This is a genomic window from Streptomyces liliifuscus, from assembly GCF_016598615.1.
GTDB lineage: Bacteria > Actinomycetota > Actinomycetes > Streptomycetales > Streptomycetaceae > Streptomyces > Streptomyces liliifuscus.
The window spans coordinates 2,932,405-2,989,610 of the sequence record NZ_CP066831.1; the positions used below are offsets into that span (position 1 = coordinate 2,932,405).

The 57,206-nt window shown below is 70.7% G+C and carries 49 protein-coding genes and 2 pseudogenes (1 of these 51 running past the window's edge); 36 read left to right on the forward strand and 15 right to left on the reverse strand.

Annotation, left to right across the window (positions count from 1 at the left end):
• The 8 genes from zapE to JEQ17_RS12430 all read left to right on the forward strand — a co-directional run.
• On the forward strand, positions 1-1,098 hold the 3' portion of the coding sequence (zapE, locus tag JEQ17_RS12395) for a cell division protein ZapE (RefSeq protein WP_200395317.1). The gene continues 15 nt to the left of window position 1, outside the view; the window shows 1,098 of its 1,113 coding nt (coding positions 16-1,113); its start codon lies off the left edge, out of view; its stop codon occupies positions 1,096-1,098.
• Between the two features lie 187 nt (positions 1,099-1,285).
• Positions 1,286-1,660: a hypothetical protein gene (locus JEQ17_RS12400; RefSeq protein WP_200395318.1), complete on the forward strand. Its 375-nt coding sequence runs from the start codon at positions 1,286-1,288 to the stop codon at positions 1,658-1,660.
• A 155-nt stretch (positions 1,661-1,815) separates the two neighbouring features.
• Positions 1,816-2,406: a carbonic anhydrase gene (locus tag JEQ17_RS12405; RefSeq protein ID WP_200395319.1), complete on the forward strand. Its 591-nt coding sequence runs from the start codon at positions 1,816-1,818 to the stop codon at positions 2,404-2,406.
• 50 nt (positions 2,407-2,456) lie between these two features.
• Positions 2,457-3,908 carry a SulP family inorganic anion transporter gene (locus JEQ17_RS12410; RefSeq protein ID WP_234048169.1) on the forward strand — a complete coding sequence of 484 codons (1,452 nt, stop codon included), beginning with the start codon at positions 2,457-2,459 and terminating at the stop codon, positions 3,906-3,908.
• Positions 3,909-4,068: 160 nt separating this feature from the next.
• Positions 4,069-4,884, forward strand: coding sequence for a slipin family protein (locus tag JEQ17_RS12415; protein WP_200395321.1), 816 nt, complete (start codon positions 4,069-4,071; stop codon positions 4,882-4,884).
• Between the two features lie 95 nt (positions 4,885-4,979).
• Entirely contained in the window at positions 4,980-6,371 is a 1,392-nt protein-coding gene (locus tag JEQ17_RS12420) for a PhoX family protein (RefSeq protein ID WP_200395322.1), read from the forward strand.
• Positions 6,372-6,551: 180 nt separating this feature from the next.
• Positions 6,552-7,412, forward strand: a complete 861-nt coding sequence (locus JEQ17_RS12425; RefSeq protein WP_200395323.1) for an aldo/keto reductase — start codon at positions 6,552-6,554, stop codon at positions 7,410-7,412.
• 23 nt (positions 7,413-7,435) lie between these two features.
• Positions 7,436-7,663 carry a hypothetical protein gene (locus JEQ17_RS12430; RefSeq protein WP_200402111.1) on the forward strand — a complete coding sequence of 76 codons (228 nt, stop codon included), beginning with the start codon at positions 7,436-7,438 and terminating at the stop codon, positions 7,661-7,663.
• A 23-nt stretch (positions 7,664-7,686) separates the two neighbouring features.
• Here JEQ17_RS12430 and JEQ17_RS12435 read toward each other — a convergent pair whose 3' ends face one another.
• Positions 7,687-8,355, reverse strand: a complete 669-nt coding sequence (locus tag JEQ17_RS12435; RefSeq protein ID WP_200395324.1) for an ABC transporter — start codon at positions 8,353-8,355, stop codon at positions 7,687-7,689.
• On the reverse strand, positions 8,352-9,305 hold the full coding sequence (locus JEQ17_RS12440; protein ID WP_200395325.1) for an ABC transporter ATP-binding protein: 954 nt from the start codon (positions 9,303-9,305) through the stop codon (positions 8,352-8,354). Before JEQ17_RS12440 ends, JEQ17_RS12435 begins: the two co-directional genes overlap by 4 nt.
• Before the next feature lie 148 nt (positions 9,306-9,453).
• Here JEQ17_RS12440 and JEQ17_RS12445 point away from each other — a divergent pair, with 148 nt between their 5' ends.
• Positions 9,454-10,233: a peptidyl-tRNA hydrolase gene (locus JEQ17_RS12445; protein ID WP_234048170.1), complete on the forward strand. Its 780-nt coding sequence runs from the start codon at positions 9,454-9,456 to the stop codon at positions 10,231-10,233.
• A gap of 43 nt (positions 10,234-10,276) precedes the next feature.
• Here JEQ17_RS12445 and JEQ17_RS12450 read toward each other — a convergent pair whose 3' ends face one another.
• Both JEQ17_RS12450 and JEQ17_RS12455 read right to left on the reverse strand, forming a co-directional pair.
• Positions 10,277-11,143: a class I SAM-dependent methyltransferase gene (locus JEQ17_RS12450; protein ID WP_200395326.1), complete on the reverse strand. Its 867-nt coding sequence runs from the start codon at positions 11,141-11,143 to the stop codon at positions 10,277-10,279.
• Positions 11,144-11,271: 128 nt separating this feature from the next.
• Entirely contained in the window at positions 11,272-11,871 is a 600-nt protein-coding gene (locus JEQ17_RS12455; RefSeq protein ID WP_200395327.1) for a helix-turn-helix domain-containing protein, read from the reverse strand.
• Positions 11,872-12,051: 180 nt separating this feature from the next.
• Here JEQ17_RS12455 and JEQ17_RS12460 point away from each other — a divergent pair, with 180 nt between their 5' ends.
• The gene (locus JEQ17_RS12460; RefSeq protein ID WP_200395328.1) at positions 12,052-13,659 is read left to right on the forward strand and encodes an MFS transporter; all 1,608 of its coding nucleotides are present in this window, start codon (positions 12,052-12,054) and stop codon (positions 13,657-13,659) included.
• 124 nt (positions 13,660-13,783) lie between these two features.
• On the opposite strand, the gene JEQ17_RS12465 is transcribed toward JEQ17_RS12460, so the two are convergent.
• Complete coding sequence (locus JEQ17_RS12465) at positions 13,784-14,623, reverse strand: GntR family transcriptional regulator (RefSeq protein WP_200395329.1); 840 nt, start codon at positions 14,621-14,623, stop codon at positions 13,784-13,786.
• A gap of 261 nt (positions 14,624-14,884) precedes the next feature.
• Between JEQ17_RS12465 and JEQ17_RS12470 the strand changes: the two genes are divergently transcribed.
• The 5 genes from JEQ17_RS12470 to JEQ17_RS12490 all read left to right on the forward strand — a co-directional run bounded on the left by JEQ17_RS12470 (position 14,885) and on the right by JEQ17_RS12490 (position 21,106).
• Positions 14,885-16,153, forward strand: coding sequence for an extracellular solute-binding protein (locus JEQ17_RS12470; protein ID WP_234048171.1), 1,269 nt, complete (start codon positions 14,885-14,887; stop codon positions 16,151-16,153).
• 55 nt (positions 16,154-16,208) lie between these two features.
• Entirely contained in the window at positions 16,209-17,198 is a 990-nt protein-coding gene (locus JEQ17_RS12475) for a carbohydrate ABC transporter permease (RefSeq protein ID WP_200395330.1), read from the forward strand.
• Positions 17,195-18,034 (forward strand): carbohydrate ABC transporter permease, encoded by an 840-nt coding sequence (locus JEQ17_RS12480; RefSeq protein ID WP_200395331.1) that lies wholly within the window; start codon positions 17,195-17,197, stop codon positions 18,032-18,034. The genes JEQ17_RS12475 and JEQ17_RS12480 overlap by 4 nt, the downstream gene beginning before the upstream one ends.
• Positions 18,035-18,071: 37 nt before the next feature.
• Positions 18,072-19,604 carry a beta-N-acetylhexosaminidase gene (locus JEQ17_RS12485; RefSeq protein WP_200395332.1) on the forward strand — a complete coding sequence of 511 codons (1,533 nt, stop codon included), beginning with the start codon at positions 18,072-18,074 and terminating at the stop codon, positions 19,602-19,604.
• A 74-nt stretch (positions 19,605-19,678) separates the two neighbouring features.
• Positions 19,679-21,106 (forward strand): cellulose binding domain-containing protein, encoded by a 1,428-nt coding sequence (locus JEQ17_RS12490; RefSeq protein ID WP_200395333.1) that lies wholly within the window; start codon positions 19,679-19,681, stop codon positions 21,104-21,106.
• A 147-nt stretch (positions 21,107-21,253) separates the two neighbouring features.
• On the opposite strand, the pseudogene JEQ17_RS50855 reads toward JEQ17_RS12490, so the two are convergent.
• Both JEQ17_RS50855 and JEQ17_RS50860 read right to left on the reverse strand, forming a co-directional pair.
• A pseudogene (locus JEQ17_RS50855) lies at positions 21,254-21,698 on the reverse strand (transposase); the annotation flags it as partial.
• Positions 21,699-21,863: 165 nt separating this feature from the next.
• Positions 21,864-22,181 (reverse strand): annotated as a pseudogene (locus tag JEQ17_RS50860) (MarR family transcriptional regulator); the annotation flags it as partial.
• Positions 22,182-22,329: 148 nt separating this feature from the next.
• Here JEQ17_RS50860 and JEQ17_RS12500 point away from each other — a divergent pair.
• The 14 genes from JEQ17_RS12500 to JEQ17_RS12565 all read left to right on the forward strand — a co-directional run bounded on the left by JEQ17_RS12500 (position 22,330) and on the right by JEQ17_RS12565 (position 39,432).
• Positions 22,330-23,934 (forward strand): peptide ABC transporter substrate-binding protein, encoded by a 1,605-nt coding sequence (locus JEQ17_RS12500; RefSeq protein WP_234048172.1) that lies wholly within the window; start codon positions 22,330-22,332, stop codon positions 23,932-23,934.
• A 79-nt stretch (positions 23,935-24,013) separates the two neighbouring features.
• Entirely contained in the window at positions 24,014-25,450 is a 1,437-nt protein-coding gene (locus JEQ17_RS12505) for a M14 family zinc carboxypeptidase (RefSeq protein ID WP_200395335.1), read from the forward strand.
• Positions 25,447-26,370: an ABC transporter permease gene (locus JEQ17_RS12510; protein ID WP_200395336.1), complete on the forward strand. Its 924-nt coding sequence runs from the start codon at positions 25,447-25,449 to the stop codon at positions 26,368-26,370. Before JEQ17_RS12505 ends, JEQ17_RS12510 begins: the two co-directional genes overlap by 4 nt.
• The gene (locus JEQ17_RS12515; RefSeq protein ID WP_200395337.1) at positions 26,363-27,277 is read left to right on the forward strand and encodes an ABC transporter permease; all 915 of its coding nucleotides are present in this window, start codon (positions 26,363-26,365) and stop codon (positions 27,275-27,277) included. The genes JEQ17_RS12510 and JEQ17_RS12515 overlap by 8 nt, the downstream gene beginning before the upstream one ends.
• A 7-nt stretch (positions 27,278-27,284) precedes the next feature.
• Entirely contained in the window at positions 27,285-28,286 is a 1,002-nt protein-coding gene (locus JEQ17_RS12520; protein ID WP_234048173.1) for an ABC transporter ATP-binding protein, read from the forward strand.
• On the forward strand, positions 28,276-29,304 hold the full coding sequence (locus tag JEQ17_RS12525) for an ABC transporter ATP-binding protein (RefSeq protein WP_200395338.1): 1,029 nt from the start codon (positions 28,276-28,278) through the stop codon (positions 29,302-29,304). The genes JEQ17_RS12520 and JEQ17_RS12525 overlap by 11 nt, the downstream gene beginning before the upstream one ends.
• Before the next feature lie 80 nt (positions 29,305-29,384).
• A complete protein-coding gene (locus JEQ17_RS12530) occupies positions 29,385-30,005 on the forward strand; it encodes an FMN-binding negative transcriptional regulator (RefSeq protein WP_200395339.1) in 621 nt (206 codons plus the stop codon).
• Positions 30,002-31,525 carry an amidohydrolase gene (locus JEQ17_RS12535; RefSeq protein ID WP_200395340.1) on the forward strand — a complete coding sequence of 508 codons (1,524 nt, stop codon included), beginning with the start codon at positions 30,002-30,004 and terminating at the stop codon, positions 31,523-31,525. Before JEQ17_RS12530 ends, JEQ17_RS12535 begins: the two co-directional genes overlap by 4 nt.
• A 269-nt stretch (positions 31,526-31,794) precedes the next feature.
• Entirely contained in the window at positions 31,795-32,991 is a 1,197-nt protein-coding gene (locus JEQ17_RS12540) for a glycoside hydrolase family 64 protein (protein ID WP_407700048.1), read from the forward strand.
• A 184-nt stretch (positions 32,992-33,175) separates the two neighbouring features.
• Positions 33,176-33,985: a DUF4142 domain-containing protein gene (locus JEQ17_RS12545; RefSeq protein ID WP_200395341.1), complete on the forward strand. Its 810-nt coding sequence runs from the start codon at positions 33,176-33,178 to the stop codon at positions 33,983-33,985.
• Between the two features lie 170 nt (positions 33,986-34,155).
• Entirely contained in the window at positions 34,156-35,580 is a 1,425-nt protein-coding gene (locus tag JEQ17_RS12550; protein ID WP_200395342.1) for a DUF692 domain-containing protein, read from the forward strand.
• A gap of 419 nt (positions 35,581-35,999) precedes the next feature.
• The gene (locus JEQ17_RS12555) at positions 36,000-36,848 is read left to right on the forward strand and encodes a DUF4142 domain-containing protein (protein WP_200395343.1); all 849 of its coding nucleotides are present in this window, start codon (positions 36,000-36,002) and stop codon (positions 36,846-36,848) included.
• 103 nt (positions 36,849-36,951) lie between these two features.
• Positions 36,952-37,728, forward strand: coding sequence for a TIGR04222 domain-containing membrane protein (locus tag JEQ17_RS12560; protein ID WP_200395344.1), 777 nt, complete (start codon positions 36,952-36,954; stop codon positions 37,726-37,728).
• 129 nt (positions 37,729-37,857) lie between these two features.
• A complete protein-coding gene (locus JEQ17_RS12565; protein WP_200395345.1) occupies positions 37,858-39,432 on the forward strand; it encodes an alpha/beta hydrolase in 1,575 nt (524 codons plus the stop codon).
• A 69-nt stretch (positions 39,433-39,501) separates the two neighbouring features.
• On the opposite strand, the gene hemQ is transcribed toward JEQ17_RS12565, so the two are convergent.
• Both hemQ and hemG read right to left on the reverse strand, forming a co-directional pair.
• A complete protein-coding gene (hemQ, locus tag JEQ17_RS12570; protein WP_200395346.1) occupies positions 39,502-40,233 on the reverse strand; it encodes a hydrogen peroxide-dependent heme synthase in 732 nt (243 codons plus the stop codon).
• Positions 40,234-40,237: 4 nt separating this feature from the next.
• A complete protein-coding gene (hemG, locus tag JEQ17_RS12575) occupies positions 40,238-41,722 on the reverse strand; it encodes a protoporphyrinogen oxidase (protein ID WP_200395347.1) in 1,485 nt (494 codons plus the stop codon).
• 206 nt (positions 41,723-41,928) lie between these two features.
• On the opposite strand from hemG, the gene JEQ17_RS12580 reads away from it, so the two are divergent.
• Entirely contained in the window at positions 41,929-42,921 is a 993-nt protein-coding gene (locus tag JEQ17_RS12580) for a DUF4349 domain-containing protein (RefSeq protein WP_200395348.1), read from the forward strand.
• Between the two features lie 67 nt (positions 42,922-42,988).
• Positions 42,989-44,392, forward strand: coding sequence for an FAD-dependent oxidoreductase (locus tag JEQ17_RS12585; RefSeq protein ID WP_200395349.1), 1,404 nt, complete (start codon positions 42,989-42,991; stop codon positions 44,390-44,392).
• Between the two features lie 123 nt (positions 44,393-44,515).
• On the opposite strand, the gene JEQ17_RS12590 is transcribed toward JEQ17_RS12585, so the two are convergent.
• Positions 44,516-44,863 carry a hypothetical protein gene (locus JEQ17_RS12590; RefSeq protein WP_200395350.1) on the reverse strand — a complete coding sequence of 116 codons (348 nt, stop codon included), beginning with the start codon at positions 44,861-44,863 and terminating at the stop codon, positions 44,516-44,518.
• Positions 44,864-44,966: 103 nt separating this feature from the next.
• Between JEQ17_RS12590 and JEQ17_RS12595 the strand changes: the two genes are divergently transcribed.
• Entirely contained in the window at positions 44,967-45,788 is an 822-nt protein-coding gene (locus JEQ17_RS12595) for a rhomboid family intramembrane serine protease (protein ID WP_200395351.1), read from the forward strand.
• Positions 45,789-45,843: 55 nt separating this feature from the next.
• Here the strand turns inward: JEQ17_RS12595 and hemE are convergent, their stop codons facing one another.
• The gene (gene hemE / locus JEQ17_RS12600; RefSeq protein ID WP_200395352.1) at positions 45,844-46,911 is read right to left on the reverse strand and encodes a uroporphyrinogen decarboxylase; all 1,068 of its coding nucleotides are present in this window, start codon (positions 46,909-46,911) and stop codon (positions 45,844-45,846) included.
• A 108-nt stretch (positions 46,912-47,019) separates the two neighbouring features.
• The gene (locus JEQ17_RS12605; RefSeq protein WP_055616735.1) at positions 47,020-47,646 is read right to left on the reverse strand and encodes a DUF3000 domain-containing protein; all 627 of its coding nucleotides are present in this window, start codon (positions 47,644-47,646) and stop codon (positions 47,020-47,022) included.
• A gap of 456 nt (positions 47,647-48,102) precedes the next feature.
• Here JEQ17_RS12605 and JEQ17_RS12610 point away from each other — a divergent pair, with 456 nt between their 5' ends.
• Both JEQ17_RS12610 and JEQ17_RS12615 read left to right on the forward strand, forming a co-directional pair.
• Complete coding sequence (locus JEQ17_RS12610) at positions 48,103-48,765, forward strand: response regulator transcription factor (protein ID WP_055616736.1); 663 nt, start codon at positions 48,103-48,105, stop codon at positions 48,763-48,765.
• A 116-nt stretch (positions 48,766-48,881) separates the two neighbouring features.
• The gene (locus JEQ17_RS12615) at positions 48,882-50,168 is read left to right on the forward strand and encodes a ribonuclease D (protein WP_200395353.1); all 1,287 of its coding nucleotides are present in this window, start codon (positions 48,882-48,884) and stop codon (positions 50,166-50,168) included.
• Between the two features lie 112 nt (positions 50,169-50,280).
• On the opposite strand, the gene JEQ17_RS12620 is transcribed toward JEQ17_RS12615, so the two are convergent.
• Genes JEQ17_RS12620 through JEQ17_RS12630 form a run of 3 tightly spaced genes read right to left on the reverse strand, consistent with a single transcriptional unit; the run spans position 50,281 to position 53,434 of the window.
• Positions 50,281-51,111: a carbohydrate ABC transporter permease gene (locus tag JEQ17_RS12620; protein ID WP_200395354.1), complete on the reverse strand. Its 831-nt coding sequence runs from the start codon at positions 51,109-51,111 to the stop codon at positions 50,281-50,283.
• A gap of 56 nt (positions 51,112-51,167) precedes the next feature.
• Positions 51,168-52,118 (reverse strand): carbohydrate ABC transporter permease, encoded by a 951-nt coding sequence (locus JEQ17_RS12625; RefSeq protein ID WP_200395355.1) that lies wholly within the window; start codon positions 52,116-52,118, stop codon positions 51,168-51,170.
• Positions 52,118-53,434 carry an ABC transporter substrate-binding protein gene (locus tag JEQ17_RS12630; RefSeq protein WP_200395356.1) on the reverse strand — a complete coding sequence of 439 codons (1,317 nt, stop codon included), beginning with the start codon at positions 53,432-53,434 and terminating at the stop codon, positions 52,118-52,120. The genes JEQ17_RS12625 and JEQ17_RS12630 overlap by 1 nt, the downstream gene beginning before the upstream one ends.
• A 160-nt stretch (positions 53,435-53,594) precedes the next feature.
• Between JEQ17_RS12630 and JEQ17_RS12635 the strand changes: the two genes are divergently transcribed.
• A complete protein-coding gene (locus JEQ17_RS12635; RefSeq protein WP_200395357.1) occupies positions 53,595-56,027 on the forward strand; it encodes a glycoside hydrolase family 2 protein in 2,433 nt (810 codons plus the stop codon).
• Complete coding sequence (locus JEQ17_RS12640) at positions 56,024-57,055, forward strand: LacI family DNA-binding transcriptional regulator (RefSeq protein ID WP_200395358.1); 1,032 nt, start codon at positions 56,024-56,026, stop codon at positions 57,053-57,055. The genes JEQ17_RS12635 and JEQ17_RS12640 overlap by 4 nt, the downstream gene beginning before the upstream one ends.
• Positions 57,056-57,206: the final 151 nt, after the last annotated feature.

Genomic DNA, 57,206 nt, shown 5'->3' on the forward strand with positions numbered 1-57,206 from the left:
TCTGCCCCCGGTCTCGGTTCCATAGCCGACGCGGCCCCGTCGTCCCTGTGTGCCCGTGAGCCGCGTGTTCCCGCGGATCGGCTGGTCGCCGAGATGGTGCCGCCGCCGCGGTTCGACTCGGTCCGCTTCGATACGTACATTCCGGACCCGAACCAGCCCAGCCAGACCGAGGCCGTCCACGTCCTGGACGCCTTCGCGGCGGGGCTCGGCGGGGCGCAGACCGCCGGCTCCGGCAAACGCGGTTTTCTCGGCTTCGGGAAGAAGGCGGCGAAGACCCCGGCCGGCCCCCGCGGTGTCTACCTCGACGGCGGCTACGGCGTCGGCAAGACGCACCTGCTCGCCTCCCTCTGGCACGCGACCCCCGCCGAGCCCTCCCTCAAGGCCTTCGGCACGTTCGTGGAGCTGACGAACCTGGTCGGCGCCCTCGGCTTCCAGCAGACCGTGCAGACACTGAGCGGCCACCGGCTGCTCTGCATCGACGAGTTCGAACTCGACGACCCCGGCGACACCGTCCTCGTGTCCAGCCTGCTCGGCCGGCTTGTCGAGGCGGGTGTGGCACTGGCCGCGACCTCCAACACGCTGCCGGGCAAGCTCGGCGAGGGCCGGTTCGCCTCGGTCGACTTCCTGCGCGAGATCCAGGGCCTGTCGGCGCACTTCCGGTCGCTGCGCATCGACGGCGAGGACTACCGCCACCGCGGACTGCCCGAGGCCCCGGACCCGTACTCCGACGAGCAGGTCGCCAAGGCCGCGTACGCGACACCGGGGGCCTCGCTCGACGACTTCCCGCATCTGCTCGACCATCTGGCCCGGGTCCACCCCAGCCGGTACGGCGCGCTGACCGACGGGATCACGGCAGTCTGCCTCACGGACGTCAAGCCGGTCCCGGACCAGTCGACCGCGCTGCGGCTCGTCGTGCTCGCCGACCGTCTGTACGACCGCGAGGTGCCGGTACTCGCCTCGGGGATGCCCTTCGACCGGCTGTTCAGCGAGGAGATGCTGAACGGCGGCTACCGCAAGAAGTACTTCCGCGCGATCTCCCGGCTCACGGCGCTCGCGCGGGACGCGAAGGACCTCGTCGGGACGCGAAGGGCTTCGTGAAGGACCTCGGGAAGGGCTGATCCAACCGCCGTTCCCCAGCCGGTTTCCGGCCTGCTTGCGATGCTCTTCGGCCCACTTCAGGCTCTCTTCAGGGTGAAACGTTAAGTTAACCCTGCAAACAACTTCACCCGTTAACGTTCATGTTGACGTGAGAGCACTTGACCCGAAGCCGGCCGAGAGGAGGCGCATGTTACGAGGTACGACGGCCCGGACCCTGTTCACCGTTCTCGCCGCCGTCCTGCTCGCCCTGCAACTCTCCGCCCCGGCTTCGGCGTTCGCTTCCGCGCACACGGCACCTGTCACGGGGCCCAAGAGCAAGGCCGAGTTCGTCACCTGTGGCGAGGCCCTGCACCCGGGCAGCCCGACGGGTCCCCTGCGGACCCGTGACCGGATCCGCGTCGCGGACCACGTCCCCCAGTCACCCGCGCGTCCACTGCTCTGCAAGGACCCCGCGACCCATCACGACGACCCGTCGCACCTCGCCGCTCCCGCGGCGCACCACCGTACGACGAGATCGTCGACAGCCCATTCCGCGGCGGCACTTCAAGTGTTCCGCTGCTGACCCGACCCCCACCGGGCACGAAGCGACTCCGACCTGACCCACCCTCACCACGCCACGTCCGCCGAGCGCGTCGACGTGGGGTCATGTCGCCGTACCCGCATGCGCTCCGTTTTGTACACCGACGCGCCCTGTGGCGCGCCAGGAGGAACTGACACATGCAGCCCCTCATCGATCACGCACGCTCCTTCCGCAAGCAGTCCGAGGACCGCCCGGAGGAGTTCGCCCGTCTCGCCGAAGGCCAGTCCCCGCAGGTCCTGTTCATCACCTGCTCCGACTCCCGGGTCGTCCCGGCCCTGATCACCGGAGCCCGGCCCGGTGAACTCTTCGAACTGCGCACGGCGGGCAACATCGTCCCCCCGCACACATCCGCACAGCCCACCAGCGAGGCGGCCACCATCGAGTACGCGGTGGAGGTGCTCGGGGTCACGGACATCGTCGTCTGCGGCCACTCCCACTGCGGTGCCGTCGGCGCGCTGGTACGCGGCGACGACCTGACCGCCGTACCCGCCGTACGCGACTGGCTCGCGCACTCCACTCCCCGGCCCGAAGGCGCCGTCGGGGACCCGGCCGTCACCGAGGCGGTGCAGAGCCACATACTCACCCAGCTCCTGCGACTGCGCTCCTACCCGTGCGTGGCACGGCGTCTGACGCATGGTCAACTCCGCCTGCGCGGCTGGTTCTACGAGGTGCACACCGGCTCCGTACTGGAGCACGACGTGCACACCGACTCCTTCAAGGGGCTGTGAGCAACGCGATGGGCACCCCCACAAGCAACCGAACGAGTACAAGCAACCGAATGAAGTTCCCCCATCTGCGGCAGGACTTCGCCGCCTCGCTCGTCGTCTTCCTCGTCGCCCTGCCGTTGTGCGTGGGCGTGGCGGTGGCGTCGGGCGTGCCCGCCGAACTCGGCCTGGTCACCGGCATCGTGGGCGGCCTCGTCACCGGTCTGCTGCCCGGCAGCAGTCTGCAGGTGTCGGGCCCGGCCGCTGGTCTGACCGTGCTGGTCTTCGAGGCGGTGTCCGAGTACGGACTGGCCGTGCTCGGAGTCATCGTGCTGGCCACGGGTCTCATCCAACTCGCCATGGGCGCCCTGAAGTTGGGGCGCTACTTCCGGGCCATCTCGGTGGCCGTCGTCGAGGGCATGCTGGCCGGGATCGGGCTCGTCCTGATCGCCGGGCAGCTCTACTCGGTGGCGGGCGCGGAGGCGCCCGCCTCGGGGCTGGGCAAGCTGGCCGGACTGCCGGGACTGATCGCCGACTCCGCCGGGTCCGCCGAGGCACTGGCCTCGTTCGGCCTCGGAGCCGGCACCATCGCGGTGCTGGTGCTCTGGAAGCACCTGCCGAAGAAGGTGCGTACGGTCCCGGGGGCGCTCGGCGCGGTCGCGCTGGCCACGCTCGTGACGCTCGCGTTCGGCCTGCCCGTGGCGACCGTCGAGGTGAAGGGTCTGCTCGACTCGATCCAGCTGCCGGGCTTCGAGTCCGTCGGCGAGCTGGCGAGCGTCGGCGTGCTCGGCACGGTGGTGGCCTTCGTGCTGATCGCCTCGGCGGAGTCGCTGTTCAGCGCCGCCGCCGTGGACCGGCTGCACGACGGACCGCGTACCGAGTACGACAAGGAGCTGATGGCGCAGGGCGCGGGCAACACGGTCTGCGGGCTGCTCGGCGCGCTGCCGATGACCGCGGTGATCGTGCGCAGCGCGGCGAACGTGCAGGCGGGCGCGCGGACGAAGGCGTCCCGGGTCATGCACGGCCTGTGGCTGCTGCTGTTCGCGGCGCTGCTGCCGGCCGTGCTCGCCTACATTCCGCTGCCGGCCCTCGCGGGCATCCTGGTGCACGCGGGCTGGAAGCTGATTCCGCTGCGCGGGATCGTGTCGCTGTGGCGCGAGCACCGGGGCGAGGCACTGATCCTGGTCGTCACGGCCGTGTCGATCGTCGCGATCAGCATGTTCGAGGGTGTCCTGATCGGGCTCGCCCTCGCGGTCGCCAAGACGGCCTGGGAGGCGTCGCACCTCAAGCTGGAGGTCATCGACAAGGGGGCGGGCCCCGTGCAGGCGTATCTGTCGGGCAACGCCACCTTCCTGCGGCTGCCGAAGATCCTCGACAACCTGGAGGCGCTGCCCCAGGACCGGCCGGTCGAGCTGGACCTGTCGGGGCTGCACCACCTGGACCACGCGTGCCGGACGGCCCTGGAGAACTGGGCCGAGCGGCACAGTGCGACGGGCACGGAGCCGGTGAAGGTCACGGCTCCCTAGCCACCTCCCGCAGTCCCCCGTAACCCCCTGAGCAGGCACGATCGGCCCGGGGCTCGACAGAGCCCCGGGCCGATCCGTTGCCGGAACCCGGGCGTATCGTTGAATTAGCCACATAAGCGGCGACCTGATCGGCAGAAGGTGTGGAAGGCAGGGGGTCGTCATGGTCGAAGAGCTTCTGATCGCGGCGGCGACGGTCGCCTCCGCCGGGGTCGTCTATGTCGCGGCGGCGGCACGGATCGTCAAGCAGTACGAACGCGGAGTGGTCCTCCGGCTCGGGCGCCTGCGCGGAGAGCCGCGCCCTCCGGGGTTCACGCTGGTGGTCCCCGGGGTCGACCGGCTGCACAAGGTGAACATGCAGATCGTGACGATGCCGGTGCCCGCGCAGGAGGGCATCACCCGGGACAACGTGACGGTGCGCGTGGACGCGGTCGTCTACTTCAAGGTGGTCGACGCGTCGAACGCGATCATCCGGGTCGAGGACTACCGCTTCGCGGTCTCGCAGATGGCGCAGACGTCTCTGCGCTCGATCATCGGCAAGAGCGACCTCGACGACCTCCTGTCCAACCGCGAGAAGCTCAACCAGGGCCTGGAGCTGATGATCGACAGCCCGGCCGTGGACTGGGGCGTGTCCATCGACCGCGTCGAGATCAAGGACGTGTCGCTGCCGGAGACGATGAAACGGTCGATGGCCCGGCAGGCGGAGGCCGACCGTGAGCGACGGGCGCGGATCATCAACGCCGACGCGGAACTCCAGGCGTCGAAGAAGCTGGCGGAGGCCGCCGGGGTGATGTCCGAACAGCCCGCCGCGCTCCAACTCCGGCTGCTGCAGACCGTGGTGGCGGTCGCCGCCGAGAAGAACTCGACGCTCGTGCTGCCCTTCCCGGTGGAGCTGCTGCGGTTCCTGGAGCGGGCCCAGCAGCCGAACGAACTGCACGGCCCAACTCCCCCGCCATCCGGGTCATCTGACGCTGCGTGAGAACGCCACGCTACGCGCGTGGTTCACGTGTCTGTTGCTGCGTGATACACACAGGCGGGTCACATTCTCCTGTCCGCCAACAGGAAGGCTGCCCCATGTCCGCAACACGACGCGAGGTGCTCGCCCGCTCCGGTGCCCTGGGAGTGGGCATCGCGTTCACAGGAGCCATGTCGGAGCTCTTCACCGGCACGGCCACCGCGCTGGGCCACACCGGATACGGCCCCCTGGTCCCCGACCCGGACGGCCTGCTGGATCTGCCCGAGGGTTTCCGCTACCGGGTGCTCTCCCGCGAGGGCGACCAACTGCGCTCCGGCGAGGGCCGGGTGCCGAGCAACCACGACGGCATGGCCGCGTTCGCCGGGCGGTCCGGCTCCGGCTCCGGCGACAGACACGGTGGCCGTGTGGTCCACCTGGTCCGCAACCACGAGAACCGCAACACCGGCCGTATCCCGGTCCCGACCATCGAGGGCCTCACCTACGACCCGATGGGCAAGGGCGGCTGTACGTCGCTGACGGTCGACTCCCGCGGAAACGTGCTCGACGAGCGGGTCGCGATCGCCGGTACGGCCGTCAACTGCGCGGGCGGGCCCACCCCTTGGGGAACCTGGCTCACCTGCGAGGAGACCGAGGACAAGGCCGGCACGAACGGCTACACCAAGGACCACGGCTTCATCTTCGAGGTCGACCCGGCGCATCCGCACCGCACGGGCGCGGTGCCCCTCACCGCGATGGGCCGCTTCCAGCACGAGGCGATCGCTGTCGACCCGAAGCGCGGCATCGTCTACGAGACCGAGGACGCCTTCGAGAGGCCCTTCGGTCTCTTCTACCGTTTCCTGCCCAACAAGCCCGAGGGCGGCCGCGGTTCACTCCGCGCGGGCGGCCGGCTCCAGGCGATGCGTGTACCGGACGTACCGGATCTCTCCTCGATCCAGGAGACGGGCGCGACCTTCGACCGTGTCGAGTGGGTGGACGTCCCGGACCCGCTCGCCGCCCAAACCGCCATCCGCTTCCAGGACTTCGGCCCCAAGGGCATCACGCACGCCCAGAAGCTGGAGGGCTGCTACTGGGGCGGCAGGTCGGTCTACTTCGTCTCGTCGTTCGCCCACAGCAGCGAGGGTTCGGCCGCGGACCACTTCGGCCAGATCTGGCGGTACGACCCCGACGCCCGCCGGCTCACCCTGGTGATCGTCTTCGGCCCCGACACCGACGTACAGCTGCCCGGCGAATCCCCCGACAACATCTGCCTCGCGCCCAGCGGCGGCCTGATGGTCTGCGAGGACGGCGGGGGCGTACAGCACGTGTACGGCGTGACGCGGCGCGGCGAGGTGTACGCGATGGCCCGCAACCGGCAGAACATCGGCACGCCGGAGGAACCGGAGTGGGGTGAGTTCGCGGGCGTCACGTTCTCGCCGGACGGCAGGACGATGTACGTGAACTGCTACACGCCCGGGACGACGTTCGCGGTGACGGGCCCCTGGCGGAGGTAGCTCCGCGCCCGCCGGGCAGGCGGCTCGGCCGACGGGAGGGGTGGGACACGGACAGCGGGTCCCACCCCGACCGGATTCATCACCGTCACCGCTGAAAGCGATCGGATTCTCTTGTTGGACGGCTAAAAGGTGACGGTGGAGGCTGGGGCGTACCGAATGAACCCCCCAGGAGGAACCTCCATGCAGACACGCACCGTCGGTGACGTCCAGGTCGGAGCTATCGGTCTGGGCGGTATGCCGATGTCCATCGAGGGGCGCCCCGACGAGCAGCGTTCGGTCGCGACCGTCCACGCCGCGCTGGAGGCCGGCGTGACGCTGATCGACACCGCGGACGCCTATCACCGGGACAGCAACGAGGTCGGTCACAACGAGTCGCTGATCGCCCGCGCGGTGGCCGAGTACGGCGGCGACACCTCGGACGTGCTGATCGCGACGAAGGGCGGTCATCTGCGTCCGGGCGACGGCTCCTGGACGCTGAACGGCTCGCCGGAGTACCTGAAGAAGGCCTGCGACGCGTCGCTGGAGCGGCTCGGAGTCGAGGCCATCGGGCTCTACCAGTTCCACCGGCCCGACCCGCGCGTCCCCTACGACGAGTCGGTCGGCGCGATCCGCGATCTGCTGGACGCGGGCAAGATCCGCTTCGCGGGTATCTCCAACGCCAGTCCCGACCGGATCCGGCTGGCCAACGAGATCCTCGGCGGCCGGCTGGTCAGCGTGCAGAACCAGTTCTCGCCGGCCTTCCGTTCCAGCGAGCCCGAGTTGGAGCTCTGCGCGGAACTGGGCATCGCGTTCCTGCCGTGGAGCCCGCTGGGCGGCATCTCGAACGCCGGCGCGCTGGGTTCGCGGTACGCCGCGTTCGCGGACGTGGCCCGGGCCCACGGCGTGAGCCCGCAGCAGGTCTGCCTGGCCTGGATGCTCGCGAAGGCACCGGTGGTGATCCCGATCCCGGGCTCCTCCCGCCCCGAAACCATCCGCGACTCGGTCGCGGCGGCGGAACTGAAGCTGTCCGCGGAGGAACAGGCACGGCTCGACGCGGCGTGAGGGGGCGCGCCTACCCTGAAGTCATGAGCGACCATTCGGACACCGAGCACCCCGCGCCCCGTGAGGGGCGCGGGGAACTGCGCGACCAGCCCCCACCGGCCGGCACCTCACCCACCGGCCTCCCCCCGGAGGGCGTCGCCGAGTGCGTCCTCTGCCAGAAGCCCACGGAGTACCCGGAGTCCCAGAAGGGCATCACCCTGTGCCCCGTCTGCGAGTGGCAGGAGGCCCAACGCACGGCCTGCTCCGGGTGAGGCCGATCAACCAGGCCGGTTGATCAGCCTCGGCGAGTGGTGAGCGCGCAGGCCACGGCGACGGCCCCCGCCGCCATCGCGCCGGCGACGAACAACGGCAACACCGGCGCCGGTACGACCCCCGCCTGCGACCCCGTCACCAGCTCGGTGACCGCCACACGGGCCGGTGACCCCGTCACCACCAGCGCCAGCACCGCCGCGAGCAGCATCGCCGGGACCGCCCGCCCGGTCGACCGCAGCAGCGGCCGGGTCGTAAGGGCTCCGACAGCCGTGCCGAGCAGGGCGCAGACGAGCGCGGCCAGCAGCCCGGCGCCGCCCGCCGGTACGACGGGCACGGGCGTCCGGTGGTCCGTGCTCGCCGGATCGCTGACCACGCTCACGACGACCGTCGCCACCACCCCGAGCAACGCCGCCGCCCCGAACGCGACGAGCAGACAGGCGAGATGAGCCCGCGCGGGCCCGGCCGCCGCACCCACACAACTCCGGGCGGCGGGCGGCTCGTTGGTGGCGCAGATCCGTACGAGCCAGGCCGCGACGGGGAGCACGGCGGCGGCCGCGTAACCGAGCGAGTCCAGCACCGGCTGGCCGGTCTGGACGCCGATCCCCAGAACCGCCGCGTACAGGATGACCGGCGGCAGCCAGCGCTGGGAGCGCAGCAGGAGCGCGGCCTGATAGCGGAGGAGCGCGGTCATGAACGGACCTCGGCGTCGACATCGGCGGCGGCCTCAACAGCCTTAGCGGCAGGGACTGTTGGCAGTACCACGACCGCGGGTGACTCCTCCCCAACGCTCACCACATGCCACGCCGGTCGGGCCGTCAGCAGAGTCCTGAGCAGGGTGTCCGAGTGCGTCTCGGGGACGGTGAGGCGGAGCCTTCCGAGGGCGGGGCCGGGGCCAGGTCCAGGGCCGGGCTCCTCGACGGAGACCGCCAAGCGGGTCGCCTCCGCGGGCGGCTCGGCGTCCGGCGGCCCCTGTACCTCGACCACCACGTACGTCTCCTCCCTCTGCGCCGAACTCCCCTCGACCGTACGGACGTTGCCGTCCATGACCGCGTACGTCACGTCCGGTGCCCCCGCCAGCCGTCGCGGGTCGTGGTCGACGAACACCACCGTGCCGCCCGCGGCCCTGCGCTCCAGCACCGCCCGCTCCAGTTCCGTACGGGCGGCGGTGTCGAGGCCGGTCCATGCCTCGTCGAGGACGAGGAGTTCCGGTTCGGCGAGCAGGGCCTGGGCGATCGCGACCTTCTGGCTGCTGCCCTTGGAGAGTTCAGACATGGGCGTACGGGCGTACTCGACGGCGCCCAGCCGTTCCAGCCACTCGACGGCGGCCCGGGCGGCCTCCCCACGGGACAGGCCGTGGACGCTGCCGAGGTGGATGAGATAGCCGGCCGCGGTGAAGGGGAGGGCGGCCGGGAAGCGCTCGGGGACGTACGCGGTGCGGGGGCGGCCCGTGACGCGGCCCTCGGTGGGGGCGTCGATCCCGGCGAGCAGGCGCAACAGGGTCGACTTGCCGGTGCCGTTGGCGCCCTCGATCCGCGTCAGGGTGCCCGGGGCCAGCGTGAGGTCGACGCCGCGCAGCACCCATGGGGCGCCCCCGCGACCGTACCGGCGGCCGACGCTCTCCAGCAGCAACTCGCGATTCATGCGCCCCATCCTCGCGCGGACGTTCGCGCGAGCGCAGAGGAACCGGCCAGAGGGGCCGGTCGGAGGAACCGGTCAGGGGATTCCTCGGCGGAACCGTCCCCAGGCACCGTTCCGAGGAACCGATCTTCCGCCTGGCAGACTGGAGGACGTGAGCAGCGACCAGACGACAGCCTCCGGTGCCGACGCCGGGAACACCCCGCAGGACAGCCCCTTCCGGCATGAGCGGACCGCCCGCGACGAGGCACCGCAGTACGTGCTGCCCCTGGTCGTCCGTATCGAGCGGAACGAACCGCCGGGGCGTACGGACGCGCTGGAGACCGCGGCCCGTGCCGTCCTGGTGATGCTCGGCGACGAGCGGTCGCTGGGGGACGGGGAGTGGGCGCAGGCGATGCGGGACTGGCAGGACGCCCGGATCCGCAAGGTCGTCCGGCGGGCGCGCGGCGCCGAGTGGCGGCGGGCCGAGGCGCTGCCCGGCCTCACCGTCACCGGAAAGTCGGCCGAGGTCCGGGTCTTCCCGCCGGTCCCGCTCGACGGCTGGCCCAAGGACCTGGCGCGTCTCCAGGTCTCCGGCACGGACCTGGACGACCCGGAGCCGCCGGGAGACGCCGACCCGGCGGCGCCCGTGCTCTGGATGAACCCGGACCTGGAGATGTCGGCCGGCAAGTCGATGGCCCAGGCGGGCCACGGCGCCCAACTGGCCTGGTGGGAGCTGTCGGACGAGGAGCGCACGGCCTGGCGCGAGGCGGGCTTCCCCCTCACGGTCCGCACCGCCGATCCCGCCCGGTGGGCCGAGCTCACCACGAGCGGACTTCCGCTGGTGCGCGACGCGGGCTTCACGGAGATCGCGCCGGGGACAACCGTCGCCGTCGAGGGATACGACCGCGTCGGCGCCCTCCTGCCGGACCACGCCCGCCGGTCGGCCGACTAGGACACTCGCCTCCCCGCCCCCGGCCGACTCCGGGACCGTGAGGTCAGGTGCGGCGTGCTGCCCACACCGTGCGCTCGGTGCGCACGCCGAGGTCGGTGCGGCGCAGGACGCTGTGCGGGCCGTCGATGTCGAGGAGCTGATCGAGAGCGGTCAGGTCCTCGGACGTCAGGGCGGACGCCGCCCTGACGCGCATGCGGCGCAGACCGCCGAGCGCGTAGCGGCCCACCGCGTCGGTGTGGGCCTGGCCGATGTCGACCGTGACGGTGCGTTCGCCCTCGACTGTGAAGCCCGCTTCCGTCAGCTTGGTTCCCCAGTCGGCGCCGCGGTGGGGTACCTGCTCGGCGTGGTGGTGGTCGAGTACGGCATGGCAGCGCTCCTCAAGGCCGGGAGCCTCTTTGGGGGCACCCGCGGGCAGGAACCGTGGGAAGCCCGCCAGTTCGACGACGGCGAACAGTCCGCCCGGTGCGAGCAGGTCGTGGACCTGGCGCAGGGTGCGGTCGGGGTCGGACATGTGGTGCATGGAGGCCGATGCCCAGACCAGCTCCGGCGTGCCGAGGCCGGGCCACGCCGTCGCGTCGAGGTCGGCCTGCACGACGCGCAGGCGGCCGCCCGCTCCGGCTGCGTCTGCTTTCGCCGACAGGCGCCGCAGGTGGGCGGCCGAGACGTCGACCGCCGTCACCTCCGCCCCGGGAAAGCGATCGAGCAGGGCGAGGCTGCCGGCTCCGGTTCCGCAGCCCAGATCCACGATGCGGCGGGGGCCCGTCCCGACGGGCAGCCAGGCGGTGATGGACGCGATGTGTTCGGCGAGTACTTCCGCATCCAGGTCGAGGATCTCCGAGTGGTCGCCTGCGCCGTGCTCGTGCTCGTGCTCGTGGACATGGTGCGCTGTGTGCGGGGAGGGGTGGCTCATGCGGCCAAGCTAGGCGGGCCGTTCGCGTGTGACCTGGTGGTTTCCGGAATGCGCAAGACGATGACCCGCTGAACTGCGGGACACGCAAACGGCCACCGCCACCGCCACCGCCAGAGCCAGAGCCACCGTCACAGTGACGGAGACGAGCGGTTCGCCTTCCCCGCGTCCTCGCCGCGCTGGTGCCCGCGACGGGCATCGCGGTCGAAGATGCCGAGGATCTCGCACGGTCCGCCCTCGGCGCCGATGGCGTGCGGCAGCATCGTGGTGAACTCCGCCGCCTGGTTCGTCTCGATCCGCAGGCGCCGGTTGCCCAGCAGCAGGATCGCGGTGCCGGAGAGCACGACGAGCCATTCGCGGCCCGGGTGGGCGCGCATCCGCGAGGGATTGTCGGGCGGCGGATCGGTCATGCGCTGGCGTACGACGGTCATGCCGGGCTCCGCCTTGATGAGCCAGCGCATCAGCCCGTGGGCCGCGTCGATCATCGGGTTGGAGACGACGTCGTCCGTGGCCGTCTCGACCAGCTGGTCGAGGGAGGTGTCCAGGGCGCGGGCCAGGGTGACGAGCTGGTCCAGGGCCAGGCGGCGCTGACCGGTCTCGATGCGGCTGAGCGTGGACTGGCTGACCTGGGCGCGGGTGGCCAGCTCCTCCAGGGACCAGCCCTGTGCCACGCGGAGGGCGCGGATGCGTTTGCGCACCAGGCTGTCCAGCTCGCCATTGTCTTGCGTCATAGGCAACATCGTATGCCCGCACAGCAAGAAGCGCTTAGCGTCGTTCGTGTCCGGCCCCGCGGCCCGCAAGGACTGGGCCCACTCCTGTCACCCATCACCCTTGGCGCTCCGGCGCCGATGTCCGCATGCCCTGCCGGGCTCATGCCCGCATGCCCTCTTGAGAAGAATCCCGAGGAATCCATGAGTACGAACCAGGCTCCCGAAGCGAGCCCCGACCCAAGCGGCGCCCGCGCCCCGCACGAGGTCGTACCCGACGCTCGTCAACGTCGCACGATCCTGATCGCCGTCTGTGTCGCGCTGATGGCCGTCATCGCGTCGGTGTCCGGGCTCAATGTCGCCCAGCCCGACCTCGCCGTCGCCTTCGACGCCTCCCAGAGCACGGTCCTGTGGATCATCAACATCTACACGCTGAGCCTGGCCGCGCTCCTGTTGCCGCTGGGCGCGATCGGCGACCGCTTCGGCCGCAAGCCCATGCTGCTCAGCGGCCTGACGGTGTTCGGCGTCGCGAGTGCGGTGGCGGGCCTGGCCCAGTCGACCGAGATCATGCTCGCCGCTCGGCTGCTCAGCGGAGTGGGCGCGGCGATGATCATGCCGATCACCCTCGCCGTCATCACCTCGACCTTCCCCAAGGAGGAACGGGGACGGGCGATCGGCGTGTGGACCGGTGTGGCCGGCGGTGGCGGCATCCTGGGCATGTTCCTCTCGGCCGCGCTGGTCGACGCGGTGAGCTGGCGGTGGCTGTTCGTCCTGCCCATCGCACTCGTCGTCGTCGCCCTCGCCATGACATTGCGGTCCGTCCCCAACTCCCGCGAGAGGTCCGGGCACGCTTTCGACACCGTCGGCGCGCTGACGTCCGTCGTCGCGGTGGTCGGGCTCATCTTCGTCCTCCAGGAAGGTCCCGAGCGAGGCTGGACCGCCCCCGCGACCCTGGTCGGCCTGGTCGTCGGAGCGATCGCCGCCATCGGGTTCGTGACCTGGGAACTGCGCCGTAGGGATGCCGCACTCCTGGACGTACGCCTGTTCCGCGAGCGCGGTCTGGCCGGGGGCTCGATCACGCTTCTGGTGGTCTTCGGGGTCCAGGCGGGCATCTTCGTGGTCCTCTTCCCGTTCTTCCAGGCCGTTCTCGGCTGGTCGGGGCTGCTGTCCACGCTGGCGCTGATGCCCATGGCCGTCATGATGATGATGGCCTCCGGCCTCGCCCCGCGGCTGGCCGCGCGTATCGGCCCCCGGGCGACCATGGCCACCGGCATCCTTCTGGCCGGTGCCGGTCTGGCGCTCATGGCTGCCATCGTCTCCGTCGACGGCGGCTATCTGTCCGTCCTTCCCGGGATGCTCGCCATGGGCGTCGGAATGGGCCTGTCGATGACGCCGTCCACCGAGGCCATCACCAGCGCCCTCCCGCGGGAGCGCCAGGGTGTCGCGTCCGCGCTCAACGACGTCACCCGTGAGTTCGGCACCGCGCTGGGCGTCGCCCTGCTCGGAGCACTTCTGTCCGCGGGTTACCGGAGCGCCATCGACTCCCGGCTCGCCGGCGTTCCCGAGGGCCCGGCCGACACCGCGCGCGAAGGTGTCGCCAACGCCCTCGACGCCGCGCACCTGGCCGGCCCCCAGGCGCAGGCGCTGGCCCGTGCCGCGCAGGAGTCGTTCGTCGACGGCTGGCAGAACGCCATGTGGGCAGGGGTCGCCGTCATGACCACCCTCTTCGCCTACGTCCTCGCCCGAGGACCGCAGCAGCCCACGGGCACACCGGCGAACGAACCGGAGCCGGCCGACGCGACGGCTGCGTAGCCCGGGACCACGGCGCGAAGGCCCAACCGGCGGCCGAGTATGTGAGCCCCCGGCGCCCGCATGGCCCGCGCTCCGCCTACGAGTCGAACCCGCCGGGAGAGCCGGCCGGGAGAGCCCGGCGGGCTCACGGTGCCGACTGGATGTCCCCCCGCGTGGAGGAAGCGATGGTGTCCCGGTGTGCGAAGTCGCCCGGGGGGATGCCGGGATGGTGTCCGAGCCCGGCCGGCGGCGCCGTGGCCGAGGGGTCGAGGGTGAGCCTGGAGACGATGCGGTAGCGGTCGCCGCGGTAGATCGAGTGGACGTATTCGACGGGCTGCCCCGTGGTGTCCGAGGTGAGCCGCTCGAAGAGCAGCGCCGGCGACAGCTCGGGCACGTCGAGCAGCTCGGCCTCGGCCCGGGTGACGACGGTCGGCTCGATCGCCTGCACCGCCTCCTGGACGTGCACGCCGTGCTGTTCGCGCAGGTGCTCGTAGAGGTCGCCGGCCTCCAGCTCCTGGGCGGACAGGGTGGGGACCAGATCGGCCCTGATGTGCAGATGCTCGATGGCCATCGGGGCGCCGTCGACCAGGCGCAGCCGTGCCACGTACACGATCTCGGCGGCGGGTGAGATACGCAGCTTGCGGCCCACGCGCGCGCCGGCCGCGAAGGTGGTGAACTCCAGCAGGCGGCTCGACCAGGCTCCGGAGGCGAGAGGCGCCGTCATGGTCTGCTGGCCGGAGACGAGTTCCTGGGTGATCTTCTCGGGTGCCACGAACATGCCTCGCCCGTGTTCCCGCACCAGAAGCCCCGCGGCGACGAGTTCGTCGACCGCCGCGCGCAGGGTCGGACGGGACACGCCCAGGCGGGCGCAGAGGGCGCGCTCGGAGGGGATCGCGTCACCCGGGCGGTGCGACTCGACGAGATCGAGGATGAAGTCGCGAACCCGCTCCCGCTTGAGCACCGCGCCCGGTGCGTCTTCCTTCATGCCGTGCCCCCTCATGCGCGCCAGCCGGTTTACCAGTTGACCAGTGGTCACACGCAACTGCCCTCCTGGTGGGGCGAAGTGTAACCGCTTCCGAACGGTGATCGCCCAGCTCCTGGCCGGTCAAGGCGTCAAAAACCCGGTCAGCGCAGGGGGTTGACGCCACACATTGGTCTATGCCAGTTTCATCCCCGCATCAAGAGGTGAGCTGTCCAGTGGGCTTCACTGGTCAGGTGGTTGGGTCATGTCCTCCAGAGGTGAACCGTGAAGCTCCGCTTGTTTGCCGGTGTGTCCGTGCTTGTGATGACCGCCGGGCTGAGTGCCTGCAGCAGTTCCTCCGACGACTCCGACGGCAGTTCCGGCGGGAGCACCACCATCGATGTCTGGCTGATGCGCGACAGCGTCTCGGCCGAGTTCCAGAAGGACTTCGTCAAGGGCTTCGAGACCGCTCACCCGGACATCGAGGTCAAGGTGCAGATCCAGGAGTGGGACGGCATCGGCGAGAAGGTCACCGCGGCCCTCGCCAGCAGTGACGCACCGGACGTGATCGAGACGGGCAACACCCAGGTCGCCCAGTTCGCGCAGAGCGGTGGGCTGCTCGACCTCAGCGACAAGGTCGACGAACTCGGCGGGAAGGACTGGCTCAAGGGCCTCGCCGAGCCGGGCGCCTACGAGGGCAAGCAGTACGGCATCCCGTACTACGCCGCCAACCGCGTGATCATCTACCGCACCGACCTCTTCAAGGAGGCGGGCGTCGACCCGGCCGCGATCAAGACGCGCGACCAGTGGATCGCCGCCACCAGGAAGCTCAACTCCGGTGACACGCAGGGCATCTATCTGCCCGGTCAGATGTGGTACGCCCTCGCGGGCTTCGTCTGGGACGAGGGCGGCGACCTCGCCACCGAGTCGGGCGGCAAGTGGCAGGGCAACCTCGACACCCCCGAGGCGATCCGCGGCATGGAGTTCTACGAGAAGCTCCAGGCACTCGGCAAGGGCCCCAAGGACTCCGACGAGGACAGCCCTCCGCAGGCGGACGTCATGGCCAAGGGGAAGGTCGCCCAGGTCATCTCGACTCCCGGCGGCGCCAACGTCGTCATCGAGAACAACCCCGAACTGAAGGGCAAACTCGGCTTCTTCCCGATCCCGGGGAAGACCGCCGGGACACCGGGTGCCGTCTTCACCGGTGGCTCCGACCTCGTCATCCCGACGGCTTCCGCCAAGCAGGACGCGGCCTACACGTTCATCAGGGAACTCACCGGCGACGCCTGGCAGAAGAAGCTGGCCGTCGCCATGAGCTACGTCCCGAACAAGACGACCCTGGCCGACGCGGTCGCCTCCGACCCGGGTGCCTCGGCCATGGCGGTCGGCGCCGCCGAAGGCCATGCCACGCCCAACACACCGGGCTGGGCCGCCGTCGAGGCCAAGAACCCGATCAAGGACTACATGACGGCCGTTCTCACCGGGGGCGACCCCGAGAAGGAAGCCGCCACCGCGTCCGACGCCATCACCACGGCGATGAACTCCGGCTCCTGACCGCCAACTCACCGGAACCGCACCGGAACCGCCAACGCACCGGAGGAAGAGTGCCGTGTCGGCCGTCCGAGAGCAGACCGCGCCCCACCCCCCACCGAGCACCTCCCGACCCCGGCGCACCACCGGCCCGGGACGGCGCGGCCCGTCGAAGGACGGCGGCCGCGGGATCTGGCCGTACGTCCTGATCGCACCCGCCGTCCTCGGCACGCTCTACCTGCTCGTCTATCCCCTGATCCGCGCCGTCGTGATCTCGCTGCAGGACTTCGGACTGCGTCAACTCATCCTGGGCGACGCGCGTTTCGTCGGGCTCAAGAACTACGAGACGCTGCTCGGCGACAGCCGCTTCTGGGAGGTCGTGCGCCGCACCTTCCTCTTCATGGCGGTCAACGTCGTACTGATCATGGTGCTGTCCACGCTGGTGGCGCTGATGATCGAGCGGCTCGGCCGGTTCGGCCGGATCGCGGTCCTCAGCGCGCTGGTGCTGACCTGGGCGATGCCCGTCATCGCGGCGACCACCGTCTTCCAGTGGCTGTTCCACTCGGAGTTCGGCATCGTCAACGCGGTCCTGACGGACCTGGGGTTCGAGTCCTTCGACCGCTACCCCTGGTTCGCGCACGGACCGGCCGCGTTCGCCATCCTGGTCGCCCTGATCGTGTGGCAGTCCGTGCCGTTCGCGGCGATCACCCTCTACTCGGCCCTCACCACGGTGCCCACCGAGCTGTACGAGTCGGCCCGGCTGGACGGGGCGTCGGGGCCGCGGATATTCCGCTCCATCACCCTTCCGATCGTCCGGCCGATCTTCATGCTGGTGCTCTCGCTCGAAGTGATCTGGACCTTCAAGGCGTTCGTCCAGATCTGGGTGATGACCAACGGCGGGCCGGGCGACGCGACCACGATCCTGCCCGTGTACGCGGTGCAGACCGCCCTGTCGAGCCAGCGCTACGACCTCGGCTCGGCGGCCTCCATGGTCACCGTCGTGCTGATGTCGGGCGTGCTCGTCCTCTACTTCCGCCAGATGTTCCGCCAGGAGGACGAGCTCTCATGAGCACGACCCGGCCCCGCGTACGCCGCATCCCTCTGAACGCCGCCGCCGTCGTCACGGTCGTGGTCTGCCTGTTCCCGGTCTACTGGATGGTCGCCACCGCGTTCACCCCGAGCCGCGACATCCAGTCCGACAACCCCCGGTTCCTCCCACGGAGTTGGACGCTGGACCACTTCCGCACGGCCGTCGGCGCCGACGGCTTCGGTCTGTTCTGGCGCAACAGCATCCTCGTCACACTGAGCGCCGTCGTGCTCGCCCTCGTCATCGCGCTCGGCGCCGCCTACGCGGTCGCCCGGATGAGGTGGAAGGGGCGCCGGCAGTTCGTGCTCATGGTCTTCATCGCCCAGATGGCGCCCTGGGAGTCGCTGATCATCCCGGTCTACATCATCTCCCGGGACACCGACATGCTCGACCGGCTGCCGACCCTGACCCTCGTCTACTTCATGATGACGCTGCCCTTCACCCTCATCGTCCTGCGCGGCTTCATCGACACGATCCCTCCGGAGCTGGAGGAGTCCGCACAGGTCGACGGCTGCACCCGGCCCGGCGCGTTCCGGCACATCGCGTTCCCGCTGCTCGCACCGGGTCTGATGGCCACCTCGCTGTTCGGCTACATCACCGCCTGGAACGAGTTCACGTACGCCAACTTCCTGATCATCAAGCAGCAGGACAACCGCACCCTGCCCGTGTGGCTGTCCTCGTTCCAGAACGTGTTCGGCACCGACTGGGGCGCCACCATGGCCGCCTCGACCCTCTTCGCCGCCCCGGCACTCGTGGTGTTCCTGGCGCTCCAGCGCCATGTCACCTCGGGCTTCGCCGCCGGCGCGGTCAAGGGCTGACCCCACGCACCCCCGCGACCCGTTCCGGAGGCGACCCGTGCCCGCACCCCGATCCGTACTCACCCTCGTCCCCCGCCCCAGCGAGGCCGCGCTCCGGCCGGGACACTTCACCCTCGACGCCGACACCGCGCTGCGCATCGGCGCGGGCGCCGAACCGGCCGCGGAGTTGCTGCGCACGCTGCTCTCCCCCGCCACCGGTCTGTCCCTGCGGCCGTCCCCGGAGGGGCAGTTGGCCCTAGCGCTCGACCCGGGACTCGGCGGCCTGGGCGAGGAGGGGTACGAACTCACCGTCGACCCGCACGCCGTGCTGCTGCGCGCCGCACACCCGACCGGTCTGCTGCGCGGTGTCCAGACGATCCGTCAACTCCTGCCCCCGCAGGCCCTGTCGGAGGCTCCGGAGCGCGGTACGCCGTGGCTGCTGCCCTGTGCCGACATCACCGACGTCCCGCGTCATCCCTGGCGCGGCGCGATGCTGGACGTGGCACGCCACTTCCAGCCCGTCTCCTATCTGCGCCGGTACGTCGACGTGCTGGCCCTGCACAAGATCAACGTGTTCCATCTGCATCTCACCGACGACCAGGGCTGGCGCATGCCGGTCGCCGCCCGTCCCAAGCTCACCGAGATCGGCGGCCATCGCGCCGAGTCCCAGATCGGCCCGGCCGGCAGCGGTACGTACGACGGCGTCCCGCATGGCGGTGCATACACGCGGGCCGAACTGGCCGCTCTGGTGCGGTACGCGGCCGCTCGCGGCGTGACCGTCATGCCGGAGATCGAGATGCCGGGGCATGTACGCGCCGCCCTCGCCGCCTATCCCTCGCTGGGCAACCACCCGGACCGCGCCCTCGACGTCTGGACTCGCTGGGGTGTGTGCGACACCGTCCTCGGTGTCCACGACGAGGTCCTCGACTTCTGCCGCACCGTCCTCGAAGAGGTCATGGACGTCTTCCCGTCGCCGTACATCCACCTCGGCGGCGAGGAGTGCCCCACCGCGGAGTGGACGCACAGCTCCGCGGCACGCGAACGGGCGGTGGCGGAGGGTCTGCCGAACCCCGAGGCGCTGCACGGGTGGTTCCTCGGACAGATCGGCGACTTCCTCGTCCGTCGCGGACGCCGACCGGTCGGCTGGGCGGAGACCGGCGCCGAACTGCCCCTGGACTTCACGGTGATGACCTGGCGGGACCAGTCCCACACCCTGACGGCGGCCCGCCGCGGCCACCCCGTGATCAACGCGTACCACCGGGCCACCTACCTCGACCACGCCCAGTCCGACGCTCCGCACGAGCCGCCTGCCCAGCCCGGCACCGTCGTCGATCTGCGCGCTGTCCACGCGCACGACCCCGTACCCGAGGACGCGGACGCCGAGGCGGCCGGGCGGGTGCTGGGCACCCAGACCCAGCTGTGGACCGAGTTCGTCACGACGCCCGCCCACATCGAGTACCTCACCTACCCGCGGCTGTGCGCCCTCGCCGACCGCGGCTGGAGCGGCGCGACCGACTGGGCCGACTTCCGTGCCCGGCTCGACGGGCACACCGCCCGGCTCGACGCGCTCGGCATCCGCCGCCACCCCTGACAGCTCCCCGCTCACACCCTCCCCACGCCTGTCCGTTCCGGGAATCACCCCCACCTTTCTGGAGAGGAACAACGATGAGATTCGCGAAGAAGAGGCTGCGCGCCACCGCACACACCGCCGTCGCCGTGGCCATGGGCGCCGCCGCGCTCACCGCACTCCCCACCACCGCGAGCGCGGCCGCCGACGGGCTGAGCGTCCAGTACCGTACGAGCGCCACGGGAGCCGGCGCCGACCAGGCCGAACCCTGGTTCAAGGTGAAGAACACCGGCACCACGAGCGTGCAGTTGAGCGGCGTCAAGGTCCGCTACTACTTCAAGGCCGACTCGGCGGGCGCGACCTACCGCTTCGCCTGTTCCTGGGCCGTCAAGGGCTGCGCCAACGTCACGGGCACCTTCGGCACCCTCGCCAACCCGACCGCCACGGCCGACCGTTACCTGGAGGTCGGCTTCACCTCCGGTGCCGGTTCGCTCGCCCCGGGCGCCGACACCGGCGACCTGCAACTGCGCTTCTTCCAGTCGAACTGGGCGTCGCTGAACCAGAGCGACGACTACTCCTTCGGCGCGTCCCGGACGTCGTACGGCGACTGGACCAAGGTCACGGCCCAGCTGGGAGGCACCCTCCTGTGGGGCGAGGCCCCCGCCGGCAACGGGCCGACGGATCCGCCCACCGACCCGCCGACCGACCCTCCGGCCGAGGGCGCCGCGCTGTTCGACGACTTCAACTACAGCGGCCACACCGACCCGAGGATCTCGGCGAACGGCTGGAACGTGCGCTCCAACTCCGGTGGCCCCGGCGTGCCCGGTGCCACCTGGGCGCCCGAGAACGTCACCTTCTCCACGACCGGCGGCAACTCCATCATGAACCTGGAGACCTCGACCGCCGGCACCGCGGCGAGCACCGAGCAGACCGAGATCCTCACCAGGGCGACGAAGTTCAAGAACGGCACCTACGCGGCCCGGGTCAGGTTCAGCGACGCCCCCAAGTACGGCCCGGACGGCGACCGTCTCGTCCAGACGTTCTTCACCATCAACGACCTCAAGGCACCGATGGCGGACGACTACGCCGAGTACGACTTCGAGTACCTGCCCAACGGCGGCTGGGGCGAGCCGGCCAACATCCTCTACACGACGTCCTGGGAGACCTACCAGCCCGACCCGTGGGTGGCGGTCAACCAGCACACCGAAGCCCGCCAGAGCTTCAGCGGCTGGCACGACCTGGTGCTGACCATCGACAACAGCACCATCAAGTACTACGTCGACGGCCAGCTCTTCGGCACCCACGGCGCCCAGTACCTGCCGGAGCGGCCCATGTCGATCAACTTCAACCAGTGGCTGATCGACCTCGCGGGCCAGACCAGCACCACCGCGCGGGCGTACGACCAGCAGGTCGACTACGTCCTGCACGTCAAGGACCAGGTGCTCACGCCGGCCCAGGTCACGGCCAGGCTCAACGCGTACCGCGGCGCGGGCACCAGGTTCGAGGACACCGTTCCCGGCGCCTGACCTGTCCCTGACCGGCCCGGGGCCGACCCCGGGCCGGTCACCCTCCGCTGCCGGGCCTGCGGTTGGCGGCCGTCCCGACGATCACCGAGCACCATGCGAGGTCCGCGGCGTCCACGGGCGCCGCGGACAGGGTGTCGAGCCAGCGCTGCCAGAGGTCCGCCCTGCTCCACGCGGTGAAGCGGCGGTGCGCGGTGGAGTGCGAGACCCCGAACTGCGCCGGGAGCTGCTGCCAGCTGCAGCCCGAGGTGAGCACATAGACGACGGCGGTGAAGGCCGCGCGTTCGTTGGCGGAGCCGGAGGCCAGCAGCGGCTCGGCGGCGGCCCACAGCGCGTCCGGTACGAGATGCCGTGCCAGGACCGGGCTCAGTGTGGCGGAGATGTGGTCGCGGATCTCCTCGTCGTCCGTCGGCGCGGGCGTCGACGACGGTTCCCCGGCCGCCGGGCCGCCCTCCTCCCGGAGTCCGGCGGCCGGGTCCGCGGTGTCGTCCGTCGGCCGGTCCGTCGCCTGGTCGGCGGCCTGGGACCGGTAGGTACGCCACTGTGCCAGCAGGACGTGGTGGCCCTCCCGGAGCCAGCGCATGTAGTCGCGCATGTTGCCCAGGCGGCGGCGAGGCGCCTCCTCCTCCGGGCCGAGCAGTTCCAGGGCCCGCTCGGCGAGCTGCTCCTGCCGGTTCAGATGGCGGCGTTCACCGGCCAGGAAGCTGCCCCACACGTCGTCGTCGACGCGGAAGTAGTGGCTCCGCTCCCCCGGCACGGCGTGCCGTCTGATGAACCCCGCCTCGACCAGGCGACGGGTCGCGAGCGAGACGGATCCGGCGCTGACCCGCAGGGCGCGGGCCAGGTCCGCCGACGAGACGTACGGAACATCCGTGATGAGCAGGTAGGCGATGACGCGGCCGTCCATCCGGCTGCTCCCGGCCGCTTCCCAGACCAGGCCGACCTCCTCCACGAACGACTCCCGGCTCCAACCGCCGGCACTGTCCCGATGTCCGGGGCTGTCGTGACGTCCGGAACTGTCGTGCGCGGTACTGGCGGGAGCCTCGCCGGGCATTGATTCCTCCTCGTAAACTTTCATCTCATCTTAAAAGTTTCGCAGCTTTGCATTGACATGGCATCTCAGCGACGCCCAGTATCCCGGTACGCGCCCTGGTGAGCACCCGGTCGCCCAGGCCCTTTCCCTGGGGCCGGGCCATGGCGCGCCCCTGCTCTCCCATGGAGTCGTCTTGCCCAGATCACCCATGTTCACAGCCCCGGCGAGCCTATCGCTGGCCCTGGTTCTCGCCCTCGCCTGTGCCGGTTGCTCCGGCGGCGCTGAAGACAGCGGCGGTTCGGCGAAGGCCGGCGGATTCTCGGTCGCCGTCGCCGAGCCCGACCATCTCACCCCGGGCCGCAGCACCGTCGGCTGGGACCAGCTGCGCGTGCTCTTCGCCCCCCTGGTCAAGGTCGACGCCAAGGGCGGGATCAGTTACGTGCAGGCGAGGTCGGTGACCTCCACCGATGCCCGGCACTGGACCATCAAGCTCAGGTCCGGCTGGAAGTTCCACAACGGTGAGGCGGTCACCGCCCAGAGCTACGCCGACGCCTGGAACGCAACCGCCTACGCCCCCAACGGCTGGGCCGGCAACGGCCAGCTCGCCGGCATCGAGGGCTACGCGGCGCTGAACCCGGCCAAGGGCAAGCCGAAGACCAGGACGCTCTCGGGCCTCAAGGTCGTCGACGCCACGACCCTGGACGTCACCCTCACCAGCCCGGACAGCCAGTTCCCACTCCAGCTCACCCCGAGCCAGCTCGGCTTCTACCCGATGCCGAAGGCCGCGTTCAAGGACCCCAAGAGCTACGACAGGAAGCCGATCGGCAACGGTCCGTTCCGGATGACCTCCGCGTGGAAGGCCGACGAGGGCACCACGGTCAACGCCTACGCGGCGTACCGGGGGCCGAAGCCCAAGTCGTCCGAGATCACCTTCAAGAGCTACGCCGACCTCAACACCGCGTACACCGACGTGCAGGCCGGCAACATCGACCTGGCCTATGTACCGGTCAGCAAGTACGGCCAGGCCAAGGCCGACTTCGGGGACCGGCTGCACACCTACGACGCGCCGTCGCTCGAGTTCATGGGCCTGCCGCTGCAGGGGAAGAAGTTCGACGACGTGCGACTGCGCAAGGCGCTGTCCATGGCGATCGACCGGTCCGCGGTCAACAAGGCCATCTACGGCGGCCTCTACACCCCGGCCACCTCCCTCACCCCGTCCTCCGAGGTCGGCGCCGAGACCGGCATCTGCGACGCCTGCGCGTACGACCCGGCCGCGGCGAAGAAGCTGCTCGAGGAGGCGGGCGGCTGGTCCGGCGAGCTGACCATCACCTATCCGGGCGGGCTCGGTCTCGACGAGCTCTACAAGGCGGTCGCCAACCAGCTCAGGCAGAACCTCGGCATCTCCGACGTCAGGGCCCAACCGACCGCCGACTGGGCGGAGTTCAGCGATAAGGCGTTCGGCGGGAAGATCACCGGGCTCAACCACTCGCACTGGGGCGCCCTCTATCCGAGCATGCAGGCGACCCTGCGCGGCATCTTCACCAAGGCCGGCGGCTGCCAGGTGTGCAGCCACTACAGCGACGGAGACGTCGACAAGCTGCTCCAGCAGGCCGACAGCGCGCCCGACACGACCGCGGCCGCGAAGCTCTACAACGACGCGCAGAAGCGCATCCTCCAGGACTTCCCGGTGATCCCGCTCTTCTACGGCAGCTACATCTACGCCAGCACTCCCAGGGTGACCGGGGTGACGGTCGGCCCGGCCGACGTCGAGCTCAGCCGGATATCCGTCGTCGGCTGACCGTCCCGCACCCCGTGCACGTACGCGTACGCCGGCACCCGCACCCCGCACCCCCGACATCCCGGAGATCCGCACCAGCATGACCGCCGCGACATCCGAGCAGTCCGCCCCCGCCATGCCGTCCCCCGGGAACTGGGTACGGCACGCGGCGACCGTCCCCGAGACCCACGCCTACCCGGCCGTGGACGAACTCCTCGCCTCCTTCAGGCAGTTGGCCGCAGCTCATCCCGGACTGGTGACCGAGAGCCGGATCGGCACCTCCACCCTCGGCGAACCCCTGTACTGCTTCACGGTGGGTGAAGGACCCGCGAGCCTCACGACGGACGGGGACGGCGGATACGTCGTCGTCGGCGGGGTGCACCCCAACGAGCCGGTCGGCGCGGTGACCGCCCTGCACCTGGCCACCGCCCTGTGCGAAAGCCCGGAACTGCGCGGGCACTTCGGCGGGGCCTGGCACATCGTGCCCTGCATCGACCCGGACGGGGCCCGGCTCAACGAGGGCTGGTTCGCCACCCCGACCGACAAGCGCAACTACGGACGCCACTTCTACCGGCCCGCCGGCAACGAACAGGTCGAGTGGACCTTCCCGTTCGCCTACAAGAAGGCGTGGTTCGACCGCGTACTGCCCGAAACCCTGGCGCTGATGCGGCTGTTGGACGCCACCCGGCCGCGCTTTCTGACCACCCTGCACAACTGCGAGGCGGGCGGCGTCTATTACTACATGAACCGTCCGGCTCCCGAGCTGTACGGAGTCCTGGCCGAGATCCCGGCCTCCCTCGGCATGCCGCTGGCGACCGGCGAACCCGAGGCCGCCCACGCCCCCGTGTACTCCCCGGCCGTCTACGGATGCATCGACATGAAGGACGCGTACGACTATCTCGAAGGGCTCGGGGTCGACGCAGCCGCCAAGATCGCGGGCTCGTCGAGCGCCGCGTACGCCGAGCGCTACGGCACCTTCTACTTCGTCACCGAGGTGCCGCACTGGAGCCACCCGGACGCCGACGACAACACGCCCATCGAGCGGCGCCACGCCGACGTGGTCCGGGGCCGGGCGCGGGCGCTGGGAGAGGCCGGGGCGTTCCTGGGCGGCATCCTCGACGCGGCGAACCCGCATCTGACCATCCGGTCCCCGTTCCTGCGGGCGGTCCGGGAGTTCGTACCGTCGCTGACCGAACTCGCCACGATGGAGTCGGCCCGCGCCGACGAACTGCCCGACCGGCCCGCCACCGTGTCCGAACGCTTCGACTGCGAAGCCGGTGTGCACAGTCTCCGCGTCCGCTTCGGCGGCATGCTGCTGCGCGCCCTGAACGCGGAAGTGGTCGCGGGCACCGCCACCCCCGAAGTACGCCGCTGCCACCGGGAGTTGCTGGAGACCTACGAGACGTGGGAGCGCGCGGCCGGCCCGGTCACGGGCGACCCGATCGCGATCTCCACGCTCGCCGGGATCCAGTACGGGGCGCTGCTGGCCGCCGCGGACCACGCCCGCGCCCTCGACATCACGGGAGACCCCGGATGACGTACCTCATACGCCGCCTGCTGGAGGCGCTGCTCGTCTTCTTCGGCATCAGCCTGGTCATCTACGCGATGACGTACGTCCTGCCGGGCGACCCCATCGCCGCGCTCGCCGGCGACCGGCCGCTCGCCCCGAGCGTGGCGCGGGCCCTGCGCGAACAGCACCACCTCGACGATCCGTTGCTGGTCCAGTACGGCCACTATCTGGCCGGGCTCTTCCACGGCGATCTCGGGACCGACTTCAGCGGGCGCTCGGTCGCCGAGCAGATGGCCGACCGCTGGCCGGTCACCCTGAAGCTGGCGCTGACCGCCTGGGGCATCGAGGCGGTCGTCGGCATCGGGCTCGGCGTGCTCGCCGCGCTGCGCCAGGGGACCTGGACGGACCGTACGGTGCTCGCGTTCACGATCGGCGCCACCTCCGTGCCGGTGTTCGTGCTCGCGTACACCGCGCAGGTCGTGCTCGGCGTGCAGCTGGGGTGGTTCCCGGTCGCCGGGAACACCGACGGCTGGCCGACGAGCTATCTGCTGCCCGCGCTGTGTGTCGCCGCCTTCGGACTGGCGTCGGTGTCCCGGCTGGTCAGGGCCGAGGTGATCGAGAACCTGCGTGCCGACTACGTACGCACCGCCGTCGCCAAGGGCCTCACCCGGCGCCGGGTGGTCGGCGTCCACGTGCTGCGCAACTCGCTCATCCCGGCCGTCACCTATCTCGCCATCGACCTCGGATACCTGCTCGGCGGCACCGTGATCATCGAGGGCGTCTTCAACCTCCCCGGCATCGGCCAGCTGCTCTTCCAGGCCGTCCGCGCCCACGCCGGACCGACGGTGGTGGGGGTGTCGACCGCGCTCATCCTGATCTTCCTGGCCGCGAGCGTCCTGGTCGACCTCCTCAACAGCCTCCTTGACCCGAGGATCCGCCATGACTGACGCCGCTCTCTCCCCTGAAAAGCTTGGGACACAAGGGACTTCGCCCGAGACTTCGTACCAGGCCCCGCAGGGAACCTGGCACGAGCTGCGCCGCAGGCCGGTGTTCCTCCTCACCGGCGGCTGCGCGCTGCTGCTCCTCCTGCTCGCCGCCGCGCCGGGGCTCTTCGCGGGCTGGTTCGGCCACGGCGACCCGACCGTCTGCGAGCTGGGCCACAGCGCCGAGGGCCCGGCCCCCGGACACCCCTTCGGCTACGACGTCCAGGGCTGCGACCTGTACGCCAACGTCATCCACGGGGCGGGCGCCTCACTCGGCGTCGGACTGCTCGCCACCGGCCTCGGGCTCGCCGTCGCACTCGTCCTCGGCTGCCTCGCCGGGATGGCCGGGCGGATCGTCGACAGCGTGATCGCCAGGATCACCGACGTCTTCCTCGGCTTCCCGTTCCTGCTCGGCGCGATCGTCGTCCTCAACAGCTTCACCACCCGGGATGTACCGACCGTGGCCGGAGTGCTGGCGCTCTTCGGCTGGCCGACCATGACCCGGGTGGTACGGGCGTCGGTACGGTCGGTGCGCGAGGCCGACTATGTGGTGATGGCCCGCGGTCTCGGCGCGAGCCAGTGGCACATCGTGCGCAGACACGTCCTGCCGAACGCCCTCACCCCGGTCCTCGTCCTCGCCACCATCACCGTCGGCGGTGTGATCGTCGCCGAGGCCGCGCTGACGTTCCTCGGTGTCGGGCTCCAACCCCCCTCGATCTCCTGGGGACTTCAGCTCGCGGGAGCCCAGAACTCCTTCCAGACCCACCCGCACCTGCTGATCTTCCCCGGGTTGTTCCTCTCCTTCACCGTCTTCGTGCTCATCACCTTCGGCGACACCGTGCGTGACGCCCTGGATCCGAGAGGCCGGTGACCCCGTCGTGGACCACACGCCCCTGAACGCACCGCTGTTGGACGTCCAGGACCTCACCGTCGACGTGCTGTCCCGGTCAGGCGCCGCCCAACGGGTCGTCCACGGAGTCTCGTTCACCCTCCACGAGGAGGAGACCCTCGCGCTCATCGGCGAGTCGGGCTCCGGCAAGAGCATCTCCGCGATGGCCGTGATGGGCCTGCTCCCGGCCACCACGGCCCGGGTCGGCGGCATCGCCCGCCACCGGGGCACGGACCTGTTGACGCTGCCCGAGGACCAGTTCCGCACCCTGCGCGGCAAGCGCATCGCGATGGTCTTCCAGGACGCCCTGTCCGCCCTCAACCCCACGCTCACCGTGGGCTTCCAGATCGCCGAGACGATACGGGCCCACGAGGGCGTCGGCCGCCGCGAGGCCCGCGCCAGGGCCGTCGAGCTGATGGCCCGGGTCCGCATCCCCGACCCGGCCCGGCGCTACCGCGACCACCCCCACCAGTTCTCCGGCGGCATGCGCCAGCGGATCATGATCGCGATGGCGGTGGCGCTCGGCCCCGACGTCCTCATCGCCGACGAACCCACCACCGCCCTGGACGTCACCGTGCAGGCCCAGATCATGGAACTGCTCGCCGAACTCCGCGAGGAGACCCGCTCCGCCCTGCTGCTGATCACCCACGACCTGGGGCTCGCCGCGGGCACCGCCGACCGGGTCGCGATCATGTACGCCGGGCGCATCCTGGAACAGGCCCCGGTCCAGGAGCTGTACGACCGGCCCGCACACCCCTACACCCGGGGGCTGCTCGCCGCCGTGCCCCGCCTCGACGGGGACACCGACGACCTCACCCCGATCCCGGGCAGCCCGCCGGGACCCGGCCTGCTGCCCTCCGGCTGCGCCTTCCACCCCCGCTGCCCCGAAGCCGGTGAGAGCTGCGCGACGCAGGAGCCGATGCTGCTCCCGGCCCCGCCCGCGCGCCTCGTCGCCTGCCACTATCCGCTGGAGGTCTCCGGTGCCCGATGACGTCCCGACCGGTGTCCCCCTCCTTGAGACCGATGTCCCGCTCCTTGAGGCCCGTGGCCTGGTCAAGCACTACCGGTCCGGCGGGCTGCCCGTCGGCGGCCGGCGCCGGGCCACGGTCAGGGCTGTCGACGGCGTCGACCTGACCCTGCGGCGGGGCTCGACCCTCGGCCTCGTGGGCGAGTCCGGATGCGGCAATTCGACCCTCACCCGCCTGCTGATGGCCCTGGACCGGCCCACCTCCGGCACCGTGCTCGTCGAGGGCCGGGACCTGCTCGCCCTCCCCTCGGCCGAACTGCGCCGCCGCAGGCGGGACATCCAGCTGGTCATGCAGGACCCGTACACCTCCCTCGATCCGCGGATGACGGCCCTGGAGATCGTCCGTGAGCCGCTCGACATCCACCGCGACATGATGCCGAAGAAGGAACGCGCCTCCTGGGCCCACGAGTTGCTGCACATGGTCGGGCTCGACCCCGGGCACGCGCACCGCCACCCCCACCAGTTCTCCGGCGGGCAGCGCCAGCGCCTCGGCATCGCCCGGGCACTCGCGCTCCGCCCGAAGATCCTTGTCTGCGACGAGCCCGTGTCGGCGCTCGACGTGTCCGTGCAGGCGCAGGTCATCAACCTGTTCAAGGAGCTGCAGCGGGAGTTCGGGCTCAGTTACGTGTTCATCGCGCACGATCTGGCCGTGGTGCGGCATGTCGCCGACGAGGTCGCCGTCATGTATCTGGGGCGGATCGTCGAGCACGGCGACCGCGACACCGTCTACTCCCGCCCCGCGCATCCGTACACCCGGGCGCTGCTCTCGGCCGTCCCCGATCCGGACCCGCGCCGGCGGGGCGCCACCGGCCGCATAGTGCTGCAGGGCGACCCTCCCAGCCCTACCCGACCACCCGCGGGCTGCGCCTTCCACACGCGCTGCTGGAAGAGCCAGGACCTCTGCGGCACGGAGCGGCCGGTGCCGACCGCGCCGGCGACCGACGGGCAACGGCAGGTCTCCTGCCACTTCCCCGAGAACTGACGGCCGAGAACCGACAGCCGAGAACGAGAACCGACGGACCGGAATCAACGGCCGAGAACTGACAGGACGGAACAGCGCACATGCTGGAGCAGGAGATCTTCCGGGTCGACGACCCCGGACGGATCCGTGATCTCGCGAGAGCCCACCCGTGGGCCACCCTGATCAGCCACACTCCCGACCGCGGACTGGTCGTCTCCCATCTGCCGGTCCTGGTCGACGACTCGCGCCAGGACACCACGCTGCTCGGCCACCTCGCCAGGACCGACGCCGGGAAGCACGAACTCGGCTCCCACGAAGTGGTCGTCGTGATCCAGGGACCGCACGGCTACATCTCGCCGAGCTGGTACGAGGAGACACCCCACGTGCCGACCTGGAACTTCACGGTCCTGCACGTCCACGGCCGCCCCGAGGTCCTGGACCCGGCGGACACCTACGACGTCCTGTCCGCCACCGTCGACCACTTCGAGGACGGCCTTCCCGAGCCTTGGCGGCTGGCCCGGGTGGAGCGCTACGCCCACCGGATCGCCGCCGCCGTCACCGGATTCCGGCTGCCCGCCACGAAGGTGACGGCCAAGGCGAAGCTCAGCCAGGACGAGCGCGAGGAGATCGTCCTCCGCCTTGCCGGGGCCCTCGAATCCGGCCGACCGTACGCCGTTCCCGAACTCGCCCGCGCCATGCGCGACATCCGGAGGAAGCCGTGACCCACACGAACACCGCAGCGCCCGGCACCCCCGCGGCCACCGCCGAGCCGCTCACCCTGCGCCGCGTCCACCTCGGCGCGGGCGGACCGCCGAGCGACGTCCGTATCGAGTCGGGTCTCGTCAACGCCGTCTTCCCCGCGGGCGAATCACCGCGGGATGACGGGCAGAGCCTCGACCTCGACGGCCGTACGCTGCTGCCGGGGCTGTGGGACTCGCACGTACACATGGTCCAGTGGGCGGGCCTGCGCCGCCGGCTCGACGTGTCCGGCGCCCGCTCCGCGCGGGAGGCCGCGGACGCGGTCGGCCGCCAGGCCGTCGCCCTGCCGGCCGGTGAGCCCATGATCGGCCACGGCTTCCGCGACGGACTGTGGCCGGACGCGCCCCACAAGGACCTGCTCGACGCCCTCGTCCCGGACCGTCCCGCCCTGCTGATCAGCATGGATCTGCACTCCGCCTGGCTGAACTCGGCCGGACTCGCCCTGGTCGGGCGCGGCGATCACCCCACCGGACTGCTGCGCGAGGACGAGTGCATCCAGGCCATGGCCGAACTGCCCACCGCCTCGGTGGAGTTGACGGACCAATGGGTGCGGGAAGCCTGCGTCGCCGCCGCCGCGCGCGGCATCACCGGCATCGTCGACTTCGAGTACGCCGACAACATCGCGGACTGGACCCGCCGGATGAACGGCGCGTCGGTGCCGCTCCGGGTGGCGGCCTCCATCTGGTCCCCGCAGCTGGAGGCGGCGATCAGCCGTGGGCTCCGCACCGGCCAGATCCTGGACACCCCCGGCGGACTGCTGGAGGTCGGACCGTTCAAGCTGCTCACCGACGGCTCGCTCAACACCCGCACCGCGCTGTGCCACGAGGCGTACCCGGGCGCGGTCCCCGGCGAGCCCGGCTCCCACGGACTGGAGCAACTGCCCCCGCAGGAGCTGGTGTCCCTGCTGCGCCGCGCCTCCTCCCACGGGATCGAACCCGCCATCCACGCGATCGGGGACCGCGCCAACGAGATGACCCTCGACGCCTTCGAGGCGGTGCGCTGCCACGGCCGGATCGAGCACGGCCAGCTGCTCGCTCCCAAGGACATCCCGCGCTTCGCCGAACTGGGCGTCACCGTGAGCGTCCAGCCCACCCACGCGGTGGACGACCGGGATGTCGCCGACCGGCACTGGGCGGGCCGCACCCACCGGGCGTACGCCTTCGCCGACCTGCTCGCCGCCGGTGCCGTCCTGGCGCTGGGCTCCGACGCCCCCGTCGCACCGCTCGACCCCTGGCTGACCATGGCGTCGGCCGTGACCCGGACCGGCGACGAGCGCCCGCCGTGGCACCCGGAGCAGCGGATCCCGGTGGCGGACGCCCTGGCCGGCTCGTCCCGGGGGCAGCGGCTGATCCGGGTCGGCGACCGGGCGGACCTGGTGGTGACCGACGCCGACCCGCTCACCGCGGACGCCCGGACCCTGCGCGAGATGCCGGTGCACGCCACGCTCCTCGCGGGTTCCTGGACCCACGGCCCGTCGTCGTGACGTGTTCCCGCACGAAGACGTGTTCCCGCATGAAGACGCCTTCCCGCACGAAGGTGTGCGTGGCCGTGGTCATCGATGCCGGCCCGACGATGACCATCTTGGTCTAGACCTTGACGTGTCCCACTCATGGGGAGACTCTGAGAGCGCTCTCAAACGACCGGAAGGGGCCGCGCCTCCTCTTGCCTCCCCATGACGGGACGCGGCCCCCGACCATCCGTCCGTCGCATTTCGACTCCGGTGGGAGAAGCCCACCTGGCAGGAGGACGAGCGTGCTTGCCCTACGGAAAGCGCTGGTGGCCCTGGTCGCCGCGGCAACCGTCACCGCGGGACTCACGACGGTGGGCCCCGCACCCCGAGCCGAAGCCGCGGTGCCCACGACCATCCCGCTGGACTTCAAGAACAACTCCGGGCGCGGCGACCAGATCTACATCTACAACATCGGGACCCTGCTCTCGACCGGCCAGCAGGGCTGGGCCGACGCGAACGGCACGTTCCACGCCTGGCCCGCCGGCGGCAATCCGCCGACCCCCGCACCCGACGCCTCGATCGCCGGACCGGCCAACGGCCAGACCAAGACGATCCGGATGCCGAAGTTCTCCGGCCGGGTCTACTTCTCGTACGGCCAGAAGCTCGTCTTCAAGCTGACCACCGGCGGTCTCGTGCAGCCCGCGGTGCAGAACCCGACAGACCCGAACGCGAACATCCTCTTCAACTGGACCGAGTACACGCTCAACGACTCCGGACTGTGGATCAACAGCACCCAGGTGGACATGTTCTCGGCCCCGTACGCGGTCGGCGTCAAGAACACCGCGGGCACCGTCAAGAACACCGGTCACCTGAAGCCGGGCGGCTACAACGGCTTCTTCAACGCCCTGCGGGGCCAGCCCGGCGGCTGGGCCAACCTCATCAGGACCCGCTCCGACGGAACCGTGCTGCGGGCCCTCGCGCCCGGCCACGGCATCGAGTCCGGCGCCCTGCCGAGCACCGTCATGAACGACTACGTCAACCGGGTGTGGGCCAAGTACGCCACCTCCACGCTGACCGTGACACCGTTCGCGAACCAGCCGGCCACCAAGTACTACGGCAGGGTCTCCGGCAACGTCATGAACTTCACCAACGGCTCGGGCGCCGTCGTGACCAGCTTCCAGAAGCCCGACTCGGACAGCATCTTCGGCTGCTACAAGCATCTTGACGCGCCGAACGACCTGGTGCGCGGCCCGATCTCCCGCACCCTGTGCGCGGGCTACAACCGGTCCACGCTCCTGACCAACCCCAACCAGCCCGACACGAGTTCGGCGGGCTTCTACCAGGACAACGTGACCAACCACTACTCCCGCAAGATCCACGCCCAGATGGCCGACGGCAAGGCGTACGGCTTCGCCTTCGACGACGTCGGCAACCACGAGTCCCTGGTCAACGACAGCAACCCGCAGACGGCGTACATCACGCTGGACCCGTTCAGCTGAGCGAGCCCGGCCCGACAGCGTGTCGCGAGGACCGGGCGGGCCCCGGTCCTCGCGACACGCCCGAACAACAAAAGTGACTCACCAAACATCGGCCGTTGAACACACCGCACGCCCCGCACGTATCTCCCTGCGCTGGCCAAGTACAGATTCCCAACGACCAGTTGGCATATCCCGGGAGGCACCTTTGCGGCGTATCAACGGCACGGCCCTCGTCATCGTGGCACTCGTCGGCACACTCGGCGCGCTCGCGTTCCCCGTGTGGTCGTACGCGGACCGCGCCGGTACGGGGCAGGCGAACCTCGCCTCCGGAACCGTACCGACTCGTTGGGGTCCGCTGACCGCCAATGACCGAGACCTGATCGTCCGCGTGCGGCTGGCGGGTCTGTGGGAGCTGCCGGCGGGGCAGCAGGCCGCTGAGCGCTTCCAGGACGGTCCGGTACGGGAGGCGGCCGACCACCTGATCGTCGGTCACACCGACCTCGACAAGCGCGCACGCAGCGTCGCCCGGGATCTCGGTGTCGAACTGCCGAACCAGCCCAACGAGCAGCAGCAGGGCTGGCTGAACCAGATGTCCGCGGCGTCGGACGAGGACTACGTGAAGGTGTGGGCGAACCTCCTCCGGTCCGCGCACGGCAAGATCTTCCCGGTGATCGGCACGGTCCGGAACCAGACGCGCAACACGCTGGTCCGTCAGCTCGCCTCGGACACCAACCAGACCGTGCTCGACCACATCACGGTCCTGGAGAAGACCGGCGCGATCGACTTCGACGCGATCGCCAACGACTCGGTGGCCGGAACGACGGCCAGCCCGAGCGGTCCGCCGCCGCCGGTCTCGGGCGTGGCACCGCCCGCGGCACCGCCCGCTGAGGCGTCGGGCGACATCCAGACCACCTCGCGGCCCTCACCGGGTGCGCCGGGCACGGTCAACACGAACCGGCCGGAAGCCGAGGACCCGGACAATCCGGGCGGGGCCTCGCCCACTCCCACGCCCTAGCGAGGGATGACCTCGGCCCGTCCCGAAGCTCAAATGTTGCTCTGAACGTCCCCGCCGATGGGTTCGGCCCCGCTTCCCGGGGCCATGACCCCGTCACGCCGGAACAACAGGTCCGTCGAAGGAGACGACGCACAGGTCCTGGTGAAGCCGTGGTGAAGGAGGGGGACGCGATGAAGCACTTGGGTACGGGGATCGGGTGGCGGCCGGAGATCGCGGCGGCCGTGGAGAGCATGCCCGGCATCGACTGGGTCGAGGCCGTCGCGGAGAACGTGTGCCCGGGGCATCTCCCGGAGTCGCTGGTGCGGCTGCGCGAGCGCGGCGTCACGGTGGTTCCGCACGGGGTGTCGCTCGGGCTCGGCGGCGCAGACCGTCCCGACGAGGGAAAGCTCGCCGATCTCGCGGCGGCCGCCGAGGCGCTCGGCTCCCCGCTGGTCACCGAGCACATCGCGTTCGTCCGCGCGGGCGGGGCCCTCACCGCCTCGCCCCGCCTGGAGGCCGGGCATCTGCTGCCCGTCCCCCGCACCCGGGACGCCCTCGACGTCCTCTGCGAGAACATCCGCATCGCCCAGGACGCGCTGCCCGTGCCGCTCGCGGTGGAGAACATCGCGGCGCTGATCTCCTGGCCGGGCGAGGAGATGACCGAGGGACAGTTCCTGTACGACCTGGCCGACCGCACCGGCGTACGCCTCCTCATCGACGTGGCCAACCTCCACACCAACCACGTCAACCGCGGCGAGGACCCCGCCAAGGCCCTGGACGAACTGCCCGTCGAGGCGATCGCGTACGTCCATGTCGCCGGCGGCTTCGAGCGCGACGGTGTCTGGCACGACAGCCACGCCCACGCCGTGCCGCCTGCCGTTCTCGCGATCCTCGCCGACCTGTCCTCCCGGGTCCGCCCGCCGGGCGTGCTCCTGGAGCGCGACGAGAACTTCCCCACCCCGGCCGAGCTGGAGCGAGAGCTGACGGCGATCCGGGAGACGGTGGCGAAGGGCGCTCTTTCGGTGGTTCCGAAGGCATCGGAGGCGCCGGAGCCGACGAAGGTCGCGGACGAGGCTGCCGCCGAATCCGCCGCCGAGCGGGCATCCATCGACGTCACCTCCGACGGCTCCGGAACCGCCGGACCGGATTCCGGCGACCGCCCGGGCTCCGGTGACGCGCTGAAGGCATCACCGTCCACCGACCCCTCCCGTCAGCGGCTCGCCCTCGCGCAGGCTGCCCTGTTGTCCGCGCTGGTCGCCGGGACGCCCGTGCCGGAGGGCTTCGACGGGACCCGGCTGTCGGTGCAGGCCCGGGCGCTGGCGGGCAAGCGGGCCGATGTCGTGGCCAAGGTCGCGCCCGAGCTGCCGGAGATTCTGGCGGGGGCGTACCGCAAGACGTTCGTCGCGTACGCGCACGGCCACCCGATGACCGGCGGCTACCGGCGGGACGCGCTGGACTTCGCCGAGCATCTGCTTCTGGGCGGCCGGCTGGACGACCCGGACGTACGGCGGCGGGTGAGCGACTGGTGGCTGGAGCGCTCGGGCCCGGCGCCGCTGTCGCAGCACCCGGCGGCCCGGCTGGCCCGCGCCACGCGACGGGTACTGCTGAGGCGCTGAGGCGCGTCCCGCCCAGGCGCCGACAGGTCCGACCGGGGCGTTGAGAACGAGTCGACGCCGGGCGTAGAGGCCTTCGTCACCGCGTGACATCGCTCACCGGACGACATGGGCGCCGGATCTGTACAGCACCGCGGACCCCTTGCCTGCTCAGTGCCCCTGCCCCGAAGGCCGGGCGCGCGGGCTCGCATCCGGCCGACGCCGGGCGCACCCCGCGTGTGCGCGTGGTGCGCGGAAGCCCGCCCGTCGTCGTCCGCGCGCCGCGACACCGTCTCCACCTGCGAAAACACCCCACCTGCGGCTGTCTGTCCGGATTCGCACGGCAACCGTCCGAACCCGTACCTCAGTTGGCGTACGCCGCGCAGTAATATTCCAGCCCGACCCGAAGCGCACTAACGTGCGGTGCCGCAACAGGAGGCACCATGCGATCCATCAACAGCCGCAGACTGTTCAGCGGCACCGGGCTCATCGTCACGGGCCTGGCGGCGACCCTCGTGGCGCTGATCTTCCCGATCTGGTCGTACTCGGACCGGTCGGGCACCGGTGTGGACACGCTGAACGCCCAGACCTTGTCGACGAGGTACGGTCCGCTGTCCGCGCTGGACCGGGACTTCGTCACCAAGGTGCGGCTCGCGGGCCTGTGGGAGCTGCCCGCCGGCCAGCAGGCCGGGGAACGCGGCACGACCCAGGCGGTCAAGACCGCCGGCGAGCACCTCGTGGAGGGGCACACGTTCCTGGACGAGCGGGTGCGTGAAGTGGCCTCGCAGCTCGGACTCCAGCTGCCCAACCAGCCCAACGAGCAGCAGCAGGCGTGGCTCGGCACGCTGAGCGCGGCCCGGGGCGAGGAATACGACGTCCAGTTCGCGAACATCCTGCGCAAGGCGCACGGCAAGGTCTTCGGCCTGGTCGCCCAGGTCCGCGCGAGCACCCGCAACTCGCTCGTCCGCCGCCTCGCCGACGACGCGAACACCACGGTCCTGGACCACATCACGGTCCTGGAGGCCACCGGTCTCGTCGACTTCGACGCCCTGGCCCGGGACGCGGCCACCGCGAGCCCGCCGCCGCTCACCAACTCCCCGGCCCCGCCCGGTCCGACGGACTCCCCGAGCCCGGCCGTCCCGGTCTCCCCCTCCCCATCACCGACGTACACCCTGCCGCCGCCCGCGACGAGCCGTCCGCCGGAGGACGACGAGCCGAAGGAGACCAAGAAGTCCGAGGCCTCGAAGGACGGGGACAAGGGCGGGGACAACTCCGGGAACAAGAAGCCCTGACAACCGGAACGCAGCGAAGCGAAACGTCACACTGTGACGACGCTCCGTCCAAATTGTGAACAAGCCGTGGCGCGCCCCGGCCTCCTTCGCATAGAAATCCCGCATGTTCTGGGTCCTCCTCCTGCTCCTGGCCTGGGTCGCGGCCGGCACCACCTGCACGCGTCTGTGTCTGGCCTCCGTCCGCGCCGCCGCCGTCGTCGACGAGACGGACCGGTTCAACGGCCGCGGCCTCACGCTCTACGAGGCGGCGTTCCTCTCGGGCGGCCCCGCGCGGGTCGCCGATCTGACGCTGGTGTCGATGGCCCGCCAGCGCCGTCTGCTGCTCGCCCACACGGGCTGGGCGACCGTCGTGGACCCGCGCGGCCGGGACGAGATGGAACGCTCGGTGCTGGGCGCGATAGGCCCGGACGGCCAGTCACGGATCGCGCCGGTCCGTACGACCGCGGCCGCCGCGGACTCCGTACGCGTCCTCGCCGACCGCCTCGTCGCGGCGGGCCTCGCCGTGCCCGACGGCGCCCGCACCACCGTCGCGGGCGCCGTCCGCCAGGTGCGGGCCGCGGCGGCGGCCGTGCTGGTACTGGGCGCGGTCGCCCTGTTGATGCCTGCTCAGGCGCAGGAGAACCGGCCCCTGGTGGCCATCTGGTTCACGCTCCCGCTCATCCTCACCCTGAGCTGCCTCGCCATAGCCCGCATCGAGGTCCACCCCTACACGCGCTGGGCGTCCCCGGCCGGCCAGCATCTGCTCAGCGCCCTGGCCCGCCGCGCGGACACCGGCAGCGACGACCGTACGTACCTCACCACCGTGGCCGTACGCGGCATCCGCGCGATCGGCGAACCGGACCTGCGTGCGGCCTTCGCGCACCGCGAACCGCACGCCTAGAGCGCGCCCGGGACGCACGCCGGACGCGCATCGGGGTCATTGGGCCGACACCGGCGAGCCGGTGCTTTACTTCGCCAAGTACCAAACGAAACATCCCTTTTGTTGCTGCCGTGCACTGAAGGGAACGCGATGCGAGCTGCCGCCCTCTACGGAACGGCCGGGTCCCTGGTTCTGACCGCCGTCGTCGCCGCCCCCGCGGGCAGCGCCCAGACCTCGCCCGGCTGGACCGAACTGCGGGGCACGGCCGTCGCCGCCCAGCGCGCCGCCGCCGAGGGCATCCGGTTCGGCAACTGCTCGGAGGAGCAGGACACCCCGGGCAGCCTGCAGTGCGGCACGGTGGAGGTACCGCTCGACTACGCGCACCCCGAGGGCAAGAAGATCAAACTGACCGTCAGCCGGGTGAAGGCCACCGGCAAGGACGGCAGACGGCCGGTCCCTCGGCAGGGCTCGCTGGTCTTCAACCCCGGCGGTCCGGGCGCCTCGGGCATGTACTTCCCGCTGATCGGCATGATCCCCGAGTGGAAGCGCATCGCCGGGGCGTACGACCTCGTCGGCTACGCCCCGCGCGGGGTCGGCCGCTCCGCGCCGCTCTCCTGCCAGGACCCGAAAACGCTCCTGAAGGGCCCCTCGCAGTCGCCGACGTACCCCTCGGAGTCGTACAAGGAGGAGCGCATCGCGCGGGCCAAGGCGTACGCGCGGGGCTGCGTCGAGCGGTCCGGGCGCGAGATCCGGCACTTTTCCTCGCTCAACAACGCCCGCGACCTGGACGTCCTGCGCGCCGCCCTCGGCGAACGCAAACTGACCTTCATGGGTGCCTCGTACGGCACGTACTTCGCCTCCCTGTACGCGACGCTGTTCCCCTCGCACGTACGCCGGATGGTCTTCGACTCGGCCGTGAACCCCGATCCGGAGAAGGTCTGGTACCGGAACAACCTCGACCAGTCGGCCGCCTTCGAGGGCCGCTGGGCCGACTTCCGCACCTGGATCGCCAAGCACCACAAGGTGTACGGGCTGGGCCGCACGTCGGAGGAGGTGCTGCGCAGTTACGAGCGGGCGAGGGCACGGCTCGCCGCCGAACCGGCGGGCGGCAAGGTCGGTCCGGGTCAGCTCCGGAGCGCGTTCCTGCAGGCCGGGTACTACGACGACTACTGGCCGCAGCGCGCGCTTGCGCTCTCCGCCTATCTGAAGGGCGACCCGCAGCCGCTGATCCGGCAGGCGGGGCCGAACCCGGACGCGGTGGAGGAGCAGGAGAACAGCAAGGCGGTCTACACCGCCACGGAGTGCAACGACGCCCCGTGGCCGCGGGCCTGGCACACCTGGGACCGCGACAACACCCGGCTGGCGCGCGTGGCCCCGTTCGAGACCTGGGACAACGTCTGGACGAACCTGCCCTGCGCCTACTGGCCCCTGCCGCGCCAACGTCCGCTCGACGTACGGACATCACCCGGCGAGCTGCCGCCCACTCTGATCCTGGCCGCAGAGCGAGACGCGGCGACCCCGTACACCGGCGCCCTGGAACTGCACCGCCGTCTGTCCGGCTCGGCCCTGGTCACCGAACGGGCCTCGGGCTCCCACGGCATCGGCGGCGCCTCCAACGCATGCGTCAACGCCCACTTGGACGCGTACTTGCTGAAGGGCGAGCTCCCGGCACAGAACGCAACCTGCGCACCGCACAAGGAGCCGAGTCCGGCATCGCCCCTCTAGGGGCGCGGGGAACTGCGCGACCAGCCCCCACGCGCCCGCACCCGGCATCCGAGCCCACCCGCGGAGCGACTACGCGAGCCCCGCGACCAACTCGGCAACAGACTTCCGCCGCCCGGTATAGAACGGCACCTCTTCCCGGACGTGCATCCGCGCCTCGGACGCCCGGAGATGCCGCATGAGATCCACGATGCGGTACAACTCGTCCGCCTCGAAGGCGAGCATCCACTCGTAGTCACCGAGCGAGAACGAGGCAACCGTGTTGGCCCGCACGTCCGGGTACCCCCGGGCCATCTTGCCGTGGTCGGCGAGCATCCGGCGACGGTCCTCGTCCGGCAGCAGATACCAGTCGTAGGAGCGCACGAAGGGATAGACGCTGATGTAGTTGCGCGGCGTCTCGTCGGCGAGGAACGCCGGGATGTGCGAGCGGTTGAACTCCGCCGGCCGGTGCAGCGCCATGTTCGACCAGACCGGCTCCAGCGCGCGGCCCAGCTGCGTACGGCGGAAGAGGTTGTACGCCTCCTGGAGCTGGTCGGCCGTCTCGGCGTGCCACCAGATCATGAGGTCGGCGTCGGCGCGCAGCCCCGACACGTCGTACGTGCCGCGGACGGTGACGTCCTTGGCGTCGAGCTGGTCGAAGAGTTCCTGGACCTCGTCCGCGTACCCGGCACGGTCCGTGGGCAGCACGTCTCGGAGCTTGAACACGGACCAGAGGGTGTAGCGGATGACCTCGTTGAGGTCCTTGGCCTTCTTGCCGGCGTTCGGAATCCTGGCCTGGCCGGTGGTGGGGGCGTCGTCACTCATGGGGCTATTCTCCCGCTCCGCCGTGCAGGCTCTGCACCGGGTTCGTGATCAGGGCGTCCGTCAGTCCGGCGCGGTCGCCGGTCAGCTTGTCCACGGCCGCGTTCGCGCTCGCGATGCAGGCCGGGATGCCGACGCCGTCGTACGCCGCTCCGCAGACGGCGAGGCCCGGCAGCTTGCCGACGTGCTCGCGGATGCGAGCCACGCGCGCGTGGTGGCCGACCGGGTACTGGGGCAGTCCGTCGGTCCAGCGGGTCACCCGGGTCTCGACGGGCTCGGCGTGCAGGCCGGTGGCCTCACGCAGGTCGTGCCGTGACACGTCGACGAGGCCGGCGTCGTCCCGGCCGAGGATCTCCGTCTCGCCGTAACGCCCGACGGATGTGCGCAGGACCACCACGTCCGGGTCCTCCTCCGCGATCCACCCCCACTTCTGGGAGGCGAACGTCGAGGCCTTGATGGTGTGCCCGTCAACAGGCGGCACCAGAAAACCGCTCCCTTCGGGGAGGGCGATCTCGGCGCGGCGGTAGGCGAGGGTGATCAGCGCCATGGAGGCGTACTCGACGGTCGCGAGTTCGGCCGCGGCGGCCGGGGCCTCGGCGCCGAGCAGCCCGGCCGCGGCACCGGCGGGCACCGCCACCACGACGGCGTCGGCATGGAGGACTTCGCCACCGGCGACGACACGCCAGCGCCCGCCGCCGTCCGCCCCGGCCGCCTCGCCCTCGATGCGCCGCAGCTCCGTCACCGGCGCTCCCGTGACGATCTCGCCACCCCGGGCGCGCACCGACTCCGCGACGGCGAGCGGGATCCCGCCGATGCCGCCCTCGATGCCGGTGAAGACCGGTCCCGTCTGCTGGTTCTTCGCCGCCCTCGCCTGGATCTCGCGGACGGCCTCCGTCAACGATGTGTGGGTGCGGGCCGCCTCGAAGAGCTGGGGGACGGCCGAGCGCATCGAGATGCGGTACGCGTCGCCCGCGTACACACCGCCGAGCAGGGGCTCGACGATACGGTCGACGACCTCGCGGCCGAGGCGCGCGGCGACGAACTCCCCCACCGCCACGTCGTCACCGACCTCCGTGCGCGGCAGGTCGCGGTCGCGCTCGATCCTGCGCAGGCCCTCCTCCGAGAGGACTCCGGAGAGGGCGGCCGCGTCTCCCGGGACGCCCATGACGTGGCCCTTGGGCATGGGTCGCAGCGCCCCGCGCGTCCAGATCGAGGCGCCGGCCGTCGCCGGCGGCTGGAGCCGGTCGGCGAGGCCCACCTCGCGGGCGAGCGCCACGGCCTCGGGCCGCCGGGCGAGCATCGACTCGGCGCCGAGGTCGACCCGGACGCCGGCGATCTCCCCGGGCAGCAGCTTGCCGCCGAGCCTGTCCGAGGCCTCCAGCACGGTCACGCGCGCCCCGCCGTCCAGCAGCCGGTGGGCGGCGGCCAGACCGGCGATACCGCCCCCGATGACGACGACATGACCCGTGCCCGTACGTGTGTCTGCGTGCATGTCTCCACTGTCCCAGACCCCACCGACAGTCCCGCGGGCCCCGGTGCCCGTGAGGTGTCGGCGAAGGTGCCGGTGCAGGCACCCATGAGGGTGTCCATGACGAGTCCGGACCGTGACCTCTTCGGGACCGGATCCGGCCAACGTCTCGCGGGGGTCGCGCGTCGTAGGAGCGTCAGTCATCACGACACCCTCGGGGGTAAGCCGATATGCAGACGCGTGGCAGTGGTACGACCAGGCACCGGTCCGCACGACCCGTCCAGATCCTCTCGGCGCTGTGCCTCGCCGCGGCCCTCGCCCTGACGGGATGCACGGGCGCGGACGACATCGGGGGTGCGAGCTCGGATTCCAACAAGGCCGCCGGCGCCCCGGGCGCGAACGAGGCGGGCGCGGGCGCGGCCGACAGCGACGCGGGCAGCGGCAAGAAGGAGCAGGCCGCCGCACCGAGGCTGACCGCCCACATCATCCACACCGCGTCCCTGACCGTGCAGGTCAAGGATGTGCCGAAGTCCCTCGCCGAGACCCGCACGGTGGTCGAGAACGCGGGCGGCATGGTCGGCAACGAGACCACGGACCGCGACTCCAAGGGCCGCGAGCGCTCCCGAGTCGTCCTGCGGGTGCCCGCGGACAAGTACGAGGAGGTCCTCACGGAGCTGGAGGGCTCGGGCAAGCTCCTCGACCGCAGGGCGAAGGCCGAGGACGTCACGGAGCAGGTCGTCGACGTGGAGAGCCGTATCAAGTCGCAGCGCGCCAGTGTGGTGCGGATCCGCGAGCTGATGGACCAGGCGACCCGGCTGAGCGATGTGGTCACCCTTGAGGGCGAGTTGAGCACCCGTCAGGCCGACCTGGAGTCGCTGCTGGCCCAGCAGGCCTCCCTGAAGGACCGTACGAGCCTGGCCACGATCACCCTGTCGCTGTCCGAGACGCCGGTGAAGAAGGTCGTCGAGGACGACGACCCGGGGTTCGCGGACGCGCTCGGGGGCGGCTGGGACGCGTTCGTCACCATGTTCCGCTGGATCGCGCTGGCTCTCGGGGCGGTCCTGCCCTTCCTGGTCGGCACCGCGCTGCTGCTGTTCCTGTGGGCGCGTTTCCTGCGCGGCCGGACGCCGGCCCGCCCGGTCGCCGCGGCGCCGAGCGGCGCGGGCACGGGTTCGCTGCCGGTGGCCCCGCCGGTCCGGGGAGAGGGCGACGACAAGGACTGAGCGGACGCGAGCGAATCGGCGCGATCCCGACCAGGACCGAAATGCGGGACCCCCGTAGCGTGTTCGTATGAGCATGAGCCGTGCGAGCCGTTCCCGAGAGCGCCTGGTGGTCGTCGGAGGAGACGCGGCGGGCATGTCCGCCGCGTCCCAGGCGCGCCGTCTGAAGGGCCCCGACGAGCTGGAGATCGTGGCGTTCGAGCGGGGTCACTTCACCTCCTACTCGGCGTGCGGCATCCCCTACTGGGTGGGCGGTGACGTCACGGACCGGGACCAGTTGATCGCGCGGTCACCGGAGGAGCACCGAGGGCGCGGGATGGACCTGCGGATGCGTACGGAGGTCACGGAACTCGACGTCGAGGGCGGCCGCGTACGCTCCCGTGACCTGGAGTCCGGGGCCGAGGAGTGGACGTCGTACGACAAGCTCGTGCTCGCGACGGGCGCCCATCCGATGCGGCCGCAGCTGCCCGGCATCGACGCGCCCGGGGTGCACGGCGTGCAGACCCTCGACGACGGACAGGCCCTCCTCGACACGCTGGCCCGTACGGCGGGCCGCCGCGCGGTGGTGATCGGCGCGGGCTACATCGGCGTGGAGATGGCCGAGGCGCTGATCAACCGCGGGTACGAGGTGACGGTCGTCAACCGCGGCCAGGAGCCCATGTCGACGCTCGACCCGGACATGGGCCGTCTCGTCCACGAGGCCATGGAGGGCCTCGGCATCACGATGGTGAACGACGCCGAGGTCACCAAGATCCTCACCGGTGGCGACGGCCGGGTCCGCGCGGTGGCGACGGAGGACGTCGAGTACCCGGCGGACCTGGTGGTCCTCGGGATCGGCGTACGGCCCGAGACCGCGCTCGCCGAGGCCGCGGGGCTGCCGCTCGGCGACCACCGGGGGCTGCTGACCGATCTGGCGATGCGGGTGCGCGGGCACGAGAACATCTGGGCGGGCGGCGACTGCGTCGAGGTCCTCGACCTGGTCTCGGGGCGCGAACGCCACATCGCCCTCGGCACCCACGCCAACAAGCACGGCCAGGTGATCGGCGCGAACGTCGGCGGCGGTTACGCCACGTTTCCCGGCGTCGTCGGCACGGCGGTCAGCAAGGTCTGCGATCTGGAGATCGCCCGTACCGGCCTGCGCGAGAAGGACGCCCGCCGGGCGGGCCTCCGGTTCGAGAAGGTCACCATCGAGTCGACGAGCCGCGCGGGCTACTACCCGGGCGCCGACCCCATGACGGTCAAGATGCTCGCCGAGCGCCGCACCGGCCGCCTCCTCGGTGTCCAGATCGTCGGCCGGGAAGGCGCCGCCAAACGCGTCGACATCGCCGCGGTGGCCCTCACCGCCTGTATGACGGTCGAACAGATGACAGCCCTCGACCTCGGCTACGCCCCGCCGTTCTCCCCGGTCTGGGACCCCATCCTGGTAGCGGCCCGCAAGGCGGTAGTAGCGGTGCGAGCAGGCAGCGCCCCATAAGGGGCGCGGGGAACTGCGCGACAAGCCCCCACCGGCGGCCGGTCGAGGCCCAACCTCAGCCCACCCAGGGGCGCGGGGAACTGCACGACCAACCACCACGAACCCGCAGCCGAACAACCCCGCTCAAGCCCCTTGCGCCGACCCGTTCCCGTTGATCTTCTCTATGGCCTGCCGAGCCTGCTCCCCGGGCGACCGCGGCAGCGACGAGACCGTCGAAACCCCAGGCGCAGACACCGCCGAAGGCGGCATCGGCGGCGCCTGCTGAGGCCGCGCATGCGACCCCGCCTGCCGGCTCCGCAGCCGATGGCTCACCGCCTCGTCCAACGTCACCGGCCGCTGCATGCTGGCGGCCAGCCGACCGGCCTCCTGGCCGAGCGCGGCCACGTCCTCCCACGGCAGCCTGACCACGAGGGCAAGCTCCGCCTCTCCGTCCGGCGTGGCGATCAGGGGCTGAGTGACTCGGTCGTTCATTGACCTGTTCCTCACGTGTTGCTTGGATCACGACGGTTGCCGAGACATACGCACACGCCCGCGCTCCCGTTCAGAGTCCCCCGAACCCGGGCAGAATTTCCCCGTGGTCATCCCCGTCCATGACGTGAACCCGGTCCGTCGCACGCCGTATGTGACGTACGCGCTGATCGCTGCCAACTTCGTGGTGTTCCTGGCCACTCCGGGTGTGGCGAGCTCGATCACGGGCGAGAGCGGCCCGGCCCAGCTGTGCCACCTCCAGGCGTTCCTGGACCACTGGGCGGCGGTGCCCCGGGAGCTGATCCACGGCCAGACGCCGACGACCGTCCCCACCGGTGACGTGGGCGTGGGCCCGCAGGGCGTGGGCTGCGTCGTCGGCCCGCCCGGCTACGACAAGTCGCCCCCGGTGTCGGTCCTCACGGCGATGTTCCTGCACAGCAGCTGGCTGCACCTGCTCGGCAACATGCTGTTCCTGATGATCTTCGGCAACAACATAGAGGACCGCCTCGGCCACATCCGCTACACGCTGTTCTACGTGGCCTGCGGCTACGCGGCGGCGTACGGCTTCGCCCTCGTCAACGCCGACTCCGGGGACCCGCTGATCGGCGCGTCGGGTGCGATCGCAGGCGTCCTGGGCGCGTATCTGGTGCTCTATCCGAAGGCCAGGGTCTGGGTCCTGGTCCCGTTCCTGATCTTCCTGCCGCTGCGCCTGCCCGCGTGGATCGTGCTGGGCTCCTGGTTCGTCCTCCAGGCGGTGTACTCGTCCGGCACCGGCGTCTCCGAGGCAGGCACCGTGGCGTACGTGGCCCACGTGGTCGGCTTCCTGACAGGCATGCTCCTCGCCTGGCCCCTGCGCCCGGGCACGACACCGCCACCCGAACCCCGAGGCCTCCTGTGGGGAAGACGAGCACACCCCCGCGCCCCATAGGGGCGCGGGGAACTGCGCGACAAGCCCCCACCGGGCCGCAGCCGAAATCCGGGCCCTAGCGGAGCGTGCGCGTGTGGACGTGGTCCACGAGCCGGGTCAACGCGTCCGGGTCCATGGACGGCAGGACCCCGTGCCCGAGATTGAAGATGTGCCCCTCCAGACCGGCAGCGGCGTCGAGAACCTCCTGGGTCTTCTCCTCGACGGCCTCGGTCGGGGCGAAGAGAACCGCGGGATCGAGGTTGCCCTGCAGCGCCTTGCCGGGACCCACACGCCGGGCCGCCTCGTCGAGCGGCACACGCCAGTCGACGCCGACGACATCCGCACCGGCCTCGCCCATCTGCCCGAGCAGCTCACCCGTGCCGACACCGAAGTGGATGCGCGGCACTCCGTACTCCTCGACGGCCTTGAACACCTTCGTCGAGGCGGGCATGACCGAGCGCCGGTAGTCGGCGGGAGCGAGCGCGCCGACCCAGGAGTCGAAGAGCTGGACGGCACTGGCCCCGGCCTCGATCTGCACCCGGAGGAAGGCGGCCGTGATGTCAGCGAGCCGGTCGAGCAGGTCGGCCCACAGCTGCGGGTCGCCGTACATGAGCGCCTTGGTGTGCTCGTGGTTGCGGGACGGCCCGCCCTCCACGAGGTAGCTGGCGAGCGTGAAGGGCGCACCGGCGAAGCCGATGAGAGGCTTCGGGCCGAGTTCGCGCGTGAGCATTCCGATCGCCTCGGTGACGTACGAGACGTCGTCGGGCGTCAGGTCGCGCAGCTGGGCGAGGTCGGCGCGGGAGCGGATCGGCTTCTCGACGACCGGACCCACACCGGGCTTGATGTCGAGGTCGACACCGATGGCCTTCAGGGGTACGACGATGTCGCTGAAGTAGATCGCCGCGTCCACGTCGTGCCGCCGTACCGGCTGGAGCGTGATCTCGGTGACCAGCTCGGGCCGCGTGCAGGACTCCAGCATGGGGATGCCCTCGCGCACCTTCAGGTACTCGGGCAGTGACCGCCCCGCCTGCCGCATGAACCACACGGGCGTGTGCGGCACGGGCTCGCGTCGGCACGCCTTGAGGAAGGTGGAGTCGTACGTCGCTGTCGGCTGCTGGCCCTTGGGGCGGTCAATGGCGCTCACGCCGAAAAGTCTCCCACGGTCGGCGCGGCCCCCGATCCCGGGTACGGCCGCGCCCCCCGGACCCGCACGTGGGCACGGGAGAGCGGGAGAGGAGCGCGGCGGTCCGGGTCAGCGGGACTGGGGGCCCCGGCGCTGCGGGAGGCTGACGATGGAGGCGTCGCCCGGGGCGGCCGGGGGGAGGCCGGCGATCTGGGCCAGGAGGTCGCACCAGGACGCCAGATGGGAGGCCGTGTCGGGCACACCGCCCAGGCCTTCGCGGGGTGTCCAGGAGGCGCGGATCTCGATCTGGGAGTTGGCCGGCCGGTCCGCGAGGCCGCCGAAGTAGTGGGAGCCGGCCCGGGTGACCGTGCCGCTGGGTTCGCCGTAGGAGAGGCCGCGGGCCTGGAGCGCGCCGGTCAGCCAGGACCAGCAGACCTCGGGAAGCAGCGGGTCGGTGGCCATCTCCGCCTCCAGCTCCGCGCGGACCAGGGTCACCAGACGGAACGAGCCCTGCCAGGCGTCGTGTCCCGCCGGATCGTGGAGCAGGACGAGCCGGCCGTCCGCCAGATCCTCGTCGCCGTCGACGACCGTGGCCTCCAGCGCGTAGGTGAAGGGGGCGAGCCGCTGCGGCGGCTTCGTCGGGTCGATCTCGATCTGTGGCCGCAGCCGCGCGGCCCTCAACGCGTCGACAGCGGCCCGGAACGGCAGCGGAGCCGCCTCCATCGCATCCCGCTCCCCCTCCTTCGGGTCGTCCATTCCGCCAGCGCCGTCCGACAGTCGTCCTTGAGCCGCAGCCATGCGGGGAAGATTAAGGGGAACAGAGCCTTCGCGCAGGGAGAGACACCCGTGCGTGGGACCACTGTCCGGATCACATCGCGCGAACACGGCACTTTTTCTTGGGGTTTGAGGGCTCGGGTCGCTGTGGTTCGGGGGTTCGGGCCCTCTCCGGAGCGCCCCGTTCCGCGCGCGAACGCTTCTGCCCTTTTGTCGATACGACCACTTTCAGCCGCGTAACGAAGCGGAGCGAACTCGTTTCGATCTTCGGATGATCGATCGCCCGTCCGAATTGCACGCATTGTTACTCACCAAATCGTGATCATTCTCTAAAGGCGGACGGGTTTGGTGCCGAAGACCTCTGTGACCTTGAAAGCACGGTTCGTCCCGGCTTCATCCCCACAGCCGGTGCTCCCGTCCCCCACCCCAGGAGGCCTGGTGTCCGTTCTCCTCGAGCAGCCCGCAAGCCTGGTCGCCTACCGCCCGAACAAGCCGACCGCGATGGTGGTCGTGGCCGATCCCCGTGTGCGCTCCACCGTCACCCGCCACCTGTGGGCGCTCGGTGTTCGCGACGTGATCGAGGCCTCGTCCGTCGCGGAGGCTCGTCCCCGCATCGGCAACCCCCGCGACATCTGTGTCGCAGACGTCCATCTCCCCGACGGCTCCGGCCTCACCCTCCTGTCCGAAACCCGGGCCGCGGGCTGGCCGAACGGCCTGGCCCTGTCCGCCGCCGACGACATCGGCGCCGTACGCAACGCCCTCGCGGGCGGCGTCAAGGGCTATGTGGTCACCGGCACCCGTACGAACCTCGGGCTTCCCACCCGGCCGGGCGCCGCTCCCATCGGCTCGGCCGCCGCCCGTATGCACCGCCGCCCCCCGGGCTCCCCGAGCCACCCGGGCGGTTACCGCGAGTTGTCCGGCCGTGAGGTCGAGGTGCTCCGGCTGGTGGCGGAGGGCCAGTCGAACAAGGCCATCGGCGTCTCGATGGGCCTGTCCGCGCTGACCGTGAAGAGCCACCTCGCCCGTATCGCCCGCAAGCTCGGCACGGGCGACCGCGCCGGAATGGTCGCGGTGGCCCTGCGGACGGGGATCATCCACTGATTCCGGATTCACTGATGATTCAGGATTCACTGACCTGACTGGTTTACGACCCTCAGACGCCCGTCGACGGAACGTTCCGTCGACGGGCGTCGTCCATACACAGATACCCTTGACAGGTGACCGACGCCCAAGAGACCGCAGCAGACAGTTCACTGCGAACCACCGGAGGCGCTCCTCCGGACGACGTCGAACCGGCGCCGATCCCCTTGCTGGAGCCCCGCGACGGAATTCCGCCCGTCATCGCCGACGAGGCCTCGCTCGCCGAGGTGATCGCCGCGTTCGAGGCCGGCAGCGGCCCCGTGGCCGTGGACGCCGAGCGGGCGTCCGGTTATCGCTACGGCCAGCGCGCGTATCTGGTGCAGCTGCGCCGCGAGGGCGCGGGCACCGCACTGATCGATCCCGTCGCCTGCCCCGACCTCTCGGGCCTCGGCGAGGCGCTCTCCGGTGTGGAGTGGGTGCTGCACGCGGCCACCCAGGATCTTCCGTGTCTGCGCGAGATAGGCATGGTCCCCAGCCTCCTGTTCGACACCGAGCTGGCCGGACGGCTGGCCGGGTTCCCGCGGGTCGGCCTCGGCGCGATGGTCGAGGGCGTCCTGGGCTTCGTACTGGAGAAGGGACACTCCGCGGTCGACTGGTCGACGCGTCCGCTGCCCGAGCCGTGGCTTCGCTATGCCGCGCTCGACGTGGAGCTGCTCGTCGATCTTCGGGACGCGCTGGAGAAGGAGCTCGACCGGCAGGGCAAGCTGGAGTGGGCCCGCCAGGAGTTCGACGCGATCGCCTCGGCGCCCCCGCCCGAGCCCCGCAAGGACCCGTGGCGCCGTACGTCCGGCATGCACAAGGTGCGCCGCCGCCGGCAGATGGCGGTCGTACGGGAGCTGTGGGAGACCCGGGACCGGGTCGCGCAGCGCCGGGACATCTCACCCGGCAAGGTGCTCGGGGACGCGGCCATCGTGGAAGCCGCCCTCTCACTTCCGGCCAACGTGCACGCGCTCGCCGCGCTGAACGGATTCGGGCATCGGATGGGGCGGCGTCAGCTGGAGCAGTGGCAGGCCGCCGTCGACCGTGCGAAGGAGCTGCCGGACGCCGAGCTGCCGCAGCCGGGGCAGCCGGTGACCGGGCCTCCGCCGCCGCGGGCCTGGGCGGAGAAGGACCCGGTGGCCGCGGCCCGGCTGTCCGCGGCGCGGGCCGCCGTCTCCGCGTTGGCGGAGACGCTGAACATGCCTCAGGAGAACCTGATCACTCCTGACACGGTTCGGCGCGTGTGCTGGGAGCCGCCTGCTTCCGCGGACGCGGAGTCTGTGGCGGGCGCGCTTGCCGGGTACGGGGCTCGGCCCTGGCAGGTGGAGCAGGTCACGCCGGTGCTGGTGGTGGCTCTGGCTGCCAAGGCCAAGTCCCAGGAATGAACGAGGGTCGCCCGGTCGCCGTGGGTGACTAGGGCTCATGGCGGCTGCGGGACCGTTGTGGCTGGTCGCGCAGTTCCCCGCGCCCCTTGTAGGTCGCCCCTGACGGGGCGGCCTACTTCGTCGCGCCCCTCGTGAAGCCGTTGTAGATGTAGCGCTGCAGGAACAGGAAGACGATCAACGTCGGCATGATCACCAGGATCGCGCCTGCCGCGATCGTCTCCCAGTGGGCTCCGAAGGGGCCCTTGAAGCGGAACAGGGACGTTGAGATCACGCCAAGATCCTCGGACGGCATGTAGAGGAACGGGATGTAGAAGTCGTTGTAGACGGTGATCCCCTTCACGATGACTACTGTCGCGATCGCGGGCTTCAGCAGCGGCAGGATGATCTTCCGGTAGATCGTGAAGGCGTTCGCGCCGTCGAGCCTGGCGGACTCGTCGAGTGAGATCGGGATCGACCGGACGAACTGCAGGAAGATGTAGATCGAGACGATGTCCGTGCCCATGTAGAGCGCGATCGGTGCCCAGCGGCTGTCGAACATGCCGAAGCTGTCGACGATCTGGAAGGTCGCCACCTGGGTGGTCACGCCGGGTACGAGCGTGGCGACGAGGAAGAGCGCGACGACCAGCTTTCTGAAGCGGAAGGTGTAGCGGTCGATCGCGTACGCCGCCATCGACCCGATGATCACCGTGCCGGTGACGGAGAACAGCAGGATGAACGCGGTGTTCCCGAACGCGGAGAGCATCCGGCCGTCCTGGAACGCCGTCACGTAGTTGTCGAGGTTCAGCAGGTCGTCCGGGAGCTGGAGCGCCCCGCTGTCGTTCGCCATCTCCTTCTCGGACTTGAGGGAGGTGAGGAGGACCACGAGGAGCGGGAGCAGGACGACCACGCTCGCGACGACCAGTGACAGGTAGGTGAGGGTCCGGGCCACGCGTCCGCGGGTCATGCCTCTGCGGGTCGCACCTCCGCGGGTCTTTCCTCCGAGGGTCATACCTCCGCCGCTCATACGAGATCCACCTTGTCGTCCGGGACCAGGCGTCGCTGTACCCAGGTCACCGCCAGAATGATCAGCAGCAGCACGACCGCGGCCGCCGAGGCGAGCCCCGTCTTGTTGAATTGGAAGGCCAGCTTCACCGTCTGGATGACGAAGGTCTCGGTGCCGGTCGCGCCGCCGGTCATGATGAACGGCACCTCGAAGGCCGACAGCGAGCCGGAGATGGAGAGGATGACGGTCAGGCTGAGTACGGGCCTGATGCCGGGCGCGATGATGTACCGGAACTGGTGCCAGCGGTTCGCCCCGTCCAGCTCGGCGGCCTCGTACAGCTCCCCCGGGATGGACTGGACGGCGCCGAGGAACAGGACGAAGTTCAGGCCCATGTAGCGCCAGACGGAGACGCCGGCCAGCGAGACGTTCGCGGAGACCGGGGTGCCCAGCCAGGCGCGGTCGGAGTGGACACCGAAGAGGCTCAGCACCGAGTCGAGGGTGCCGCCGTCCTGGAAGAAGTAGAGGAAGACGAAGCCGATCGCGACCCCGTTGATCAGATACGGGAAGAAGAGGATGCCCTTGAAGAAGTTCCGGAAGCGCACGTTGAAGCTCAGGACCGTCGCGAAGTAGAGCGCGACCACTATCTGGATCACGGACGCGGCCAGGTAGTAGCCGCTGACGAAGAAGACCTCGAACAGCTCGGGGCGGGTGAAGAGTTCGACGTAGTTGTCGGCGCCCGTGTAGCTGAGCTCGGGGCTCACGCCGTCCCAGTCGGTGAAGCTGTACGCGACCATGTTGGCGACCGGCGCGTACGTGAACGTGATCAGCAGGACCAGCGGGGCGGCGAGGAAGAGCCACGGGGTCAGGCCCCTCCTCAGACGCAGCCGGCGCGGAACCCGGGCGCGTGCCGTGCGGGCGGCGGGCGCGGCCTCCTCAGGCCGCGCCGCCTTCTCGGTGGTGTCCGTCATCAGGACCCCGAGGACTTCCGCGCCTCTTCCCAGCGCCTGCCCAGGTCGCCCAGGAAGTCGTCGAGGCTGCCCTTCCTGGCGCCGCGGGCGAGGTCGACGAGGTCCTGGCGGTAGTCGGGCTTGTAGATGCCGACCTCGGACTGGTTGTCGATCTCCTTCACCGCCGCGCCCTTGGCGTCGTCGAGCTCGATGAGCTTCACGCCCGCGTCCTCGTACGGCTGCAGCACCTCGGGCAGCGGGGCGCCCTTGACCGGCGAGAGGGTCAGGTTGTCGGCCGCGTAGCCGGACTTGTCGGTGAACCAGTCGATCCAGGCGCGGGCCGCTTCCTTGTGGTCCGAGTTGACGTTGACGGCCTGGTTGTAGTCCGGCGACATGGTCGCGCAGTGCTTTCCGTCCTTCTGGGCGGGGAAGGGCATGAACCCGATGTCGTCCGGGTTCGTGCCGGCCTGCTTCGCCGCCGCCCGGAACTGGGTGATCGCCCAGGAGCCGAGCCACATCGTGGCGATGTCGCCCTTGGCCAACTTGGGCTTCGATGCTTCCCAGTTGGTGGTCGTCGGGTCCTTCTCGATCAGTCCGCCGCGCACGATGTCGTACAGCATGGTGTCGCCGACGCGCAGGTCCTCGCCCTCGGCCCACGGGTCGCCCGCGGCGAGCCTGGACGTCGCCCGCGGGTCGCAGCTGACCGCGCCGTCGACGTACGTCCAGTTCGTCAGCGGCCACATGTCCTTGAAGTTCGTGTAGTACGGGATCGCGTCGGTCCTGGACTTGACGGCCTTCAGTCCGTCGATGAACTGGGCGGGGGTGGTGGGCCAGTCGGTGATCCCGGCTTCCTTCCAGACCCGCTTGTTGTAGAGGAAGCCGGGGAGCGCTCCCATCGGGCTCTGCCCGTAGACCTTGCCGTCGACCGTGGTGAAGTCGGTGAACAGGTACTTCTTCGCGCGCTCGGTCTCGGTGCCGAGGGACGCGAAGAACCTGGGGTAGTCGCTCTTCTTGATCACGGCGGGAATCATCAGCACATCGCCGTAGTTCTCCGTGTTCATCCGGATCTTGACCTCGCCCTCGTAGTCCGTGAGGGCGTCGAACTCGACCTCGACCTTCGGATAGGTCTTGTTGAACTCGGCGGCGTACTTCTTCATCGTGCCGTCCTGCACGAGGTCGGTCCGGTGCGTGAGGACCGTGATCGTGCCGGTCACCTTGTCCGGGTCGACAGGGGCCTTGGCGTCCGCGCCCTTCGACGTGCCTCCGCTCCCGGTACAGCCCGCGGCCAGCAAAGCGGCGGCGAAGAGACTTCCGGCGAGTTTCGTGCGGCGGTTCATTTGCACCAGCTCCGTTCGGGGACGGAAGAGCACGAGTGGGATGGCTGGTTCCGCACTCTGGCAGTCGTCACTAAACCGGTAAAGTCCCTATTTCGGCCAACGATTCACGAGTGTGTACCAGCCCTGGTCAGCAATGGCCTATACCGGTTTAGGAGTGCGCATGCTGGACGTCACACCGATCGACGAGGGATGGATCCTGCGGCACGACGGGGCCGCGCTCCCCGCCACGGTGCCGGGCTGTGTGCACACGGATCTGCTGGCGGCGGGGATCATCCCGGACCCGTTCCTCGGGCGGAACGAGACCGACGTGGCGTGGGTGGGGCGGCGCGACTGGACGTACGAGACGACGCTCGCCCCGATCCCGGGCGGGCACGAGCAGACCGACCTTGTCTTCGACGGCCTCGACACCGCCGCGGAGATCCGGCTCGACGGCCAACTCCTGGGTTCCGTACGGAACATGCACCGCTCGCACCGCTTCGACATCACGGGCCTGAGCGGCCGGCTCTCGGTGAACTTCCGCTCGGCCTACGGCGAGGCCGAGGCGGTGCGCGGGCGGCTCGGCGAGCGGCCGAACGCCTATCCCGAGCCGTTCCAGTACCTCCGCAAGATGGCCTGCTCCTTCGGCTGGGACTGGGGGCCGACGCTGGTGACGGCCGGCATCTGGAAGCGGGTGCGCCTTGAGCACTGGTCGACGGCCCGGATCGCCCGGGTGCGTCCCATCGTCACGGTCGAACAGGGCGTCGGGCGGGTCGAGTTGCACGTCGACGTCGAACGGAGCCGGGTCGAGGCAGGGCTCACCCTGGGCGCGAGGATCGGCGGCGTCCGGGCCGAGGCGACGGTCGACGGCACCGGCGGAGTCGTACGCCTCGAAGTGCCGGACGTCGATCTGTGGTGGCCGCGCGGGTACGGCGAACAGCCGCTGTACGACGTCGAGTTGTGGCTCAGCCACGAGGGACTGCTGGACATCTGGCGGCGTCGGATCGGCTTCAGGAGTGTCGAGTTGGACCGCGGGTCCGACGAGCACGGGTCGGGCTTCACCTTCGTCGTGAACGGCGAGCCGATCTTCGCCCGGGGCGTCAACTGGATCCCGGACGACGTCTTCCCGTCCCGGATCACCCGCGAGCGGTACCGCACCCGGCTGACCCAGGCGGCCGACGCGGGCGTGGATCTCGTACGCGTCTGGGGCGGCGGCCTCTACGAGAGCGAGCACTTCTACGACGTCTGCGACGAGTTGGGCCTGCTGGTCTGGCAGGACTTCCCCTTCGCCTGCGCCGCCTACCCCGAGGAACAGCCGCTGCGGGGCGAGGTGGAGGCCGAGGCGCGCGAGAACGTCGTACGGCTGATGCCGCACCCCTCGCTGGTCCTGTGGAACGGCAACAACGAGAACCTGTGGGGCTTCAGGGACTGGGGCTGGGAGCAGCGGCTGGCCGGGAACTCGTGGGGCGAGGGCTACTACCTCGGTCTGCTGCCGCGTGTCGTCGCCGAGTTGGACCCGACACGGCCGTACACGCCGGGCAGCCCCTGGTCCGGCTCCTGGGACCGCCACCCCAACGACCCGGCGCACGGCACGCATCACTCGTGGGAGGTGTGGAACCGGGAGGACTACGCGGACTACCGGCTCCACGTCCCGCGTTTCGTGGCCGAGTTCGGCTGGCAGGCACCGCCCGCGTACGCCACGCTGCGGCGCGCCCTGCCCGACGAGGAACTCGCGCCCGACTCCCCCGGCATGCTGCACCATCAGAAGGCCGACGACGGCAACGGCAAGCTGTTTCGCGGGCTCGCCCGTCACTTCCCCGTGCCCGAACAGGGCTTCACCGAGGGCGACTTCGACCGGTGGCACTACCTCACCCAGGTCAACCAGGCACGGGCCGTCGCCGCCGGGATCGAGCACTGGCGCTCCCACTGGCCGGTGTGCGCGGGCACGATCGTCTGGCAGCTCAACGACTGCTGGCCGGTGACCTCCTGGGCGGCGATCGACGGCGACGGCCGCGAGAAGCCGCTCTACCACGAGCTGAAGAGGCTGTACGCGGACCGCCTGCTGACGCTTCAACCACGGGGTGAGGGGCTGGTGTTGGCAGTGATCAACCAGGCCGCCGAGCCCTGGAGCGGCCGTCTGGCGTTGCGTCGGATGTCGGTGGAGGGGGATGTCCTGGCAGCTGCGGATGTGGAGTTCGCCGCCGGGGGGCGGGCCGTCGCCGATGTCCGCGTACCGAAGGAGCTGGAGCCCGTGGGAGCCAAGGAGTTCCTGGTGGCGGACGCGAACACGGCCGGGAACGGAGGCGGGGACGGGGGTGGGAGCGTGCTGCGGGCGCTGCACTTTCCGGTGCCCGACCGTGAAATCCCGTACCCCCGGCCTCAGTTCGACGTCTCGGCCGGTCCGGGGGGCCGGGTGACCGTCACGGCCCACACGCTCGTACGGGATCTGCTGCTGCAGGCCGACCGGCTGGCGCCCTCGGCGTCGGCCGACCGGGGGCTCGTGACGCTGCTCCCCGGGGAACAGGTGACCATCGGTGTGCGCGGCTGGGAGGCTCTGGACCAGTTGGACGCGGAGACCGCACGATCCGCCCTGTACTGCGTGGAGCCCGCCCGATGACGACACCGCCCCGCGTCACGATCAAGGACGTCGCGGCCCGCGCCGGGGTGTCCAAGGGGGCCGTGTCGCTCGCCTTCAACCACAAGCCGGGGCTCGCCGACGCGACCCGGGACCGGATCTTCGAGGCCGCGCGCGAACTGGGCTGGGCGCCCAACCTGGCCGCCCGGTCGCTCTCCAATCGGCGCGTGGACGTCGTCGGCCTCGCGATCTGCCGGCCGGCGAAGCTGCTCGGGCTCGAACCGTTCTACATGGAGTTCATCTCGGGCGTGGAGAGCGTGCTGACCGAGCACTCCTGCTCCCTGCTGCTGCGGCTCGTGCGCACGGTGGAGGAGGAGGTCGGGCTCCAGGACTCCTGGTGGCGGGGCAAGCAGGTCAGCGGGTCGATCCTGGTCGACTTCCGGGCCGACGATCCGCGGGTGCCCGCCGTCGAACGGCTCGGCATGCCCGTCGTGGCCGTCGGGCACCCCTCGCTCACCGGCGGCCTCACCTCCGTGTGGACCGACGACGCCACCGCCGTCACCGAGGCCGTCCGGTATCTCGCGGCGCTCGGGCATCGGCGGGTCGCCCGGGTCGGCGGCGCGGCCGCGCTCGGGCACACGGCGATCCGTACGGCGGCGTTCGACGCTGCCGCGCGGGCCCTGGAACTGACCGGTGCGTGGCAGGTCGCGACCGACTTCTCCGGGGAGGCGGGGGCTCGGGCCACGCGGTCCTTGCTGACCGCCGCGGCCTCGGATCGGCCGACGGCGATCGTGTACGACAACGACATCATGGCTGTGGCCGGTCTTTCGGTGGCCGCGGAGATGGGGCTCAGCGTGCCTGGCGATGTGTCGCTGCTCGCCTGGGACGACTCCCAGCTGTGCCGGCTCACGCATCCCACGCTGTCCGCCATGAGTCATGACGTGCATGGGTTCGGGGCGGAGGTCGCCCGGACGTTGTTCGGCGTGGTCACCGGGGAGGGGGGTGGTGGGTCGCATCCCGTGCCCACGCCCGTGCTGACCCCCAGGGGGTCCACGGCGCCGCCGCGGTAGTGGTCCGTACGGGGGTGCGGGTGCGTCGTGGCCGAGCGCGCAGTTCCCCGCGCCCCTGAAAGCGGGGCTGCGCCCCTGCTTTTGTCACGACACACCCGCAGATGTCACGCAACCGGCCCCCCGAGGACACAGAAAGACATGTGACCTTCGC

Bases quoted from the DNA above. Each gene is read 5' to 3' on its own strand.
- JEQ17_RS12400 (WP_200395318.1), top strand. From the start codon at position 1,286: ATGTTACGAGGTACGACGGCCCGGACCCTGTTCACCGTTCTCGCCGCC.
- JEQ17_RS12405 (WP_200395319.1), top strand. From the start codon at position 1,816: ATGCAGCCCCTCATCGATCACGCACGCTCCTTCCGCAAGCAGTCCGAG.
- JEQ17_RS12410 (WP_234048169.1), top strand. From the start codon at position 2,457: ATGAAGTTCCCCCATCTGCGGCAGGACTTCGCCGCCTCGCTCGTCGTC.
- JEQ17_RS12415 (WP_200395321.1), top strand. From the start codon at position 4,069: ATGGTCGAAGAGCTTCTGATCGCGGCGGCGACGGTCGCCTCCGCCGGG.
- JEQ17_RS12420 (WP_200395322.1), top strand. From the start codon at position 4,980: ATGTCCGCAACACGACGCGAGGTGCTCGCCCGCTCCGGTGCCCTGGGA.
- JEQ17_RS12425 (WP_200395323.1), top strand. From the start codon at position 6,552: ATGCAGACACGCACCGTCGGTGACGTCCAGGTCGGAGCTATCGGTCTG.
- JEQ17_RS12430 (WP_200402111.1), top strand. From the start codon at position 7,436: ATGAGCGACCATTCGGACACCGAGCACCCCGCGCCCCGTGAGGGGCGC.
- JEQ17_RS12435 (WP_200395324.1), bottom strand. From the start codon at position 8,355: ATGACCGCGCTCCTCCGCTATCAGGCCGCGCTCCTGCTGCGCTCCCAG.
- JEQ17_RS12440 (WP_200395325.1), bottom strand. From the start codon at position 9,305: ATGAATCGCGAGTTGCTGCTGGAGAGCGTCGGCCGCCGGTACGGTCGC.
- JEQ17_RS12450 (WP_200395326.1), bottom strand. From the start codon at position 11,143: ATGAGCCACCCCTCCCCGCACACAGCGCACCATGTCCACGAGCACGAG.
- JEQ17_RS12455 (WP_200395327.1), bottom strand. From the start codon at position 11,871: ATGACGCAAGACAATGGCGAGCTGGACAGCCTGGTGCGCAAACGCATC.
- JEQ17_RS12460 (WP_200395328.1), top strand. From the start codon at position 12,052: ATGAGTACGAACCAGGCTCCCGAAGCGAGCCCCGACCCAAGCGGCGCC.
- JEQ17_RS12465 (WP_200395329.1), bottom strand. From the start codon at position 14,623: ATGAAGGAAGACGCACCGGGCGCGGTGCTCAAGCGGGAGCGGGTTCGC.
- JEQ17_RS12480 (WP_200395331.1), top strand. From the start codon at position 17,195: ATGAGCACGACCCGGCCCCGCGTACGCCGCATCCCTCTGAACGCCGCC.
- JEQ17_RS12490 (WP_200395333.1), top strand. From the start codon at position 19,679: ATGAGATTCGCGAAGAAGAGGCTGCGCGCCACCGCACACACCGCCGTC.
- JEQ17_RS12505 (WP_200395335.1), top strand. From the start codon at position 24,014: ATGACCGCCGCGACATCCGAGCAGTCCGCCCCCGCCATGCCGTCCCCC.
- JEQ17_RS12510 (WP_200395336.1), top strand. From the start codon at position 25,447: ATGACGTACCTCATACGCCGCCTGCTGGAGGCGCTGCTCGTCTTCTTC.
- JEQ17_RS12515 (WP_200395337.1), top strand. From the start codon at position 26,363: ATGACTGACGCCGCTCTCTCCCCTGAAAAGCTTGGGACACAAGGGACT.
- JEQ17_RS12530 (WP_200395339.1), top strand. From the start codon at position 29,385: ATGCTGGAGCAGGAGATCTTCCGGGTCGACGACCCCGGACGGATCCGT.
- JEQ17_RS12550 (WP_200395342.1), top strand. From the start codon at position 34,156: ATGAAGCACTTGGGTACGGGGATCGGGTGGCGGCCGGAGATCGCGGCG.
- JEQ17_RS12555 (WP_200395343.1), top strand. From the start codon at position 36,000: ATGCGATCCATCAACAGCCGCAGACTGTTCAGCGGCACCGGGCTCATC.
- JEQ17_RS12560 (WP_200395344.1), top strand. From the start codon at position 36,952: ATGTTCTGGGTCCTCCTCCTGCTCCTGGCCTGGGTCGCGGCCGGCACC.
- JEQ17_RS12565 (WP_200395345.1), top strand. From the start codon at position 37,858: ATGCGAGCTGCCGCCCTCTACGGAACGGCCGGGTCCCTGGTTCTGACC.
- hemQ (WP_200395346.1), bottom strand. From the start codon at position 40,233: ATGAGTGACGACGCCCCCACCACCGGCCAGGCCAGGATTCCGAACGCC.
- hemG (WP_200395347.1), bottom strand. From the start codon at position 41,722: ATGCACGCAGACACACGTACGGGCACGGGTCATGTCGTCGTCATCGGG.
- JEQ17_RS12580 (WP_200395348.1), top strand. From the start codon at position 41,929: ATGCAGACGCGTGGCAGTGGTACGACCAGGCACCGGTCCGCACGACCC.
- JEQ17_RS12585 (WP_200395349.1), top strand. From the start codon at position 42,989: ATGAGCATGAGCCGTGCGAGCCGTTCCCGAGAGCGCCTGGTGGTCGTC.
- JEQ17_RS12590 (WP_200395350.1), bottom strand. From the start codon at position 44,863: ATGAACGACCGAGTCACTCAGCCCCTGATCGCCACGCCGGACGGAGAG.
- JEQ17_RS12605 (WP_055616735.1), bottom strand. From the start codon at position 47,646: ATGGACGACCCGAAGGAGGGGGAGCGGGATGCGATGGAGGCGGCTCCG.
- JEQ17_RS12620 (WP_200395354.1), bottom strand. From the start codon at position 51,111: ATGACCCGCGGACGCGTGGCCCGGACCCTCACCTACCTGTCACTGGTC.
- JEQ17_RS12625 (WP_200395355.1), bottom strand. From the start codon at position 52,118: ATGACGGACACCACCGAGAAGGCGGCGCGGCCTGAGGAGGCCGCGCCC.
- JEQ17_RS12630 (WP_200395356.1), bottom strand. From the start codon at position 53,434: ATGAACCGCCGCACGAAACTCGCCGGAAGTCTCTTCGCCGCCGCTTTG.
- JEQ17_RS12635 (WP_200395357.1), top strand. From the start codon at position 53,595: ATGCTGGACGTCACACCGATCGACGAGGGATGGATCCTGCGGCACGAC.
- JEQ17_RS12640 (WP_200395358.1), top strand. From the start codon at position 56,024: ATGACGACACCGCCCCGCGTCACGATCAAGGACGTCGCGGCCCGCGCC.